Source organism: Pseudomonas sp. JL2 (genome assembly GCF_031570495.1).
GTDB classification, from domain to species: domain Bacteria; phylum Pseudomonadota; class Gammaproteobacteria; order Pseudomonadales; family Pseudomonadaceae; genus Aquipseudomonas; species Aquipseudomonas rhizophila.
Genome location: NZ_JAKUDH010000021.1, coordinates 56,840 through 112,142, shown reverse-complemented (window position 1 = coordinate 112,142; position 55,303 = coordinate 56,840). Strand labels below are relative to the sequence as shown.

The 55,303-nt window shown below is 56.8% G+C and carries 51 protein-coding genes, 5 pseudogenes and 1 riboswitch; of the genes and pseudogenes, 18 read left to right on the top strand and 38 right to left on the bottom strand.

Translation table 11 applies throughout. From position 1 onward, the window contains the following. Positions 1-125 precede the first annotated feature (125 nt). A complete protein-coding gene (locus MKS85_RS22920; RefSeq protein WP_188251750.1) occupies positions 126-2,345 on the bottom strand; it encodes a heavy metal translocating P-type ATPase in 2,220 nt (739 codons plus the stop codon). Positions 2,346-2,431: 86 nt separating this feature from the next. On the opposite strand from MKS85_RS22920, the gene cadR reads away from it, so the two are divergent. Next, on the top strand, positions 2,432-2,878 hold the full coding sequence (gene cadR / locus MKS85_RS22915) for a Cd(II)/Pb(II)-responsive transcriptional regulator (RefSeq protein ID WP_076383258.1): 447 nt from the start codon (positions 2,432-2,434) through the stop codon (positions 2,876-2,878). A gap of 144 nt (positions 2,879-3,022) precedes the next feature. Here the strand turns inward: cadR and MKS85_RS22910 are convergent. Continuing rightward, positions 3,023-3,337: pseudogene (locus tag MKS85_RS22910) on the bottom strand (thymidylate synthase); the annotation flags it as partial. Between the two features lie 303 nt (positions 3,338-3,640). Here MKS85_RS22910 and MKS85_RS22905 point away from each other — a divergent pair. Together MKS85_RS22905 and MKS85_RS22900 are read left to right on the top strand one after the other, a co-directional pair. Beyond that, a complete protein-coding gene (locus MKS85_RS22905) occupies positions 3,641-4,699 on the top strand; it encodes a hypothetical protein (protein ID WP_020189854.1) in 1,059 nt (352 codons plus the stop codon). A gap of 250 nt (positions 4,700-4,949) precedes the next feature. Further along, complete coding sequence (locus tag MKS85_RS22900) at positions 4,950-6,014, top strand: beta family protein (RefSeq protein ID WP_020189853.1); 1,065 nt, start codon at positions 4,950-4,952, stop codon at positions 6,012-6,014. Here MKS85_RS22900 and MKS85_RS22895 read toward each other — a convergent pair. Further along, positions 6,011-6,556 (bottom strand): sce7726 family protein, encoded by a 546-nt coding sequence (locus MKS85_RS22895; RefSeq protein ID WP_020189852.1) that lies wholly within the window; start codon positions 6,554-6,556, stop codon positions 6,011-6,013. The genes MKS85_RS22900 and MKS85_RS22895 overlap by 4 nt on opposite strands. Positions 6,557-7,014: 458 nt before the next feature. Between MKS85_RS22895 and MKS85_RS22890 the strand changes: the two genes are divergently transcribed. After that, complete coding sequence (locus tag MKS85_RS22890) at positions 7,015-7,995, top strand: Abi family protein (RefSeq protein ID WP_020189851.1); 981 nt, start codon at positions 7,015-7,017, stop codon at positions 7,993-7,995. Positions 7,996-8,631: 636 nt separating this feature from the next. Here MKS85_RS22890 and MKS85_RS22885 read toward each other — a convergent pair. Both MKS85_RS22885 and MKS85_RS22880 read right to left on the bottom strand, forming a co-directional pair. Then, a complete protein-coding gene (locus tag MKS85_RS22885; RefSeq protein ID WP_020189850.1) occupies positions 8,632-11,859 on the bottom strand; it encodes a hypothetical protein in 3,228 nt (1,075 codons plus the stop codon). A gap of 184 nt (positions 11,860-12,043) precedes the next feature. Then, on the bottom strand, positions 12,044-12,757 hold the full coding sequence (locus MKS85_RS22880) for a hypothetical protein (protein WP_020189849.1): 714 nt from the start codon (positions 12,755-12,757) through the stop codon (positions 12,044-12,046). Between the two features lie 524 nt (positions 12,758-13,281). On the opposite strand from MKS85_RS22880, the gene MKS85_RS22875 reads away from it, so the two are divergent. The 5 genes from MKS85_RS22875 (at position 13,282) to nhaA (ending at position 17,625) form a co-directional block, all read left to right on the top strand. After that, a complete protein-coding gene (locus MKS85_RS22875) occupies positions 13,282-13,626 on the top strand; it encodes an antitoxin Xre/MbcA/ParS toxin-binding domain-containing protein (protein WP_020189848.1) in 345 nt (114 codons plus the stop codon). A gap of 1,005 nt (positions 13,627-14,631) precedes the next feature. Then, positions 14,632-14,693: riboswitch (Fluoride riboswitch) on the top strand. Between the two features lie 138 nt (positions 14,694-14,831). Next, a complete protein-coding gene (crcB, locus tag MKS85_RS22870; RefSeq protein ID WP_017337059.1) occupies positions 14,832-15,215 on the top strand; it encodes a fluoride efflux transporter CrcB in 384 nt (127 codons plus the stop codon). Between the two features lie 10 nt (positions 15,216-15,225). Then, positions 15,226-15,579, top strand: a complete 354-nt coding sequence (locus tag MKS85_RS22865) for a DUF190 domain-containing protein (protein WP_020191805.1) — start codon at positions 15,226-15,228, stop codon at positions 15,577-15,579. A gap of 2 nt (positions 15,580-15,581) precedes the next feature. Continuing rightward, positions 15,582-16,112 (top strand): inorganic diphosphatase, encoded by a 531-nt coding sequence (gene ppa, locus MKS85_RS22860; protein ID WP_042561608.1) that lies wholly within the window; start codon positions 15,582-15,584, stop codon positions 16,110-16,112. Positions 16,113-16,422: 310 nt separating this feature from the next. Then, positions 16,423-17,625, top strand: a complete 1,203-nt coding sequence (gene nhaA / locus MKS85_RS22855; protein ID WP_029615511.1) for a Na+/H+ antiporter NhaA — start codon at positions 16,423-16,425, stop codon at positions 17,623-17,625. A gap of 112 nt (positions 17,626-17,737) precedes the next feature. Here the strand turns inward: nhaA and MKS85_RS22850 are convergent, their stop codons facing one another. The 8 genes and pseudogenes from MKS85_RS22850 to MKS85_RS22815 form a co-directional block, all read right to left on the bottom strand. After that, positions 17,738-18,271, bottom strand: a complete 534-nt coding sequence (locus MKS85_RS22850; RefSeq protein ID WP_020192018.1) for an NUDIX hydrolase — start codon at positions 18,269-18,271, stop codon at positions 17,738-17,740. Positions 18,272-18,363: 92 nt separating this feature from the next. Then, a pseudogene (locus MKS85_RS22845) lies at positions 18,364-18,459 on the bottom strand (universal stress protein); the annotation flags it as partial. Beyond that, positions 18,456-18,548 (bottom strand): annotated as a pseudogene (locus tag MKS85_RS22840) (arsenate reductase); the annotation flags it as partial. The pseudogenes MKS85_RS22845 and MKS85_RS22840, both read right to left, overlap by 4 nt. 20 nt (positions 18,549-18,568) lie before the next feature. Continuing rightward, positions 18,569-19,282 carry an arsenical resistance protein ArsH gene (gene arsH, locus MKS85_RS22835; RefSeq protein ID WP_020192019.1) on the bottom strand — a complete coding sequence of 238 codons (714 nt, stop codon included), beginning with the start codon at positions 19,280-19,282 and terminating at the stop codon, positions 18,569-18,571. A gap of 47 nt (positions 19,283-19,329) precedes the next feature. Continuing rightward, positions 19,330-19,800 carry an arsenate reductase ArsC gene (locus MKS85_RS22830; RefSeq protein WP_020192020.1) on the bottom strand — a complete coding sequence of 157 codons (471 nt, stop codon included), beginning with the start codon at positions 19,798-19,800 and terminating at the stop codon, positions 19,330-19,332. A gap of 16 nt (positions 19,801-19,816) precedes the next feature. Continuing rightward, positions 19,817-21,100, bottom strand: a complete 1,284-nt coding sequence (locus tag MKS85_RS22825; RefSeq protein WP_020192021.1) for an arsenic transporter — start codon at positions 21,098-21,100, stop codon at positions 19,817-19,819. Between the two features lie 25 nt (positions 21,101-21,125). Next, entirely contained in the window at positions 21,126-21,482 is a 357-nt protein-coding gene (locus MKS85_RS22820; RefSeq protein ID WP_020192022.1) for a metalloregulator ArsR/SmtB family transcription factor, read from the bottom strand. Then, positions 21,479-21,901, bottom strand: coding sequence for an arsenate reductase ArsC (locus MKS85_RS22815; RefSeq protein WP_310663139.1), 423 nt, complete (start codon positions 21,899-21,901; stop codon positions 21,479-21,481). Before MKS85_RS22815 ends, MKS85_RS22820 begins: the two co-directional genes overlap by 4 nt. 140 nt (positions 21,902-22,041) lie before the next feature. Between MKS85_RS22815 and MKS85_RS22810 the strand changes: the two genes are divergently transcribed. From MKS85_RS22810 to MKS85_RS22800, 3 genes and pseudogenes are all read left to right on the top strand, one after another. Further along, positions 22,042-22,407: a GNAT family N-acetyltransferase gene (locus MKS85_RS22810; RefSeq protein ID WP_020192024.1), complete on the top strand. Its 366-nt coding sequence runs from the start codon at positions 22,042-22,044 to the stop codon at positions 22,405-22,407. 212 nt (positions 22,408-22,619) lie between these two features. Then, positions 22,620-23,916: pseudogene (chrA, locus tag MKS85_RS22805) on the top strand (chromate efflux transporter). Positions 23,917-23,926: 10 nt separating this feature from the next. Continuing rightward, a complete protein-coding gene (locus MKS85_RS22800) occupies positions 23,927-24,232 on the top strand; it encodes a PadR family transcriptional regulator (RefSeq protein ID WP_020192026.1) in 306 nt (101 codons plus the stop codon). A gap of 419 nt (positions 24,233-24,651) precedes the next feature. On the opposite strand, the gene MKS85_RS29040 is transcribed toward MKS85_RS22800, so the two are convergent. The 5 genes from MKS85_RS29040 to MKS85_RS22780 all read right to left on the bottom strand — a co-directional run bounded on the left by MKS85_RS29040 (position 24,652) and on the right by MKS85_RS22780 (position 27,482). Further along, the gene (locus MKS85_RS29040; protein WP_080574935.1) at positions 24,652-24,918 is read right to left on the bottom strand and encodes an antitoxin Xre/MbcA/ParS toxin-binding domain-containing protein; all 267 of its coding nucleotides are present in this window, start codon (positions 24,916-24,918) and stop codon (positions 24,652-24,654) included. A 133-nt stretch (positions 24,919-25,051) separates the two neighbouring features. Then, a complete protein-coding gene (locus MKS85_RS22795) occupies positions 25,052-25,681 on the bottom strand; it encodes an HAD family hydrolase (RefSeq protein ID WP_020192027.1) in 630 nt (209 codons plus the stop codon). A 77-nt stretch (positions 25,682-25,758) separates the two neighbouring features. Beyond that, the gene (locus tag MKS85_RS22790) at positions 25,759-26,256 is read right to left on the bottom strand and encodes a hypothetical protein (RefSeq protein ID WP_020192028.1); all 498 of its coding nucleotides are present in this window, start codon (positions 26,254-26,256) and stop codon (positions 25,759-25,761) included. Positions 26,257-26,354: 98 nt separating this feature from the next. After that, positions 26,355-26,672, bottom strand: a complete 318-nt coding sequence (locus tag MKS85_RS22785) for a hypothetical protein (protein ID WP_020192029.1) — start codon at positions 26,670-26,672, stop codon at positions 26,355-26,357. 75 nt (positions 26,673-26,747) lie between these two features. Beyond that, the gene (locus tag MKS85_RS22780) at positions 26,748-27,482 is read right to left on the bottom strand and encodes a metallophosphoesterase (protein WP_020192030.1); all 735 of its coding nucleotides are present in this window, start codon (positions 27,480-27,482) and stop codon (positions 26,748-26,750) included. Between the two features lie 177 nt (positions 27,483-27,659). Between MKS85_RS22780 and MKS85_RS22775 the strand changes: the two genes are divergently transcribed. Beyond that, complete coding sequence (locus MKS85_RS22775; protein ID WP_042561611.1) at positions 27,660-28,136, top strand: helix-turn-helix domain-containing protein; 477 nt, start codon at positions 27,660-27,662, stop codon at positions 28,134-28,136. Between the two features lie 52 nt (positions 28,137-28,188). Here MKS85_RS22775 and MKS85_RS22770 read toward each other — a convergent pair whose 3' ends face one another. The 9 genes and pseudogenes from MKS85_RS22770 to MKS85_RS22730 all read right to left on the bottom strand — a co-directional run bounded on the left by MKS85_RS22770 (position 28,189) and on the right by MKS85_RS22730 (position 39,026). Further along, positions 28,189-29,385, bottom strand: coding sequence for a hypothetical protein (locus MKS85_RS22770; protein ID WP_020190343.1), 1,197 nt, complete (start codon positions 29,383-29,385; stop codon positions 28,189-28,191). A gap of 133 nt (positions 29,386-29,518) precedes the next feature. Next, complete coding sequence (locus MKS85_RS22765) at positions 29,519-30,352, bottom strand: thymidylate synthase (RefSeq protein WP_020190342.1); 834 nt, start codon at positions 30,350-30,352, stop codon at positions 29,519-29,521. After that, positions 30,349-30,855, bottom strand: a complete 507-nt coding sequence (locus MKS85_RS22760) for a hypothetical protein (RefSeq protein ID WP_020190341.1) — start codon at positions 30,853-30,855, stop codon at positions 30,349-30,351. The genes MKS85_RS22765 and MKS85_RS22760 overlap by 4 nt, the downstream gene beginning before the upstream one ends. Next, the gene (locus MKS85_RS22755; RefSeq protein WP_020190340.1) at positions 30,852-32,933 is read right to left on the bottom strand and encodes a tyrosine-type recombinase/integrase; all 2,082 of its coding nucleotides are present in this window, start codon (positions 32,931-32,933) and stop codon (positions 30,852-30,854) included. Before MKS85_RS22755 ends, MKS85_RS22760 begins: the two co-directional genes overlap by 4 nt. Further along, positions 32,930-35,278 carry a site-specific integrase gene (locus tag MKS85_RS22750; protein ID WP_020190339.1) on the bottom strand — a complete coding sequence of 783 codons (2,349 nt, stop codon included), beginning with the start codon at positions 35,276-35,278 and terminating at the stop codon, positions 32,930-32,932. The genes MKS85_RS22755 and MKS85_RS22750 overlap by 4 nt, the downstream gene beginning before the upstream one ends. Further along, the gene (locus tag MKS85_RS22745) at positions 35,275-36,381 is read right to left on the bottom strand and encodes a tyrosine-type recombinase/integrase (protein ID WP_169775904.1); all 1,107 of its coding nucleotides are present in this window, start codon (positions 36,379-36,381) and stop codon (positions 35,275-35,277) included. The genes MKS85_RS22750 and MKS85_RS22745 overlap by 4 nt, the downstream gene beginning before the upstream one ends. 240 nt (positions 36,382-36,621) lie before the next feature. Next, a pseudogene (gene thyA, locus MKS85_RS22740) lies at positions 36,622-37,317 on the bottom strand (thymidylate synthase); the annotation flags it as partial. A gap of 48 nt (positions 37,318-37,365) precedes the next feature. Beyond that, positions 37,366-38,175 (bottom strand): prolipoprotein diacylglyceryl transferase, encoded by an 810-nt coding sequence (gene lgt, locus MKS85_RS22735; protein ID WP_076383259.1) that lies wholly within the window; start codon positions 38,173-38,175, stop codon positions 37,366-37,368. A gap of 68 nt (positions 38,176-38,243) precedes the next feature. Continuing rightward, positions 38,244-39,026 (bottom strand): sulfite exporter TauE/SafE family protein, encoded by a 783-nt coding sequence (locus MKS85_RS22730; protein WP_076383260.1) that lies wholly within the window; start codon positions 39,024-39,026, stop codon positions 38,244-38,246. A 152-nt stretch (positions 39,027-39,178) separates the two neighbouring features. Between MKS85_RS22730 and MKS85_RS22725 the strand changes: the two genes are divergently transcribed. After that, positions 39,179-39,925, top strand: coding sequence for an NRDE family protein (locus MKS85_RS22725; protein ID WP_188251751.1), 747 nt, complete (start codon positions 39,179-39,181; stop codon positions 39,923-39,925). 132 nt (positions 39,926-40,057) lie between these two features. On the opposite strand, the gene ptsP is transcribed toward MKS85_RS22725, so the two are convergent. Together ptsP and MKS85_RS22715 are read right to left on the bottom strand one after the other, a co-directional pair. Next, complete coding sequence (ptsP, locus tag MKS85_RS22720; RefSeq protein ID WP_047226814.1) at positions 40,058-42,337, bottom strand: phosphoenolpyruvate--protein phosphotransferase; 2,280 nt, start codon at positions 42,335-42,337, stop codon at positions 40,058-40,060. A 22-nt stretch (positions 42,338-42,359) separates the two neighbouring features. Continuing rightward, positions 42,360-42,839, bottom strand: coding sequence for an RNA pyrophosphohydrolase (locus MKS85_RS22715; RefSeq protein WP_003186867.1), 480 nt, complete (start codon positions 42,837-42,839; stop codon positions 42,360-42,362). A 143-nt stretch (positions 42,840-42,982) separates the two neighbouring features. On the opposite strand from MKS85_RS22715, the gene MKS85_RS22710 reads away from it, so the two are divergent. Further along, positions 42,983-43,639, top strand: coding sequence for an HAD family phosphatase (locus tag MKS85_RS22710; protein WP_160894064.1), 657 nt, complete (start codon positions 42,983-42,985; stop codon positions 43,637-43,639). A 103-nt stretch (positions 43,640-43,742) separates the two neighbouring features. Here MKS85_RS22710 and MKS85_RS22705 read toward each other — a convergent pair whose 3' ends face one another. Then, a complete protein-coding gene (locus MKS85_RS22705; RefSeq protein ID WP_160894062.1) occupies positions 43,743-44,168 on the bottom strand; it encodes a DUF2269 domain-containing protein in 426 nt (141 codons plus the stop codon). A gap of 42 nt (positions 44,169-44,210) precedes the next feature. After that, entirely contained in the window at positions 44,211-45,725 is a 1,515-nt protein-coding gene (gene ilvA, locus MKS85_RS22700) for a threonine ammonia-lyase, biosynthetic (protein ID WP_047226817.1), read from the bottom strand. Positions 45,726-45,862: 137 nt separating this feature from the next. Between ilvA and rpiA the strand changes: the two genes are divergently transcribed. Beyond that, positions 45,863-46,537: a ribose-5-phosphate isomerase RpiA gene (gene rpiA / locus MKS85_RS22695; protein WP_047226818.1), complete on the top strand. Its 675-nt coding sequence runs from the start codon at positions 45,863-45,865 to the stop codon at positions 46,535-46,537. Positions 46,538-46,680: 143 nt separating this feature from the next. Here the strand turns inward: rpiA and MKS85_RS22690 are convergent, their stop codons facing one another. The 4 genes from MKS85_RS22690 to MKS85_RS22675 form a co-directional block, all read right to left on the bottom strand. Continuing rightward, a complete protein-coding gene (locus tag MKS85_RS22690; protein ID WP_188251752.1) occupies positions 46,681-47,595 on the bottom strand; it encodes an SdiA-regulated domain-containing protein in 915 nt (304 codons plus the stop codon). Between the two features lie 118 nt (positions 47,596-47,713). Further along, entirely contained in the window at positions 47,714-48,646 is a 933-nt protein-coding gene (locus tag MKS85_RS22685) for an SdiA-regulated domain-containing protein (RefSeq protein WP_139048800.1), read from the bottom strand. 164 nt (positions 48,647-48,810) lie between these two features. Further along, complete coding sequence (locus MKS85_RS22680; RefSeq protein WP_047226821.1) at positions 48,811-49,476, bottom strand: fumarylacetoacetate hydrolase family protein; 666 nt, start codon at positions 49,474-49,476, stop codon at positions 48,811-48,813. Between the two features lie 41 nt (positions 49,477-49,517). Continuing rightward, a complete protein-coding gene (locus MKS85_RS22675) occupies positions 49,518-50,912 on the bottom strand; it encodes an FAD-binding oxidoreductase (protein ID WP_107323098.1) in 1,395 nt (464 codons plus the stop codon). Positions 50,913-51,117: 205 nt separating this feature from the next. Between MKS85_RS22675 and serA the strand changes: the two genes are divergently transcribed. Then, positions 51,118-52,347 (top strand): phosphoglycerate dehydrogenase, encoded by a 1,230-nt coding sequence (gene serA / locus MKS85_RS22670; RefSeq protein ID WP_047226823.1) that lies wholly within the window; start codon positions 51,118-51,120, stop codon positions 52,345-52,347. Positions 52,348-52,456: 109 nt separating this feature from the next. On the opposite strand, the gene MKS85_RS22665 is transcribed toward serA, so the two are convergent. Beyond that, a complete protein-coding gene (locus MKS85_RS22665; protein ID WP_139048867.1) occupies positions 52,457-52,882 on the bottom strand; it encodes a DUF4399 domain-containing protein in 426 nt (141 codons plus the stop codon). Positions 52,883-53,015: 133 nt separating this feature from the next. Here MKS85_RS22665 and MKS85_RS22660 point away from each other — a divergent pair, with 133 nt between their 5' ends. Next, positions 53,016-53,582, top strand: a complete 567-nt coding sequence (locus MKS85_RS22660; protein WP_139048801.1) for a transporter substrate-binding domain-containing protein — start codon at positions 53,016-53,018, stop codon at positions 53,580-53,582. Between the two features lie 165 nt (positions 53,583-53,747). Here the strand turns inward: MKS85_RS22660 and MKS85_RS22655 are convergent, their stop codons facing one another. Then, a complete protein-coding gene (locus MKS85_RS22655; RefSeq protein ID WP_139048802.1) occupies positions 53,748-54,377 on the bottom strand; it encodes a bifunctional 2-polyprenyl-6-hydroxyphenol methylase/3-demethylubiquinol 3-O-methyltransferase UbiG in 630 nt (209 codons plus the stop codon). 97 nt (positions 54,378-54,474) lie between these two features. Then, complete coding sequence (locus MKS85_RS22650) at positions 54,475-55,245, bottom strand: hypothetical protein (protein ID WP_188251753.1); 771 nt, start codon at positions 55,243-55,245, stop codon at positions 54,475-54,477. Positions 55,246-55,303 lie beyond the last annotated feature (58 nt).

Below are 55,303 nucleotides of genomic sequence, written 5' to 3'. Positions count from 1 at the left end.
GGTGTCCAGAATTACTTGACCAGTTCAGGCTCGCTCCCACATTGGATCTCGGTTGTACACCACGTGTGGCCGCTGAGATCTACTGTGGGAGCGAGCCTGCTCGCGATGCGGGTGCCTCATCACCTCTATTTACGCAACAACCGCAACCCATTGAACACCACCAGCAAACTCACCCCCATGTCGGCAAACACCGCCATCCACATGGTGGCAACCCCGGCAAAGGTGAATCCCAGAAAGATCGCCTTGATGACCAGCGCCAAAGCGATGTTCTGTTTCAGGATGCTCGAAGTCTGCCGCGACAGGCGGATGAACGCCGGGATCTTGCGCAAGTCATCGTCCATCAGGGCGACATCGGCGGTCTCAATGGCGGTGTCGGTGCCCGCCGCCGCCATGGCGAAGCCGATTTCCGAGCGCGCCAGGGCAGGGGCGTCGTTGATGCCGTCGCCCACCATGCCGACCCGGTGACCCAAGGCATACAGGTCCTCGATGGCTTGCAGTTTGTCGCCTGGCAACAGATCGCCTCGGGCCTGATCCATGCCCACCTGTGCGGCAATCGCCTCGGCGGTATGAGCGTTGTCGCCGGTGAGCATCAGGGTCTTGATACCCAGCTCATGCAGTTGCTGGATGGCTTCGCGGCTGGAGTCCTTCACCGTGTCGGCGACGGCAAACAGCGCCAAGGGGCCTGAGTGGTCGAGCAACAGCACCACGGACTTGCCTTGTTTTTCCAGGGCGAAGAGCTTCTCTTCCAGCTCGGCAGAGCACAGGCCCAGGTCTTCCACCAGACGGTGATTGCCCAAATGATAGGTCTGGCCGTTGATATCGCCGCGCACCCCGCGTCCCGGCAGCGCTGCAAAGTTATCCACAGCGTGCGGCGCCAGCTGTTTATCCACAGCTGCGTTGGCGATTGCGTGGGAGACCGGATGGTCGGAACGGGCGGCAAGACTGGCGGCCAAAGCGGGTGCCGTCGCTTCCACTGTCGGGTCGAGTGGAACGTAGTCGGTCTGCACCGGCTTGCCATGGGTGATCGTACCGGTCTTGTCCAGGGCCAGATAGTCGAGCTTGTGGCCGCCCTCCAGATACACGCCGCCCTTGATCAGAATGCCTTTGCGCGCCGCTGCGGCGAGGCCGCTGACAATAGTCACCGGGGTGGAAATCACCAGCGCACACGGGCAGGCCACCACCAGTAACACCAGCGCCCGGTAGATCCAGTCGAACCAGGTCGCCCCCATGAACAGCGGCGGGATCACCGCCACTGCCAACGCCAGGGCGAACACCGCCGGGGTGTAGATTTTCGAGAACTGATCGACGAAGCGCTGGGTCGGGGCGCGGGAGCCCTGGGCCTGTTCCACGGCGTGGATGATTCGCGCCAGGGTGGAGTGGTCGGCTGCGGCGGTCACGGTGTACTCCAGTTCGCCGGCCTGGTTGATGGTGCCGGCGAAAACCTTGTCGCCCACGGTTTTTTCCACCGGCAGGCTCTCGCCGGTAATGGGCGCCTGGTCGATGGTAGAGCGACCGGCGACGATGTCCCCGTCCAGACCCACCCGTTCGCCTGGACGAACCCGCACCCGTGCACCGAGGTTGATGGCCTTGACCGCTTGCACCTGCCAGGTGCCATCGGCCTGTTGCACGGTGGCCTGTTCCGGGGCCATCTGCATCAGGCCGCTGATGGCGTTGCGTGCCCGGTCCAGGGACTTGGCCTCGATCAATTCAGCCACCGTGAACAAGAACATCACCATCGCCGCTTCCGGCCATTGGCCGATCAGCACCGCACCGGTCACCGCGATGCTCATCAGTGCGTTGATGTTCAGGTTGCGGTTTTTCAGAGCGATCCAGCCCTTCTTGTAGGTACCGAGACCGCCGCTGAGGATCGACACCAACGCCATTAGCGCGACCACCCACTCCGGCGCGGCGCTGGTGAAGTGGATCACCTCGGCACCCAGTGCGGTGACACCCGACAGCGCCAGCGGCCACCAGGGCTTGGCCGGGGCGGGCAATTCGCTGGTTTCTTTTTCCTGGCCCGGGGCCAACGGCTCGGCCTGCATGCCCAGGGACTGGATCGCATCAATGATCGGCGAGTCGTTGGGCAAGTCGTGAGTGACGCCCAGCACGCGATTGATCAGGTTGAATTCCAGTTGTTGCACGCCTGCAAGTTTGCCGAGCTTGTTCTGGATCAGCGTCTGTTCGGTGGGGCAGTCCATGGCCTGGATGCGAAAACTGCTCAGCCGAGCGCCGTCCGTCGGGGCCTTGCCGAGCTTGACCACCGACGGTGCCGCTTTGGCTGAGCAGCAGGAATGCCCGTGGTCATGGCCGTGATCGGGCTTGTGGGTATGAATGGAATCGCTCATCGGGTTACGTCCGTGAAAAGTGCCTGTTGCACAGTAAAGACCCTGTAGCCACTATAGGGTCAAGCACCTGTTTTGGAGGTAACGCCATGAAGATCGGCGAACTGGCAAAAATCACCGACTGCCAGGTCGAAACCATTCGCTACTACGAGCGCGAAGGCTTGTTGCCGGAGCCGGCCCGCAGCGATGGTAATTATCGGGTCTACACCCAGGCTCATGCCGAGCGGCTGACGTTCATCCGCAACTGCCGCACCCTGGACATGACCCTGGAAGAAATCCGCAGCCTCCTGGCCCTGCGCGACAGCCCTCAGGATCAGTGCGAAAACGTCAACGCGCTGATCGACGAACACATCCACCACGTCAAGGCGCGCATCGACGGTCTGCTGGCCTTGCAGACACAACTGATCGACCTGCGCCATCGTTGTGGCGAAGGGCCGGACCTGGATCAATGCGGGATTTTGCAGCGCCTGGAAGTGAGTGGCGCGGTGGCGCCGGAGGTGGAGCATTCACATGTGGGCAGGAGTCATGGGCATTGAGTCCTTGCCGTCAATCTCCAACACACTGAGCTCTGTGTGGGAGCGAGCTTGCTCGCGATAGCGGCTTAACAGTCAACATCTATGTTGAATGTAATGGCCTCATCGCGAGCAAGCTCGCTCCCACAGGGGGAGAGGTGGTGTGGCTTAGACCGCCATCGGCGCCGTCATCGGCGCGTGGTGCTGGTAGCCCTCGAGGGAGAAGTCGCTCGGCTCTACTAGCTCCAGCCACTCAGGCTGGTACACACCGGTCTTGGCGAACTCCGGCACGCGCTCGGAAATCACCAGTTTGGGCATCGGGAACGGCTCGCGCTTGAGCTGTTCGTTGAGCATGTCCAGGTGGTTTTCGTAGACGTGGGCGTCGCCGATGAAATAGGTGAACCAGCGTGGCGTGTAGCCGGTCAGGCGACCGATCAGGCTCAGCAGCGCGGCGCCTTCGGTGAGGTTGAACGGTGTGCCCAATAGCTTCACCCCCCACCTTTACCGCACATTACGCTGACTTGTAATGCCTTCCAAGCAACTTTGTATATGTGCATTATAGCGTTTGCACATTACCTGTGCAACCCCCGACACTGGATAAACCATCAGTTTTTTAAAGTCCCGCCCGCAGCCCCCTTTCTCCTGAAGGCCCGAAATACGTGGCCTGTAGCCAAGAAATTGACTCATTCTGGCAATGTGCTATCCATGGTGTCGGGGGAATCAATCGCCCTAGGAACAACTTCAGCACTTCCGCAGCCGCTATGACGCAAACAGCAGGGAGAATTGATGCGCCTAGATCAGATGCCATACCACTCAAGGCCCACCCTGGCCGTGCTTCCATTCCGACAATTCGGGATCGGATGGACGTGGCAACTGCGGGCACTCAAGCTTTTTCCCGAGTCCCAACTGTCCTGGAAGCGTTACTTCTACGATAACGGCAGTGGCCATGCGAGGGCGGCTGTTTTCACCTCCTACGAGGAGGCCATGGAAGCTGCAGACGAATTCAACAGCCGCACCAATGAACTGGTGGCTCAGGCGGTACCGGATCCTGTGCTTCAAAACTCAACCACCCTGAAAGTCGAGAAAGCACTGACGGCGGCGCGCCGCATCCAGGGAGAAGAGGAGCTCATGGAGCGCGAGGCAATCAAGCGGAACGCCCATCTGCCCCGGCTCTCCGCGCAAGAGCTGAAATTGCACAATACGATGGAGAGCTTGCGGCAACCGCTCCACGAGGAACTTAAGCGTGCGCCTTATCTAGAAATAGTTGCCTTGCCGAGATTCAACACGTGCCTTCGCCGTGTCGATGATCAGACATGGGAGCAGATCGGAGCCCTGCCTCCCAAACGCTCGCAGATCTGTCTGCGCGAAGTGACAGCCAAAGGGTTTGGTCTTTCGGGAGCCGACCACTGGGGAAGAACCAAAGCGCAGATACGCGCACTTTTACTCCCCCGAGCGAACCAGCTGCTGCAATTAGCAAGCGTCAAGCAAATGCTCGCAGAGGCGAGGATGCGCGGCCAGAGGGTACTGGTCTGTGGCGGCTTCGTGTTCTGGTATGAGGACGACGGGGTGCCACGGTGGGTGCTGAAAAACACGGGTGGCGAGTCCAGCAGCGAAGAGGGGAACACTTTGTGGCACGAGGGCACGATCCTATCCAAGAACCATGGCCGCATCGTCGTGCTCCCCTATATCAAGGAGAACGGAGAAAAGGTTCAAGGGCACACGAAGAATGCACCGCACGATGGTAAGGCGCTGCCCCGGCACCCTGACCAGTATGTCACCCTCCCTTTTGAGATCCTGGATGGTGACCTCATGATCGGACTGTTTGGTGAACTCCATTATGAGTAACCCACAGACTAATCGGACATACGCGCACCCCATATCCGAAAAACAACGCATTAAGGCTTCTATTGAGTGGCCAAGTGCTATCGTACCAATCTCGACCTGCCGTCTCACTGGGAGCATGACGTCGGCCAGTGGCAGTGGGCAAAACCGACATGTTCCGTATGTCGACGCTCGCTGATTGCCGGGGCCTGTGACTCGCCATGCCTTCAGCATTACGGCGAAACCGGTTTTCACACCATGCAAGGAGTGCAAGATGCAGTACGTGGCTTGTTTACGAGTTGGTCAGAATGACGTTAAGGCGCTGATAAATCTGGAAGACCACAGGCGGGAAGTCGTGGCTCCGCTGTTGGACATGCGAGGTGACGACGACAGACACCTTCAAACATTCCTAGCGAGTTGGACTGAGCATCCTTTTTTCCTAGACGCTTCAAGAATAACGAAGGACGTTGGTGAAGAATTCATTACTACCAATGACCTGCACAATCCTCATGGCGCGTTTGAGAACAAACGGCGCTTCTTCTCCGATGTGGCAGGCATCAACCAGAACGTTATACCGGTGGTCTCCTGGGTTGATGACGACCCTCAACGAGCAGTCATCCAAAGTGCTCTCGCTCTTCAGGGCGATTTCCCACATATAGCCATCAGGGTTACCTGTCCGGAAAACCCCACCGCGACTTCGTGGAACAGATTGCTATCAATCCTGGATGCTCTTGACAGCCCGGACACTGCGACGGTGATTTTGGACTTCGGCGCCACAACTCCGGCCAATACTGCCTCAGGGTCGGATTTCAATGTATCCCTGCGCCAACTCAACAGCTATCAGATACGGAATCTGGTTCTGATGAGCACCTCCTTTCCTATCGATAAGCCAGCCTCAAATACCTCCCGTTCCTCCGCCTGTTACGACGTTGCATGGCAAGGAAGGGTCGACACCACCGGCATAGAGTCAGATATCGTCTACGGGGATTATGCGGCCACCAACCCAACCGCCTCAATGGAATACATACGAGGCATGCCTGTACTTCCTTTCGCCTGCTATTACACCCCAACGGAATGGTGGCAGCGACGCAAAGGCTCGGATAAGGAATTTGTGCGATACATTGAAATCGCCCAAGAGATCAGAGGCTTACCGGGTTATCACGGCGACGACTTCTGCTGGGCCACTCGTGAGTACAGCAGAATTGTCGCCACATCTACCGGCTACGGGAACAACGGAACATGGAATGGATACAGGATCAATCAGCATATCTGCGCCATGATCCAGTCCATCGTAGATACTGACGGCTTCGATGACCTCGACGCCGATGACTTACTCTAACGATAACGTTGTTTCAGGCTGACCAATACATGTGACCTGATCACATTCATGGGAAGGGCGTCGCTGAGCTGGCGGCGCACTTCTTTTATGAGGTCGCGACTTTTCGTTGGCACCCCATGCTGGTTAGCGAGTGCATCCAACTCACTACGCCACAAAAATCCCGTAAGGTGGAATTTATCCTGGAGCTTGTTGGGCTTCGCCTTTCGAATCATCGCCATGCCGGAATAGTCATCGACGACGAGTACGCCAACATGCGGCAGACATGACTCAAGAGCCTTCACCAAGTGCTTTGAATGGCAGCATAGCCAGACTTCGTCAAAGCACGCCATATAGGCCTGCTGCTGGCCCTCCCAGCGAGTCAACGTGTCAGCATGGGACTTGATTTCGAAAGCGGTCAGCTTGCCGTTGGCATGAACGAGATCGGCGCGTCTGGCCTTATCGATGAAGCACAGCTCCTCGATGAAGACGTCACTCTCTTCATGGGACATCGCTTTCGCGACCCACTGCTTGAGGATTGGGCGGATTTCGGTAGGATTCAACATGCGCGGATTATAGACAGACAGTTGAGGCTTCTCACGCTAAAAAAGCGCCCAGTCGTCGATCACCAAGGGCTCGCATGTGTGTGATACCTGTCCGGCAAGGGGTGGAGATGATGACGCAAGGCCAGGCGTGAGCCTGGTCATTCCTGGTTTGATCAGCTTGCCTCTGGCCGATCTCCCTGGCCGACCTCAGACCCTAACGGTGGTCGATTCGCAAGGCAGGCGACGTCCGCGCATTCGCGGTGAGCGGACGATGGTGTGTCGCACTAATGGAGTCCTCCGGGCTTAGGGTCTCGACTTGAGAGGCCCCGTTTCACAGCCGCCCAACCCACATCACCAGCGATGATATGATATTGAAGCGCCATTTAAACCCATAGCCAAGTCATCCTATCGGCCAACCACCGGCGCTCAACGCAATGCACGCCGGCTAAGCTCGCGCTGAAACCGCAGTGGAAGCAACCATGTACAACCCGACGCCGTTCAACCTACTCAGCTCGCTGGATTCCATTTCAGCTGCCAGGCTGTCCTCCTACAGACGTTTTTTCATCCCGGCGTCCGACTCAGAACTGTACGGCCTGTATTGCTGGAACGAGGTTCTATCCACGAATTTCATGCGCTTAACAGGCATCGTCGAAGTAGCGTTGAGAAATCGCTTCCACCTCGCTCTTAGCCAGTATGCGATGGCCCAGCATTCTTCCAGAATCATCGGCAGCGCTGATGCCAACAATTGGTACGAAGTATTGAGATTGAGCGGCAAAAGCTGGGAGAAGGTGCAGGCCGTCACTCACGACAGGTACTGGAACAAGGCTCAAAAGCGACACACCTACACCCCGAAACTCCACCCGGTCAGCCCCAATCAAGTGATTGCGAATATGACGTTCGGCTTCTGGGCACCACTGCTGGATCTCAACCTGTCTTGGGACACGATCATCCCGACGATCTTTCCTCACCATCGCTACGCGAGTAACGCTGGTCACTGGAACAACAAGACGAACGTAGGCACCGTCTACGCCCGCCTTGAGACCGTCAGGTCGCTGCGCAACCGGGTCGCCCATTTCGAGCCGCTGTGGAAAATCCCGGACATCAAAGAAGAGAAGAAAGAAGCCAAGGGGGTAACGGTCAATGTCGAGTATCCGGCGCCCACTACTGAGGTCGAAGTGCTGGCCAGACTGAACATGCTCTATCGCCGAATCACCCAGACGCTCCATTGGCTTTCGAGCGACAGAGCCAGTGACCATGTTCAGTCAGAATTTCATCAAAAGACCTTGTACCTGATGACCCAGGAGGCCTTGGACGGCTTCAAGCGCGGGTACACCCACTCGGACGTCAAGCTCAGCAGCATGACCAAATCCTGGGGCATGAAACTGGTACTCAAGGGTGGCAAACCAATCCAGATCTCGCACCAGCAAAAAGTGATTGGAAATTTCTATCCCACTCACTGAGGCCTCACAGGCGTGTGGCCGTCCTGCTTACTCACCGCCCCCCCCAGAACAACCGCACACAGAACAACCGCCAGGATCGAATCTGGGTGCTTGAACCGAGAATGGGGCGGCAGGGAGAAATGCACTGCAGGCGGTGGTTTGAAGCCAAAAGAGTGGAGCTTCACGCGTCAGCGCTGACGCAGCGGTAGCCTTGGCTTTTCTTGATAGCTGAGAAAGGAAAAGGCCACCCTTTAGGGGTGGCCTTTTCACGTACTTCATTGCCCTTGGATCTTCAGTGGTGCTCTTAACCTGCTGACGATTAAGCCCAAGCGCCTACACCCTCATAGTACACAACGTGTGAGTTGGGTGTCTATCCCTAGTGAGGGTTTTTGGCCTGGCAGCTTCCAAAAATGCATGGTAGTCGCCCAGGTCTCTGCAGCGCTAGGTTGGCCGGGTAGACGTGGCTCGACTAGGTCGCTGCCGCACCCATCGACGTAGGATATCTCGGTAGCGGGGCAGCCCTTCCTGCTGAACGCCCCTAGTCTTACCTGCGCTGGTTTCACGCTTGGCTAGGCCCCAATTAGAGATTGGAGGGGCAGCCAAATACGTCGTCGCCCTAGAAGACACCCCGCCCCACACTCAAAGTGTGACCAACCTTTACCGGGTCTCAAATGAACGAATCTTCGCCAGCGCACGGCTGATTGGAGCGTTTTCCACGCCTGCCGGCACAAAGATATCGTCCTCAGGCTGAATTGCCGAAATCTCCTGGTCGTTTTCATCGATCTCCCAGGCATGAATGACAATTACGCCAGAAGTTATTAGATGGCTAACAAGCTTCCCTTTCGTGTTCACCGTAGCAATATGACACTTCTTGTGCACTTCGTAATCTTTCAAAAATCTTTCAATATTCTCAGAAGAGTTCGGGGTCATAGTATGAAGCCTAGAGAGTGCCGTTTGGATCCTCGAAGACCCATCATCAGAACGATCAAGATTACTTGTGACGGCCACGCGATAATGCGCTGGGTTCTGCCTGCTAATGCCTCGTATCAATGCGATGCGCAGTGCATTATTGGGATCTTTATCCCCGATGGTTTTCGCGATATTTTCGAATATCTTATGCCCAACAGCGGCATTCTCGAAGCCGAACATCAACACTGGAATTTCGCCTTCGCATGTTTGAAAGCCCAGCCCCTTCCAGCCGGCTTGATTCCACAGGCTCTCTTGGATGAGAGAAACAACTTTTAGCTCTCGATGCTTCATTGTTGAAAACTGAAACGGATGTTTTGGACGCTCTTCAGGCACATCAGACTTAGGCCGCCAATCCATGGGCTCTATATTGTGGTGCTCAAACCAAGTCACACGCCGTGTTGGCTTGTGCAATTCAAGGGTAGCTTCCTGATGAGACCCGATGCCAGGGACGGCATCACGCCCCATGAAATAGCTGTCCAATCCAATATTGCAGTTGAAGACGACTGCTCGTTCCAGGGCTTTGTCGTCTCGAAGCATCTCTTCGAATTTCGACCAGCCAATTTGAGGACAGATGGTGGACACAAAGTGAAGGCAGAATTCACTGTAAAATTGCCGGATCGTGCCTCGTTGTTCATCGGTCAAATTGGCGATGCTGAAAGGCGAGCAGAGGATTTCTGCAGAGGTTACCTGCGCAGCGGTGTCGAAGCTGTGCCGCAGTATGAAGTCGTCCTCATCTTCCAGCAGGACATCAATATTCACGGCGGGCACTGTAGCCGCTGCATGGTCTGCCATCATCGGTGCGCAGAAGCTCTCCAGTACAGCCAGCAATTGCTGCGCTAACTCAATGCATGGAGATTTCACCGGAAAAGACACAGACACCTTACAACCGAGGATATATGAGCTTATGGTCGTCCAGCGATCCAGATACAGGTCGAGTGGGGCCACCGGGGCTCCCATATCAATACTGCGCCACATGTTCATAAAGTTAAGATCAATTGGCTCATCCTCAGGCCCCGCTTTATCTTCATGACCTAAGCAAACTAATAGCGCATCTGCACTGAGCCCTAGATCCAGTTGATTCAATTTGTCCGGCAGCCAGGCGATTCTTTCAACGTCTGTAAAATTGGCGTTGAGAAATAGCTTACCAATCAGAACCTCATAATTCATTTTCTGATTTTCTGTCCACGGACTTTCATCCAGCGTTTGAGAGATCAGTTGAGCTAAGTGATACCAGGTCAAAGACTGGCCCACGCGACCTAGCTGACCTTCAATCCACATGAGTCGTTGGTAAATAGCAGCTTGCTTAGCACTGCTTCGCTGTTCCTTCAGTGCGTCAGTGGTTACCACGTAGGCTGCCATCAACGCTGCTCCTCGCGCAGCCCAAAGCAGGCCCTGCTTGTCGTATGCATGCGACAACATATACAGGGCAGCGAAGACTTCTGCCTTGCTTTCACTGCTATACAGCCCATACAGGGATAATCCGAAGCACTTGATCGCCCTGTAGTAGTCCTTTTTATCGCTACTCAGCGCTCCTCGCCTCAGGTACTTATCTGCCTTAATCCGGCTGTTTTCCCGCGCACCGGCATCATCAATGAGCTTATCCATGAGATCTTCGTAGGCCTTGAGATCTCCGAAGGCCACATCGAGTGCTTCGAGCAAATTGACGAAACGAGCCATAGGGTAGCCAATCAGCTTATGAGCACTATCAGCGATTTCGCTCAAAGACCGGAAGGTGTTGTTGGCTTGCTCCTCATTTTCCGCAATCAGCAGATCTAGAAGCGCCAAAGAGGTCTTGGCTTGCAATGCCCCGCTGACCATATCCGCGTTAGCGGCTATCGAGTTCAATCTCTCTCTAATAGTGGTTTCTAGGGAGTCCACATCGAGCGTGCACTTACCGTCTCGATGACTAGTGACCATCAAATTGAACAACGTTACGACTTTCTCCCACACCTCCACGTTTTCGGTCTCTTGAGCCACGCCGAGTGCTTTCTCAAACGTTTCCTCAAAGAGTTCCGCATTTTCCAGCCACCAGTACGCGGCCCAGGTCAGTTGGTAAAGGGCATCGAAATGCTGCCTCTGGGTACCAAACTTTTTCGCCGTCCGCACAGCGATATTGAACTGATGCTCGACGGCAACCGCATCCCGTTCCAGCTCTTTGTAGATGATGGCGCGCTTGGTGTAGAGATCGACCTGAGAGAGCGTCAAATGACCAGGGTCTTCGATCTGCTCGATCTGGCGCTCGATCGCAGTTAGCTGGATTTGCTTGTCAGCATCGAACGGGCCAATCTGAATCTTGCTCTCAATATTGCCTGTGAGACCTAAGTAATCGATGGCAAGATGCTGATTCTTGGGTTGTAGCGTTTTATCAAGCAGCCAGGTTCGATCAAGGATAGTGACCTTGACGTCATACTTTTTGGAAAGCTCGTCTTGCAGCTCCGCTCTGGAGCTGTTCTTGATGAAACGGCTGGTGACACAGAAGATCTGGACGTAGCCACGCCCTGTCGACATGACGCTCTCGACGTCCTTCCTGCATTTTGCCCTCCAATCTTTCTGGGTGCTGACACCGAATGCCCATCGCTCGGACTCCGGGGTCTCGTTTAGCCCCCAGAAAAAGGCGATCTGGCTGGAAACAGGGTAGGTCTCGGTATCGGTTTTTCCGTCTCCACCCGCAGTCGGGCCAGTCTGAGCAACCAGGTTCGGACAAATTTCCCGTTCGCACAGTTTCCGTACGAAGATCTCGAACTCAAGCTCTTGGCTTCGATTATTCAGAGTCTCAAAATGGTACTCCAGCATGGAGCGGTCGATGGTCGACTCTTGTAACTTCACAGAATCTGAGAACTGTTCCGGACGCCTCGCTCGCAGGAAGTCTTGCGGCTTAGGGCCAGCGATCTTGCTAGCCGATTGTTCCTTTTCCATCATCCACTCCTGAAATGACCAATGGCATCGCCCGGCCACCACCGACACTTGGCCCTGGGTCAATAAAGGCTCGACGTCATCGTGTTGGTCTTTGGTTCACGACGCTGCGGGGCGCCCACGCAGACATGGCGGGCGGGCGATCGTTTGTATCAGCCACCGGCTCGAATCTGATGGCTTGCCAAATTTATGGGGCCGGCCTTTCGGACTGCCAGAAATTGCAGCTGAAGTTATTCAAGCCACCGCCGTAGGGACTAGGCCTCACCGCGAACACTTCTGGTACAGCATCCCCATCGCCGCCATCGCGGAAGAACTCTCTCATAGAAAAGAGCGCCTGGGCCTTCAAACGCTCCCATTCTCGGTACCGACTGTCTTCAAGTTCGCTCTCTACCTGAGCGGCGCTGGGTTTGCGCTTGGGCACTGGCAAGGTGTAGCTGGGCTGAGGAGAGAAGTCGTAGACGAATGTCAGATGCCCGTGCTTCCAGTCCGCAGACGGCGACTCTCGCCAGCGAAACGACACTTGCACCGATAGTCGCTTACTGAGATGGAAAGGCGGCCTAATCTGATCATCAATAAAGAACAACTCACCCTCTTTACGCTCAGTTTCGAGCCGCCCTTTCATCTGCTGCAAAGCGTGAATGAGGTCATTGCCGGCATACAGCGCATCTTGCCGAGTGCGTTCGCGCTTGGCATGGGCCCTGGCCTTGCTGTACTCGGCGATCGCTTGTTGAAACGCATTAAGCTTGGCACCCACGTAAGGGCCACAATCACTAAGCCCAAGGCCATGAATCGGCCCCATGCGCTCTTCATCCAGGCACTTGCGCACTGCTGCCCGAAGCACCGTCTCGTCGACGTCGCTGATTGCAGCTTGCTGATTACTGGGCAGGTTAATGTAGGTCATGACCAAAACTATCCTTGTGTAATGGGCCTTGCTACCGCCTTATCCAGGCCGACCCTGCCGGCAGGATGGCACCATATAGCATGACTGAAGGACGTGGCGAAGCCCATTTTTGAAAAGGTCGCCAGTAGCTCGCGCCATACGCCGTGCAGGTAGATGAGTATGACTGGCGCAGCTTTCTTCACGCCGGACGTAGGGCAGCGGAGCACCAGCAGTCGAGCTCAAAACTTGATTTCGTGAGAGGTCGGACGGGCCTGGTAGAGCACACATCTCAGAGCAACGTAGGCCTGAAGGCGCGTGTATAACGCCCAAGAACAAATGGTGGCGGCAAAGCTAGCCATCATAATGCCATGCCAGCTTTGCGGCTAGCAGGCTCTGGCGTTCGACCGAGTGGGATCCACGGGCCCTGGTCACCGTATCTGCAACCGGTGCAGGCCTTGCTTCGACTGCAGAAACCCACGTAGAAACTCGCGGCCACCTTCATCCAACATTCCCGTAAGGCTGCACTACCTCTGTAAGGAATCTGAATGCTGATCGAACTTGATTTAAACACCAACGACGCAGAAGCGCTTTTGCGCCACTGCAGTGAGCACCGGCCAAACTGCGGGGACTTTCGAGAAGACGCTCGCCTAAGCGAAGCAATGGAAACGCTTGCAATTGCGATCAAGGATGCCATGAACCCCATGGAGGCGAAGGAGGCCTTAGATCATCAACTGCTGGATGCGGCGATTAGGTTGTTCGGCGCTAAATCGACCGCTATTGAGTGGCTTTCGAAACCAATGCCAGCACTGGGCCTACAACGTCCGATAGATGTTCCCCTCGAAGAAGCGTTGTCGCTCATTGGGCGACTGGAGCATGGCTTCGGCGCGTGAGGAATCTTGTAAGAGCTGATCAGCCATTTCTAATCGCTAATTGAGAACTCCGGGATGTGAAAGATGCGAGCTTCTCGCTGCCTCCTAGGCCAGCCTACCTGAGCGTCCTGGAGGCCAGTACTAGCCAGGCCATCTCTGAAACCTGTAAACCAATTTTTTTACGTGTAAATGGCAAGGGTTTACAGTGTAAAAATATGGTTTACAGGTCGATTGTCGGAGGGTAAGTCAGGTTACTCGCCTTGCGCTCGGAAAGTCACGGCGACACACGCTTGCAGACGCCTGTTGTCTGACACGGGTGTAATTTCAGACGGACTGATCCCAGCAAAAAAGCCCTATTGGTTTGACGTCAAAGCGTAAGCAGCAGCCTGCGGCTGCAAAGGAAAGCGATTTCTCCTTGGCCCCCGGCCCACCCACTCCAACCTCAGCTTCACACCAGACCCTCAAACCGTGTGATCTAGAAGCCGTAAATATCAGACGTAAAAGCCAGTGGGATCCTGTGAGAAAAGCGGTGCCTGGGCCACTGCCGCTTTTATCTTGCTCTCAAATATAAGAACTCCGTCTCGCTTAAAAATTTTCAAGAGGGGGGGGTGAAAATAAAATGGACATTGCCGACGAACGGTAAATAAATTGCCTATTTGTCAATCTGAGTTTTCACTCAAAAAATCCTCGAAAACCTATAAAAAATGCTTTAAAACAGGCGAAAACGCTAACATTTATGAGTTTCGATTCACCAAATGCGAATTTTGATCGCCTACAACCGCGTCCAGTAGCAGATACATTGGCCATGTCGATCATTTGTAACCGTCCGGCCAACTCACCTTCCTATCCACAATTGCTGGGACAAAAATCAGCAATCCTCCCTGGGTCAATTTTCAATCGGCAGGATGGGTCAGTTTTCAATCAGCGCCAACAATCAAACATCTTGCCTAGCCAAAAGGGCCTTCAGATCGCTTGCATGCAGCTGCTCTTGATGCCTATTGATACCATTGGCGCTGATGCTATAGGATCAGATCAGGAGATGGCATTCCTCCTTTAACCGCCTTCGTGCTGATGATGCCTACGTGAACCCTGGACAGGGTGCGTAGGTGCGTCTCCCTGTCCTCCATTTTAGGACAGGCTATGATCTTATCCTCCGAGTTTCCTTTTTCTTTCGGCGCGAGCCGCTTACCAGTTAGTCCACTCAGGTCTGATGAGGTGGGCTCGCCATGCTGAAGTCTTTAATGGTCATCGCCGTTGGCGCTTCACTTGGAGCCTGGTTGCGCTGGATATTGGGCATGAAACTGAATGCTCTGTTTCCTACGATTCCCCCAGGTACTGTGGTCGCGAACATGGTTGGGGGCTACATCATCGGCCTGGCCATCGCCTTCTTGGCCGCTTCTCCTACCCTCAGTCCAGAGTGGCGTCTCCTGATCATCACGGGTTTCTGTGGTGGGCTTACCACCTTCTCTACATTTTCAGCCGAAACGGTTGCCTTGATTCAGGAAGGCAGACTGGTCTGGGCGCTTGGCTCAATTTCGTTGCACGTTGCAGGCTCGTTAGCGATGACCGCTGCGGGGCTTCTGTCCTACCAAATGATTGGTACTCGCTGAGGAGATAGAAATGAAAGGCTATATGGTCGTTTTCTTCACCCAACAAAACCGTCGTTATCAGGGAAAGATGCTAGGCGAATGGATCGTCGACGTGGCTAAAGAAATGGGGTTGCGAGGCGCCACGCTCTGCACCGGAATCGAAGGGTTTGGGCACACAGGAAAACTGCATTCATCGCACTTTTTTGAGCTGGCGGATCAACCCACGGAGATTCGCTTGGCCATCACGGAAGATGAGGCAGAACGATTGTTCAAACGATTGGACTCTGAGGAAATATCGGTGTTTTTCACGAAGACGCCAGTCGAGATGGGCACCCTTGGAAAAATGCCCTCCAGCTCAACACCCTCCACAACTTCGGAGCTATGAACATGAGCTACGCGGACATCCCAGCTGGCAACGCCATCCCCGATGACTTCTTCACCGTTATAGAGATTCCTGCAAACCACTCGCCGATCAAGTACGAGGTGGACAAGCCAAGTGGGCAGATCTTTGTCGACCGCTTCCTCAGCACACCGATGTTCTATCCAGCCAACTACGGATTTATCCCGAACACGCTGAGCGACGATGGTGATCCGCTGGACGTCCTGGTGGTTTGCCCTTATCCCGTCTCACCTGGTGTTGTCATCCGTAGTCGCCCGGTTGGTGTGATGTACATGACTGACGAAGCCGGAGCGGATGCCAAGGTGATCGCAGTGCCTCACGAGAAACTTAGCTCATTGTACACCGACGTGAATGAGTGCTCAGACCTACCTGCGTTACTCCTCGCACAGATCCAGCACTTCTTCGAAAACTACAAAGCATTGGAGCCGGGTAAGTGGGTGAAGATGGGGCGTTGGGGGAGCGCGGATGAGGCGCGGGAAGAGATTCGCAAGTCGGTAGCGGCGTATATCCCCAAATAGGCTTACTCCAGATTCAAATGCCACTGTCGTAGGATCGCGCTGAGGTGCGTGCATTTATGCTGGGCCTCAGTTGCTTCAATCATCAAATATCCGAGGAGCCACACACCTGTAAAGAAGGATCGATGCTCGCTCGCCTAGTGAGGCTATGTGCTTGGAGCGCGCTCCTGCGTTTCATGAGCGAGCCCGTGCCGGGGAACACACTGACGGCTGATTAAGGCTCGGTGTAAATCGTTACAGGCTATGTGCCCTGCCGTGCTGGTAAACCTCGGATGTTAAAATAATCGCTTTGGATCAAAGCGCAAGGACACTGATGACTCATAGTAGAGCTCCCGCAGAAACCCCTAGAGCAGCCGCGATTCTGGCTCGCTTCCTATCGTCGGAATCCGCTGGCGGTCTTGTACTGATGGGCGCAGCACTCGCGGCCCTAATCGTGGCGAACTCGCCTCTCTCGCAAGGTTATTTTGCCGCCTTGCACAGTGTCTGGTTGGGCATGTCTGTGGAGCATTGGGTCAATGATGGCCTCATGGCCATCTTCTTCCTGATGGTCGGCCTAGAGATCAAAAGAGAGGTTCTGGCAGGTGGGCTTTCCACTTGGGGCCAGCGCGCCCTGCCGGGGTTTGGTGCTTTAGGTGGCATGGTTGTGCCTGCGCTGATCTACATCGCAATCAACTGGGGTAATTCTGAGACTTTGAAGGGGTGGGCTATCCCAGCCGCTACCGACATCGCATTCGCCTTGGGCGTCTTGTCGTTGCTGGGGAAGCGAGTCCCTACGTCGCTGAAGGTCTTCCTCGCCGCCTTGGCGATCATTGACGACCTGGGTGCTGTAGTCATCATTGCCTTTTTCTACACCTCTGGTCTTTCCATGCCGATGTTGCTGGCATCGCTCGCAACCCTGGCCATTCTGATCGCAATGAATCGATTGGGCGTCAGACGATTGTTCCCGTATCTGCTGGTAGGTGGTGTGCTGTGGTTCTTCGTGCTGCAATCGGGAGTGCACGCCACCCTTGCAGGTGTCGCTGTAGCGCTGTGTGTTCCAATGGGTAAGCCTGAAGAAGAAGCCCGGTCTCCACTGCTGTTCCTAGAAGAAAAGCTGCATATGTGGGTAGCGTTCGCTGTGGTGCCGATTTTTGGCTTCGCCAATGCGGGTGTTTCATTGGCCGGTATTTCGATGGAAAACCTAGTCGATCCGGTTCCGCTGGGTGTAGCGCTCGGTCTGTTGGTGGGCAAGCAAGTTGGCATTTTCCTATTAGCTGCTCTGGCCATTCGTATGGGCTTGGCCAAACTGCCGGAAGGCAGCAATTGGGCACAGCTTTACGGCGTTGCGCTCTTGTGTGGCATCGGCTTCACCATGAGCCTGTTCATCGGAAACCTGGCGTTTGCTGGATCAGCTCACCTGATCGACGAAGTAAAAGTCGGTGTGTTGATCGGTTCGACCTTAGCTGCAATCGGTGGAGTCCTGATTTTGCGACGCAGCGCTGGGCCCGCCATTGTCGCCGCCACGGTCTCTAAATAAGCGTAAGCGAGCCGGCCACGGAGTTTCTCCCTGACAGAAATCCTGTGGCTGGAACATCGTCTCGCGAAGTGAGGTCATCGTGCTTTACGCCACAAGCTGCTGAGATAGCCCATCAAAGGCTGATTGGCGGCATCAACTCGGACACAACTTTTTTCAGCATGAACGTTTCGCGCTGAATTGACTGCCCCATCGATGACTCCTGACGCTGCATCACGGCTTCATTATGCGTTATGGCCTCATGCAGGTTGATCCAGACAGGCCGCATACCATTCGCGATTTCGTGGCTTTCCATTCTCACGGGCTCTAGCTGGGGCGCTACTTCGCATTGATAAAAATGCGAGGTCATGTGCATCAGATCGTACTGTGGCTTCCAGTAGGGCCGGTACTCCTCAATGTAACCGTAGTGCTGGAGCACCTGTATTTCACGGGCGCCAGTCTCTTCCTCAAGCTCACGCTTCAAGCCTGTGACAATGTCCTCGTCACCGTCAAGGCCGCCGCCAGGAAAGCTGAAGTCGTTATAGCGCTCGGTAAACAGCAACAGGATCTGCTCATGCCGCATCACGATGCCGCGTGCTGCATGTCGACGGAATACTCTGCCCTGCTTTGATGTGAGCTCGGGGTGAACAATTTCAGTTATGAGTTGCATGTGCTCTCGTTACGGCAAGATCAGTTAGTCATCGCCCAGGGTGGCCACGGCATTTCCGCAGTTCTGGAAATACTGTGGCCAGTGGCACTGGCTCAGCGAAGCAGCAATACGGGAAAAGTGGATGTTCGCAGCATCGTCGTGGTCGTGCTGCCTACCAGAAATTGCCTGATGCGTGAGTGCCCGTAACTGTCGGTTCTTCCCCGCTATTGCGGATCAATTCCAAGGTGTTGCGAGAGGTGCCGCATTCGGGGTTGTGGTAGATCGTGATCTGGCTCATATCGCTTCCTCGTGCTGACGTTAGATGGAGCGCTGGTTGACGCGCTTGGACAGGTCTTCGGCGGACTCTTTACGCTCGGAGTACCGATCAACCAGATAATCCTGGCGATCCCGCAACAGCAGGGTGAATTTCATCAACTCCTCCATCACGTCCACCAGTCGGTCGTAGTACGAGGACGGCTTCATACGGCCTGCTTCATCGAACTCGGTGAACGCCTTGGCCACGGAAGACTGGTTAGGGATGGTAAACATCCGCATCCATCGGCCAAGTACCCGTAGTTGGTTAACCACGTTGAAGGATTGAGAACCACCACAGACCTGCATCACAGCAAGGGTTTTGCCTTGGGTAGGTCGTACAGCGCCCATCGCCAGCGGAACCCAGTCAATTTGGGCTTTGAATACCGCACTCATGGAGCCGTGACGCTCAGGGGAGCACCACACCTGCCCCTCAGACCATTGCATCAGCTCGCGCAGCTCAGCGACCTTGGGATGTGTATCGGGAGCGTCATCCGGCAGCGGGAGACCTGACGGGTCAAAGATCTTGGTTTCGGCGCCAAACTCTTCCAACAAGCGCGCTGCTTCCTGAGTCACCAGCCGGCTGAAAGAGCGCTCTCGCGTCGATCCGTACAAAAGCAGAATTCGAGGCTTATGAAGCGAAGGCGTACGAGGTGCCAGTTGCTCCAACGAAGGAATGTCGATCAGGTCGGCGTGGACGTTCGGCAATGTGTCTTGCATATAAACTCCTACGGCGACGCCAGGTTGGGCACCGCCTCGGTTGATCTCTAAAGTGAACCGATGCGACTCAGTTCAGCTTTCAACTGTTCAGCGCTTATGGTCTTCAGTGGAAGCGCAAGAAATGCGCTCACGCGCTCGTGAATTTTCACGAGTGTGGCTTCAAACGCAGCGGTGATCTCGGCTTCCGACCCGCTAGCCTCAGACGGGTCAGCCAGCCCCCAATGCGCCTTCAAAGCTGGCCCAAAGAAGATTGGGCATGCCTCACCTGCAGCCCGGTCACAGACAGTGATCACGATGTCTGGAGGCGAGCCTTCAAAAGCATCCGAAGCCTTGCTGCTTAAGCCCGCCGTAGAGATACCCGCCGCCTCAAGCGTCTGCAGTGCCCTTTGATTCACCCGGCCACTGGGAAAGCTCCCCGAGCTGACCGCTTCTACGCCTTCAGGCGCCAGGTGATTGAACAGCGCCTCGGACAGGATGCTGCGGCAGCTGTTGTGGGTGCACATGAACAAGACTTTCATCAGAAGATTCCTTGATTCAGAAACTGAGGCGCAATGCCAGGGCAGACAAGGTGGCGACGAGGATAGGCAAGGTCAGCACGATCCCAGTCTTGAAGTAGTAACCCCAACTGATCTTGATGTCCTTCTTGGCCAGCACATGTAGCCACAACAGCGTGGCCAAACTGCCAATTGGGGTGATCTTCGGGCCTAGGTCGCAGCCAATGATGTTGGCGTACACCATCGCTTGCTGAACGACGCCATCCACTTCGGCGGCATGAATGGATAAGGCACCCACCAGAACCGTGGGCATGTTGTTCATGATCGACGACAGCAATGCCGTTAGCATCCCAGTACCCAGGGATGCCCCCCAGACGCCATAACCGGCGAATACGTTCAGAATCTGGGCGATGTGATCAGTCAGGCCCGCGTTCTTAAGGCCATAAACGACCAGATACATACCCAGGGAAAAAATCACCACTTGCCATGGAGCCTCCTTGAGCACCTTGCTTGTGTTGATGGCATGACCACGAGCCGCGATGACATAGAGGACGAATGCGCAGACCGTAGCAATGGCGCTGATTGGCACACCCAGCGGCTCAATGACAAAGAATCCGATCAGGAGTAGTGCCAGCACCCACCAGCCGGCTACGAAAGTGGCGCGGTCGTGAATTGCCTCGTCCGGGTTGTCCAGTTGGTCGAGGTCATAGGTCTTTGGTAAATCTTTGCGGAAAAACCACAGCAGCATGGCTAATGTCGCTGCCACGCTGACGATGTTTACCGGCACCATGATCGAAGCATATTCGTTGAAGCCGATATCGAAGTAGTCGGCAGAAACGATGTTGACCAGGTTGGAAACCACCAGCGGTAAGCTCGCCGTATCGGCGATAAAACCGGCTGCCATGACGAATGCCAACGTAGCAGCAGGAGAAAAACGCAACGCCAGCAACATCGCGATCACAATGGGTGTGAGGATTAACGCTGCTCCGTCATTGGCGAACAGTGCCGACACAGCTGCGCCCAGCAAGACGATGAACGCAAACAACTTACGAGTGCTTCCAGCACCCCACCGCGCTACATGCAACGCAGCCCACTTGAAAAAGCCTGCTTCATCAAGCAGCAGGCTAATGATGATGACTGCGATAAACGTCCCGGTGGCATTCCAGACAATGCGCCAAACCTCTGGTATGTCAGCCAGGGTAACGACGCCTGCCAGCAGCGCCACGATGGCACCCAACGTCGCGCTCCAACCTACCCCGAGCCCCTTGGGTTGCCAGATGACGAGCACGATAGTGGCGATAAAGATCAATACGGCAATCAGCATTTCAGTAATCCGGTTGGGGCGTGAATCAGCTGCACACGCCCTGATTGATAGGGCGGTCGTTCATACCGCACAGGCGTTTAGCCTCGGTTTCCAGCCAATGCTGATTGGCGTCTACGACTTCTTTCAAAACCGCAGTTACCCACGCAGGCAAGTCGGGGTTCAGGCGGTAGTACACCCACTGACCTTGCCGACGATCCATCAACAAACCAGCAGAACGCAGCAGGGCCAAATGACGAGAAATCTTCGGCTGGCTCAGGTCGAGTGCCGCCGTCAGCTCGCAGACACACAGCTCGCCTTCGCTCACGACAAGCAGGGAAATTTTGGCTCGGGTGTCATCCGCCAAGCACTTGAATAACGTGGTGGGGTTCATGGGTTCTGTCATAGATCCTCCAGGTGTTTGGTCTTGACCAAAACGAAGAGCTTGATGCGCTCATGGATGTCGTGGAGCGTGTGGCGAAATGCGCCGGGATCATCGCTCGTTACTGGGTCAGAAAAATCCCAGGCAATGACTTCACCTGCACTGGGCATTGATAGGCACTCGCTGGCGGACTTATCGCAAAGAGTGATGACGTAATCGAATCGATCAGCTTGAAACTCGCTGATGGACTTGCTTCGCAGGCCCGCTGTATCGACTCCAACTGCCTCCAATGCCTGAATCGTGCGCGGATCAATCTCAGACGGTTGGGATCTTGCGCTGAAGGCCTCGAAGCGCGGGTCGGTGTGCCGCAGTAACGCCTCTGCAAGCTGGGAGCGGACTGAGTTGGCAACGCACACGAAAAGAACTTTGATAGCAGGGGTCATGACTGGACTCGATGCATATGGAAAATCGAATATACGCTTTGGCAGATATTCGGTAAAGCGAATATGATGACCGCTGCTCAGGCTTGAGCCATAGCGGTCATGCAAAGCAAGGCATAGGGAATGACAGGGTGGAGACGGAGATGATGATCCAGACAATGCAAATAGCCGGAGGGCAATGGCAGCGCTTTCGCGACGCCTTGGAGTCTGCTGACCTTCCATCAGACGATGTGGATCTTCCGAACCGAACCTTTTTCGAATTCACGCGGGATGGTGAGACTGTTGGGTGGGGAGGGTTTGAAACGCATGGGGCAGATGGATTGCTGCGTTCCCTGGTCGTGGAGCCGGCATACAGATCGACAGGGGTTGGAGCTGAAATGCTTCGAGTCGTTGAAGCAATAGCTGCGAAGCAGGGAAACGCTCGATTTCATTTGCTGACAACAATTGCATCAGGCTTTTTTGAACAGCAGGGATACGCACTAACCAGCGAGACTCTGAGCCGCCTCTGATTGGGAATTGCACCTCACTTGACCAATCGTTTGCATTGCACTTGACCACCTGTTTGCATCGGACTTGACCAGCCAATTGCATTGGATCTGACCACTTGAAGCACGGCGTAAGCCGATCAGAACGAGTTCCATGATGGTCGACCTCAATTATCGATTTACGCTATCGTATATCGATAATTTCATCCATCCTTGTCAGAGATCAGGTATTGACCATGACTGAAATCACCAAGACTGACCGTAGCCCTTGGGCTGTTTTTTTGATCTTCCTCCGCTTGGGGTTCACCTCCTTCGGCGGCCCAATCGCACACCTGGGCTATTTCCGCGATGAGTTCGTGGTGCGTCGACAATGGTTGAGCGAGCGCAGCTATGCGGATCTTGTCGCCCTTTGCCAGTTCTTACCGGGGCCAGCCAGTAGCCAGGTCGGGATTGCGCTCGGGTTGTCTCGATCCGGCTACGCCGGGGCACTAGCCGCGTGGATGGGATTCACCTTGCCCTCCGCAATCGCCTTGATCCTCTTCGCACTCGGCATCGCCAGTTATGGTGATGCCATGCCTGCTGGCGTGCTGCACGGTCTGAAGGTGGTGGCCGTGGCGGTGGTCGCCCAGGCTGTCTGGGGCATGGCGCGCACTCTTTGTCCCGATGCGCCGCGTATTTCCATCATGGCAGCGGCGACCAGCTTCGTGCTGCTCGTACCAACTGCCTGGGGGCAAGTGAGAGTCATCATCCTTGCAGCCAACGTCGGCCTGCTGCTATTCAAACCACAGCAGGGCGAGGCCCATGATCCACTACCGATCAGCGTGCGGCGTCGCGTTGGCTTGTTCTGGCTGGCCCTGTTCTTTGCCCTGCTGCTTGGGCTGCCGTTGCTGACAGCTGTGTTCCCGAGCCAGACACTGGCGATGATGGATGCCTTCTACCGCGCCGGCTCGCTGGTATTCGGTGGCGGGCATGTGGTGCTGCCGCTGTTGCAAGCTGAGGTCGTACCAACAGGCTGGGTCGACAACGAAGCATTCCTCGCGGGCTATGGTGCGGCGCAGGCCGTGCCGGGGCCTCTATTCACCTTTGCAGCATTTCTCGGTGCCTCGATGAACCAAGCACCAACTGGCTGGCTTGGCGGGCTGATTTGCCTGCTGGCGATCTTTGCGCCGTCTTTCCTGCTGGTGGTGGGGGCCTTGCCATTCTGGGAGCACCTGCGCCGTAACCTGCGTACGCAGGCAGCACTGCTGGGCATCAATGCGGCCGTGGTCGGCCTGCTGCTTGCTGCTCTCTACCAGCCGGTATGGACGAGTGCGATTCATGGCCCGCNCAGCACTGCTGGGCATCAATGCGGCCGTGGTCGGCCTGCTGCTTGCTGCTCTCTACCAGCCGGTATGGACGAGTGCGATTCATGGCCCGCAAGACTTTGGCCTGGCCCTCGTGGCACTGGTGGCGTTGATGTTCTGGAAGCTGCCGCCGTGGATGGTCGTGCTGGGCAGCGGTGTCCTGGGCGGGCTGTTGAGCATTGCACTGTGAGATACATCGAGTGACCGACAAAGACCTCTACGGCGGGTTGATCCGCCTGCATATCCTGCACCACGCTGCCGAGGCTCCCATCTTCGGGCTGGCCGTCATCGAGGAGCTGAGCCACCACGGTTACAAGCTCAGCGCGGGCACGCTGTATCCGATGCTGCACGGTTTGGAGAAGAAGGGTTATCTGTGCTCGCACCATGAACGCACTGGGCGCCGCGAGCGACGCATGTATGAGATTACCGATGAAGGCCGAGCCGCGCTGGCAGATGCCAAGGTGAAGGTTAGGGAGTTGTTCGGCGAGTTAATCGAAGGACGCTGATGGTCTTAACCGGAGTGCCTGCGACCAGCTACTTGCTTTCATGACCGCACACTGACCGAAAGCAGTGGCCTATTAGCTACGTACGCTTTTGGCCGACTTCTGCCCGTCAAGGCGTACCCGTGCGCCGGTCAAATTCGATGCAAACAACTGGTCAAGTCGAGTGCAACAGGTGGTCAAGTCCATGCAATTACGCATCTGATCTCACAGACGGAGCAGTTCAGGGGGCTTTGCCCTGGCTCGGCTTGCTACATGTGCAAGGCGTTACCATTCGTCAATGGCTTATAGTCTGCCCACCCGATAGTCTGAAAAGCCAGATCGGAAAAATGTGGCAGTGAAGCTCAGCACACAAGACCACGAATCGCACAGTCTCTGGTGCGGCGGCCCTCACTCGATAGAACGCAACGACAGGCTAGATGGCATTAGGCTCGTATGCCGTGGTCAAGCCGTATAATCTCGTCATGGATAATTGTGAGTCCCATAGGTGTGCACAGCACCCTGCAGGGTGCCTGACGGCCTACACCTACTACAGATCTTACGAGCCATCGCTCCGCCTTCTTTCGGCTTCCAAACACTTCAAGTGCGATTGAGAAGACCTGCTCGTAACGCGTTTCAAAACAGCGATGCCTAGCACTCCAGCAGCCGATCGGGGAGCGAACGCATCGCCCGACAATCCTAAGCTCATTCATGCTTCACCCTCTGGTGATACTGGTCTGGTCGCCGCTCGTACTCTGTGCAGGGGGCATCCCGACAGGGCCACCTCGTGGCGCGGCCCTTTAGCTCAGACGCAACGCTTCCATCGAATTGAAGATCTGCTCCCAGCTACCTATCACTCAGCACTGATTGTGCAAAATGGGAAAGATTGGAAGCCCCGCCTCCATTCCTGCGCAACAGATAACCCTTGATACCAACCTGGCCAGGCCCATCCCGATCACACCTTTCTGAGTCGCCAATCATGACAATCCGCCTCTGACTACTGAGCTCATTTCCTGGCCGAACATCAAGTAGATCGCAGATGTGCTGGTAGATGGTCGCTTGCGGTTTCATAACACCAATGCGATAGCTGAAACCATAGGCCCCAAGGTGCGGGAAAATCCTTTCCACTACGGGGCCGTAAGGCATGGCCAGGTTTGAACACACAGCCAGTCTCAGCCCTGCAGCTTGCAGTAGCCCAACGGCCTCAACCGCGTCTGGATAAGGCCGAATGCTTGCCAGTTCCTCCTCCAGGCATTGGTCGAGAAATGCAAGCTGGGAGGGCGAGATTTTGATACCAAAGTACAGCGCAGCCTCGCTTAGGGAAAGGCAACGGGTCATGATCGCTCGAATGTCATCAGCGCGAGGCAAGCGGCCTTGGCGTCGCCCCTCTCGAAGCAACTGTCGAAACGGATGTGTCGGCTGCTGAATCTCGACCAGCGTTCCGAAGGCGTCAAAGATAACGGCATTGGTCTTCATCTGAGTTTCCTTCGCTGGTCACCGTCCGCAAGACAGCCACTCTAACGAGAATCAAGTTCAACAACCAAAAAACTAAGCTATCGAAGAGTAACGCCAAATTTTGAAAAATCATCCACCAGCGTTTTTCGACCCAGCATTTTCGGAAGCTTGAAGACGTTCCTGTACCCATACCACAAAAACATAGGAATAATGACAAGCCCAACTCCAAAGGTTGCCGTTGCAGCAATAATCCCAGCTGGAACCGCTGCTAGCGAAATAACCACACCCTTTACCAAAGTCGACCTTGCAATAATTCGCAGATCATCCAAGTCGCACTCAACTTTCCCACCAGCCTTCTCAAAAGCGACAACAATTATCGATTTCTTTGAGGCATGCTTATAGTACCAAGTTCGCGGAACATCAGTCGCCAAAGCACCATGCTTCACAAGGTACTTCAGCATCACAACCTCTTTGAAATAGAGAGTAGCGCCGTGCTCATCTTCGTATCTAACACGTCGATAGAGAGCGTCTAGATCACCGCTCCCTTGAGCATCATAGTTCTTAACAGTCAATGTCAGTTTCTTTAACTCGGACATGCTTCCTCCCTTAAACACACATTAACTATTAATGGATTAGATGACGGCGGGGCCTAATTAAGCAGGCTGAGACAGCGGCCTCGACAACGCGGGGGCAATCAAGCGGCGGCAGGCAATCGGCTGACCATGACGTAATGATCGTTGCCTGACACTGTCCGCAATAACGCCATGCCTTCGACCTCCGCTATCACCTCACTAGGGGGTGTGACAATTGTCATCCCATCAGCCAGTTGCCCTGAAAGATCGCCATACACATACGCAACGAAACGATCGCCAACTTCAGCTGCATCTACCAGGTACGCGTCCACTAGTGCACCCCAATCATGGGCCTGCGCGATCGCCAACTTAGCTGACACCAGACTGGGCAGTCGTATTACGCCCTCAACCATCCAGTCCTGGGAATTCAGACAACTCATGGATTCTCCATCACGTTCGAATTTGAAACCTACTCACTTACTGAAAAAGCTAAACGACGGCAGCCCAATCAGTCTTCATACACTGACAACTAGGTCTGGCCGAAAGCCAGTTTCTTCGGTGGGATAACCACGAGGATTACTCACAAACCGAACGCCATTAACCACCTCATCCACAGCTTCGTGGGTATGGCCAAAGATCCATAGATCGATCTTGAAATCCATCAGGCCATCCCAATTGTTTCCATAGGCTGCTCGCAAGTGAGGATCGGCTCCTTGGTCACTCACGAACTTCATAAGGGGCGGATAGTGAGTCACAACTACACGCTTACCGTTGAATGGCAGCGATAGCTGGCCCTCCAACCACTCCTTCGTCTCTCGATTTCTCGCGATCAGATCATCAGGGCGCAAACGCCGATACTGTTCACCGACACGGATTGCGCGAAAGTCATTCAGTGAGTTACGAGCGCACCAAGAAGCAGCTACTGGGTCTCCGGTCGCGGCCAGGCTCGTCCAACCCGTAGCGCAGAGAAACTGCACGTCACGGTGTTCTAAAACCTGATTTTCCAATACGTGGACGTGCGCCTCAGCAGCGTCAAGCAGCTTGCTGTGGGTTCGATCTATATTCCCGCTGTAGTGCTCATGATTGCCCATGGCATATATGACAGGCGTGCTGAAGGTCAGGCTGGCCCACATGGCCCCCCTGGACTTCACGTGGATGTCACCGGCTAATACGACCACGTCACAGTCCACCACAGGGGGGACGAAATCGGCGAACTCACAATGCAGATCAGACAGTATATGAAGCTTCATCCCAAGCCTGCTGACGTCGACTTTCTAATAAATTGATCATTCCCTGGCCCGGTCGCTCGGACGCGGCGAAGCTGCCATCAGTAGGCCCACGATAAACGATGATCGCCATTATTGCTAGCTTTCGATATTTATCGACGCATGGCGCTGTGGCCCTATTCTTCGTTTTGAGCGCTCAGCATGCAGAACGAGATAGCAGCAATAGTCCGAGCTCTGCGCGACCTGAGAGGATCAGCTCAGGAGGAGCTTGCCGAGATCAGTTCCCAAGCCAATCTGTCACGATTGGAGCAAGGGAAAACGCAGGTCTCTTTGGTCAAGCTGAGCAAGATCGCGCGCACCCTGGATTTCGACCTCGTGGCTCTCGTCGCGCTATGTCAGGCCCTCCAGGATGGGTCATCACCTATCGATGTCATGGCGAAGGCTTCAAAGGACTTGGAAGGCTTCGTAGCCCAGGGAGGGTTGCAGGGCCTGAAGAGGCATTGGGACGCTGGTGAAGGGCTGGTGAAGCGCACGCGAGGCAAACCCAGCAGCCCAGATCGAATCCGGGCAGTACTAGAGCTCAAGGCCAGTGGCATGTCGAAGGCGGAGGTGGGTCGAGCGCTGGGGTTGCCTGAAGCGACTGTCAGGCGTTACTGGCTCAAAGAACTGCCTGGCTAGAAAGGGAGTTGTGGGGTGAGAGCAGAGAAGCTCTCCACTTTTCCAATTCGATTTAGCGCGGCGGCAGATCCGTGAAGCGCAGCCGGGGATAGATACGCCTTTCCTCAGCGCATTTGGAAATCTGCAAGAACGCTGACAGCAGTGCATCTTCCGAAGGGCAGTGGCGGGTCATGACCTCGAACTCGTTGTAATCGAAGGCTAGGACGCGAATTCCGACCTCATCCATGAATTTCAAAATCATGGCGCTGTATTCATCGTAGTTGTCGATAAAAAGCTCTCTGACCACGACAACTCCCACCAGGGGGCGTGCAGCAAGATCAATGTCCAAGGGCGTGCCGTCCACAAGCGCTAAGGCTGGATTGCCTTCTCGCCTGATCGTTGAGATGGCGCCACGTAGTTGCTGCAGGCCGTTCTTCAACTGACTTATGGCCTTCTTTCGCTTTCTCTCAAGCGTTGTGTTCATCATTGCTGGCGTATTGGGACTGTCCTTCGCCTGCAGCAGCAAAGTCACTTCATCGCCCATCACCACTACGTCAGCCAGCTCCTCGCCATCGGAAACCTTCAAGGGGCCATGGATGATCCGCTCGGAGGTGTATGCGCGCTGGAGAAGATAGATGATGTCCAACTCCTGAAACGTGCCCGGCTCAGTGCGCTCTAACTGCGTATTGGAGAAGCCTTGGGAGCCTCGAAAGTCCTGGCGGGTCAGGTCGGTGATCAAATAGTCCGAGGGGAACAGATCTTCCTGCAGGAACACCGTTGTGGCACGAGCGTCGTCCTCATAGGTCGTGAGGCTGAACCATCTTTCCGCCTGCTCATACATCTTGGGCCAGTGATCTGCTCCAATGGGGCTGAGTGTACCGAGCTCCTTGCGGAGCTGACCAAGCTTCGCCTGGGCCTTACAACTGAACAGCTCGCGGTTGTGCTCGTCGAAAAAGCACACACTGAATTCGTCAGGGAAGCTCTGCAGTGCCTCTGTGAGAGGGTCACCAGGGATGAGTGGGGTTTTGATCAATAGCGGACTTTGTGGGTCATCAAAGCAGGCTGTGAGAAGCGTAAGCCCCGTCGTTTCGCCTGCCTTGTATGGCGCAAGGTAAAGCTTCAATTCACGCCTTTGCTGAGCGGCCAAGATCAGCTCTTTCCCTGCCTTGATTACCAGCACGAAGCCTTCAGGGCCTTCAACGATCCATAATCCACGGGCTAAGACAGCGATTTGCTGAAGCGCTTGTGGCTTCATGATCGTGAGGTACATTTGAACTCCTTGGCGGTTGCCTGATTGCGTCCTGCAAAACCCGAAGCCTAAAGCGATGAGGCGAGGCCTATGCTTACCATTCAAAATTCCCATCCTGGCCAACCAAAATTTGGCTAGCCAGGCATCGACTCAGTTAGATCGATACAGGAGCAGGAATATGAGGATGTGGGTCATAGCCCACAATCTCAAAGTCCTCAAACTTGTAATCGTAAATGCTGTCCGGCTTGCGCTTGAACTGCAACTTAGGCAGAGGGCGCGGATCACGAGTCAGTTGCAGGTTAACTTGCTCAATATGATTCAAGTAAATATGCGCATCACCCATTGTAACTACAACCTCGCCAACTCCCAAATCGCACTGCTGCGCCAACATATGAGTTAAAAAACTAACCCCTGCTAGGTTATAGGGATTTCCGAGCAATAAGTCTGACGACCGAATGTATAGATGCGCCGACAACTTATTGTTGGCTACATAGAACTGATAGAGCAAATGGCATGGTGGCAATGCCATCTTCCCATTCCGGGCATTCTCTTGTGGACTCACCGATTCATCAGGAAGGTACTCGACGTTCCATCCATGGAAGAGAATCCGACGACTGTTTGGGTTAGTCTTGAGCGTATGAACGACGTAGTCGATTTGATTGATGGCCTTGCCGTCCTGGGTAGGCCAGGCCGTCCACTGCTTGCCGTAGATCGGGCCGAGGTCACCGTCTTCAGTTGCCCACTCATCCCAGATGCTGACACCATGCTCCTTCAGCCATTTGGTATTCGTGTCACCATTCAGGAACCAGATCATCTCGTTGATGATGCTCTTGAAATGCAGCTTCTTGGTGGTGAGGAGCGGGAAGCCATCCTCCAGGTTGTGGCGGAACTGGCGACCGAAGACACTCAGCGTGCCGGTGCCGGTGCGATCGCCTTTCTCGACGCCATTCTCTAGCACGTCGGCCAGCAAATCGTGGTACATCTTCATTTCGGTTCCTCAAGGTTCGCGCTGACCAAATCCAGTGCGTCACGCAATTTCAAAATTTCAGTATCTTGCTCTTTGATCTTCTGACGCAGCTCATCTGCGAGCTGGAGGTAGTAGTCCCTAGACTCGCGGACAGTGTCCAATCTCTTGTCGAGCGTGGCACAAGAGTTCTCAGAATCCTGATACCTATTGAACCAATAAAGCACTTCCAATCGACTCTTTTCAAGGCGTTGCATCAGAATCGTCTTGGGATCCTGCTTCTTCTCAGCCTTGACCCTCTGAGCGAGCACTGCAATGCGGCGGTTGTCCTTGATCGCCTCAAGCCGCTGCGCCGGGAAGTCGCGCTGTCGGATAGTGTTGCGATGAATGCCTGTGATGCGGCTCAGCTCCGCCATCGTCGGCTTCAGTTTCGGATCAGAGGCAATCTGCATAAGCCCCTGAGCCAGCAGCTCAGTGTTCCGGTCGTAGTCGAGCTTATTCTTGGCATCAAACGCCTGGACTGTCATACCTCGACCTCCTCACCCAGATGCTCCAACACACCCTTGGCTTCCTCCATCGCCGCTCGCAACTCCTCCTCAGAGCCTGCTGAGTTCGGAGAGCTCAAGGCCAAGCTGTTCTGCACATAGATCTCCCGCCATTTAGGAGCGTGAGCCTTGGTGACCACGGCGTTTTTGCACCGATTCGGATTGCAACGCAGCGATCCGATGCAGGGCAGAGACTCGTCAAATACCTCACGTTGACCGCCATAACAGAAGCCTTGTCCCACGTTGATGATCGCCATGCGCTTCTTGGCCATCTGGGCGATGATTTGCTCTTTGGTGTAGCCAGCCGCCATGTACCCGCTGAACACCTTTTTCATCCGCGCCTTGTGGCTCTCCGCATTGGGGCCGGCGTAGTTTCCGTCGGGATCGCAGTAGCTCTGGATGTACTCCTCCTCTGCCATTTGCGTCGGCGTCTTGCTAGATGAACGCCCACCCTTGGACAAGATCTCAGCGATCGCTCCGTACCCAAGCGTCACCGCACTGAACGCCTTGTTCTGGCCAGCACCACCGATAAGGTCACCGAAGTGCTTTAGCTGGTGAGAGATGAATGGGAGCCCAAGCTCAGCCCTGGCCATCTGGTAAGCCAGGGTGTGTCGCAACGTGTAAGGCGAGAATTCCAGCGACTCGAACTCCTCGTCCGTCAGAATATCCTCGAAGAAAGCTCTGAACTGGTGAGTGATTCCAAGCGAGGACATTGAGTTTGGTTCGGCGTCCTGCGCGACAGTATCCACATTGGAGAACAGGTAAGGATTCTGCTTTACCTTAGCGATGAGGCAAGCGGCACGGATGGCGTCACGCACAATCGGAATCGCGATCCACTTGTCGTCGAACAGCTTGGCCAAGCCTTGGCGATGCTTGATCACGTTGCTGATCAGCAACCAGTAGTCGCTCTCTTGCTCCATGCACGACTCGACTAGGATCTCGGAGAGCTCTGAGGGCCGCATGCCGGTGTACTGCGCCACGAGATAGCAGGCACTGTACGAGACGAAATTGATGTACCTACGGAAATCATCGTCCAGTTTGGAATCTGAGAGCTTGAGTAACGTTTCGGTCGCCTTAAAATCATGTCGACCAGAGCCAGATTGGAACGTAGATGGAATGCAGCCAAAAGCTGCGGACAGTGCATTCGCCATCGCACCGGAGTCATAGCCTTTTCTCCGCAGCCTCAGCGCTACGTACAACTCGAAATTGTAACGCGACAGCTCTTGAGCGTTGGCTAACGAGTAGCCGCTAGCGTTTTGGCGGGTAAGGGCAACCAGGTCATCCACAGGCTCCCCCAGAGTGCTTAGGAAGTCGACCACTGCGAACGACGCCTCGCGAGAAGCCTTCTCGAACACATCGTTCGGCAGAATACGGTATGTGCGCTCAGAATCAGGGACGTGCTTGAGTACCTTGGCCCAGGCGAGCGATTCCAGCTGAACGTAAGGCAGTGGCTCTTCGAAAATCTGCTCCTCGAAAAATGGCGACCTGACCAAGGTAAAGAACTTCTTGAGATCAGGGCCAAAGGCGTAGGGATGAATGAGCGCTGCCTCCCGGTACATACCCGCATCAAAGTACGTCAGACCATGGTGTCCAACCTCGAAGAACTCATCCGTCATCAGCTGGCGCGCCTGCCCCGACATCGTATCCAGGAAGCTCAATCCAGCCTTCATGCATGAAATGGCGGTGTTGGCTTTGATGTTCCTTGGCGAGGCAAACGAGCGCGTTGCCGCTGGCATCTTCAGCCAGCAATACAGGGCCACCTTGACCTCCAAGACCGCCGACTGGTTGAGCAATGGGTACGAGTCAAAATTGAGCCGTAGCTTGGCTCCTTGGACATTCCTGGCGGCGTTCGGATGATCGTCATTGAAGTCCCAGACGGCGTCGCCCAAGACGGATGTCTTACTGACAGGCAACGCCATCAGCGCCTGGTACCAAGAGAGTGCTTCCAGCGACACAGGAGTCGGATCGGCGATGTTTCTGCGCAACTCAAGCAGCAGGGTGTGAGCAGTTGTACGCCACTGTTTGTACGCAGCGAGTTCAGGGATCAGAGCATGGTTCATAGCGTTACTCCCTCGGTCAAAACACTGACCTGCAGGTTTTCAGAGAGGCGCTCAGCCTTGGTCAGCTCTTCTGCGGAAAAGTCCGATGTCTCAGGATCTAGAAGGTTGTTTAGCACATCAAGGTTGTCCAGGATGACGGCTCCGTAGGGCGTATCGAGCACCCGGTTGACTTCAATCATCCTTTGGTAGTCACGCCGCATGGCGAAGAGCTCCGGCAGGTGCGATACCGTGATGATGCTGTTGCTGCATGAAAGGCACATGTTGAACAGCGTGCAGGGCTTGCTGGGGTCATAGCTTGCCAACGCCTTGATGAAAGCAGGTGGGTCAAAAACGTTCATGCATGTGGCAAGGCCAGAACGCAGTGGCATCGCCTCGGGCGTGGGCTCGATAGTCTTGGTCGGGATCAGCTTCGGAGCCTCCTCTAACGTGTCTTGCTGCATTTCATGGAGAACCTTATTCAGCATTCGGCGCGCCATGGGGTTGAAGTCCATCTGATCCAGATAGGCCATGGTGGTGCTTAGGCTCTTATGCCCCAGGAGAACCTGGATCTCACGTGGAGAGACGCCGCGCTCGATCAGTTCGCTTACGAAGCTAGGTCGGAAACGTGACGGTGAGAGCTTGAGAGGATTACCATCTTCGTCAAGCAGCCCGTGATCCTGAGAGAACTTGTCCAGGGTCTTATTGAGCTGGTTGCCACCTGAGTTCTCAAAGGAATCTACAACCCCGTATTTCCTGGGAGAGCTTGAGCGGTAAATGAAGAGCTTGTTCTGGGCTTCGACAGGCGCACTCAAGCGAATCTCACGGGTCAGGTGCTTCACATCGTCAAAGATTTTCTTGACCACACGGCCTTGAGAGGTGGTCAGCCAAGAGATCTCCGCATGGAAGATATCTAGATGAAGCATCTTCGCGCCTTCAGAACGCTCTTTCCAATACAGCAAGCAAGGCCGATCCGTTAAGTCATGGCGCTCAATGAAATCATCCAGCTCCAGTCCCAGCAGCGAGTCAGCATTCATCCCGGTAACTTGGGCAAGCCGAGCGATGTACGGCGCAATGACTCGACCATCAACCTGATACTGCACGCCCCAGCTTTTATAAACCTCGAAGATCGAAATTGGCGAAGCCGAGATAATCGACATAAACGCCCGTTGATAAAGGTCGTTTTTATCTACGGATTCGAAGTTTAGGGGCTTGCAGTTGAGTTTGTTCTCAAAAATCCACCGTGCGTTATCCAGAGTGTTAAAGCCTCGGCGTACTCTTCCGTCAGCGTTCAGCGGATCTTCCCCTACCTGGCTTGGAACGTAAGCCTGGGCCAAGCGATTGGTTTCATCAATTTCTTGCTCAATGACCTGCGAAATACGGTTTCGGACAGCCTGGGGATAAGGCTTGTACTGGTCAGTTTCACGCTCAGCATCGAAGCCTGTAGCTGCGACGTAGCTGCTCAGCCCGAGACCCTCGATTTGGACTGCGCGCGCCATCATTTTCCGAGCAGAGCTCATCATCGAACTGCTGTGGCTGGTCGACAGCGAACGCTCCAAGATCTTTTCCTGGAGATATCCCCTGAACTTGGGGAGGGAATACGGGGTTACGAGCTCCCTAATGTCCTCCAAGCCTGTGTAGTTGGCATCCTTGAGATAGGCTCGGAAGTTTTTGAAAGCCTCAATGAAATTCGACTGCCCTGACGCACTACTGCTCTTCATTGATGAAGCACTGAAGAGGTGCAGCAGGTGCTGGAAGGGGCGCTCCGGTTCCGGGCTTACGAGGTCGGACAGGCGATGGATGCGGACTGAGCGCAAAGCGTTGAAGCCGTCTCGCAATGACTCAGTCTTTTCGACTACCGTCTTCGAGGCGATACGCTGCTCGACGGTTTGATAGTTAGGGTCAAGAACACCAAGCTTGCGAAGATCATCGAGAATCTCCTCAAACGTGATCCGCACCAGTTCGAAGCTCGCCCTGGCTGATTTGAAGCCAGCCAATTCAGGAATCTCGCTCATGAAGCCACGATCCCTGATGGTATTGGCAGCCACTGGAATCGCCAGCTTCTCCTCCATAGACATGCCTTCGTACCAGGCAAGCAGCCTACGGCGCCAATCGCAGGCGCCAGACGGATGGCCAGGTACGATAATTCCTTCGGCGCGCATCGCCTCGAAGATCGGCTCAAAGCTTGAGACGCGCTTTGAGATCGTACCTGGGTTCAGATTAGTCTGTTCGATGAGGTATTTAGGAGCCACCGCCAACTCGTCCCCCCTGCTCAGACATACCTTCAGCAACGACTCCCGATCATCAGTGGCGCGGGCCACAAATGACTCAATGACGGCGTCTGCCTGAGCGCTAGTCAACCGACTCATTTCATATCTCCCGCATCAATTTTCAGGCGCGTCTGCTGGGAAAGCTCAGCCATCTCGCCTGCTTTCGTCTTGGTTTCAGTTCCGGGGCGTACGAGCTTCTGGTAGAGGTCGTAGGGGATCTGGGTATAGGTTTCCGACGTGCTGAGGCGCGAGTGACCAAGCGTCTTCTGCACGCTCACTAGCCGGTCAAGGTAATCACTACCAATGTCTGGCGTTCTCAACAGGGCATAAGCATTCCCGTGCCTCAACTTGTGGGGAGAGATCATCCTGTCGATTTTCAGCAGGTTCAGCGCTCGCTCGGATGTGCGCTCCAAGAGCTTGGAGATCGAGCGAGGGGTGTACTCACCCCCTTCCGCATTCAGGAAAGCAGGGGTGTTCTCAGCCCCCTTGAATTGACGCTTAGTCATTTTGTACAGCGGCGAAGCATGGTACTTCTTGATGCGCAGCAGCGTGGCGCGGCTGACCAACGTCTGGCGGGGCTTAAATGAGTCCGCAGGGCCTTTGCTTCCATCAATATGCAGCGGGCAGTAGTCCGCGTTTACCGGTTCTGAAACACCAGGCGAGATGAACAACGTGTCCTGGAATCGAAGGGCATCATCAATGGCCTTGAGGGTCACTCGCGGGACTTCTGAGCGGCGCACGCCTGCGTCGTACATGAACTGGAGCAAGCAGCGCTCACGCTCACTCTGCGTAGCCAGGATGAGCTCTCTGAGATCATTCAGGGAACAAGCCACTACCAAGCTCTTGTTGGGACGGGGGGACAGGTAGCCGGCAGTGTAGGGGTTAGGCGCGGTACGAGGCGCGGGTGCGTCGTCCACTCCCCGGCATAGAGAATCATTGAAAAACGCCATCAAAGACGAATCCCGGTTGCGCACCGTCTTCTTGGAAAGCTCCTCGTCCTCGCGCAGGTGAGCGAAGTACTCCTCGATCACGTGGGTGCGGATTTCCAAGAACGCCGAGTCACGCTCGCAATCACGAAACTCACGGCGGTTCGTCAGGTACTCGCAGGTGTACCCAAGGTTGCGACCATAGGTGATGGCCGTCTGCTGGGATATATAGGCTTTCTGAAGCGCGTGGGATAGGTAACCCGAAATCAAAGGCATGAGGCGCTCATCATCATCAAAGACGGCTGTCCCTGTGACGTTCACGGCTTCCTGAATTGGGGATTCTTCGGATGAGTCGTCCCGCCTGGTTGGGGACTCTCTGAAATCTAGGGGGGCGCCCCTAACTGCGATGACCTTCACGGCTTCCTCTCTCTTCAAAGCGGCCCGTACTATACACAATGTGCATTTCGTATTGGGGCACAATAAATGAGCTTGGAAGGTAAAGCCTTACTACGCAGCCATTGCGTAATGTGCGGTTTCGTCGAGGGGGTATAATAGGCCCAGGTCGTTGGAACGGATGTAGAGGGTCAGGGAGATTTCCTTGGTCTCGACATTCGGGTGGAACTGGTAGAGCAAATGGCACGGCGGCAGGGCCATTTCATCGAGCTGGGCGCAGTTCCAGCCGTGGAACAGGATCCGCCGGCTGCCCGGGTCCTTGATGATGGTGTCGACGCACTGGCGCACCTGGTCGATGGCTTTGTAAAGCACCACGTAGGCCTGGCCGTTTTCTTCGCCCTCGGCGATCTGCCGGTAACCCTGGGCCAGGGTCTGTTCGATGGCGGCCGGGTTGCTCAACGGGATCTGCTTGTAGGCTGGCCACTTGCGCCATTGCACACCATAGATCTCACCCAGGTCGTCTTCGCCCTGGCGAAACGGGTTGGCCAGCCATTGGGCGTTTTCGTTGGCGTTCTGATCCCAGACCTTGCAGCCCAGGGCACGGAATTCGGCGGCGTTGTTGACCCCACGGAGGAAACCGCACATCTCGCCGATGGCTGACTTGAAGGCCATTTTGCGCGTGGTGATGGCCGGGAATCCGTCCTTCAAGTCATAGCGCAACATGGCGCCGGGAAAGCTGATGGTGTTTACACCCGTGCGGTTGGCTTGCTTGGTGCCGTTCTTGATGACGTGGGCCACCAGATCGAGATATTGCTTCATGGGTTACCTGTGTCCTTGAACCCGGGGCCAGTGCCCCGGGGTTCGAATTTAAATCTTGGCCGCCGCAGCCGGCGCACGATGATAAGCCAGCCAGATCAGCGCCAGGCCACCAATGATCATTGGCAGGCACAGTAACTGGCCCATGGTCAGCCAGTTCCACGCCAGATAGCCGAGTTGGGCGTCTGGTACGCGGACGAATTCAACGATGAAACGGAAGATCCCGTAGAACAGCGCGAACATGCCCGACACGGCCATGGTCGGCCGTGGCTTGCGCGAGAACAGCCACAGGATGGCAAACAGTGCCACGCCTTCGAGCGCGAACTGGTACAGCTGCGAAGGATGACGGGGCAGCTGCGCCGGGTCGCTGAACGGCGGGAAGACCATCGCCCATGGCACGTCGGTGGCCTTGCCCCACAATTCGGCGTTGATGAAGTTGCCGATGCGCCCGGCCCCCAGGCCAATCGGCACCATTGGCGCGACGAAGTCCATCAGCTCGAAAAACGACTTGTTGTTGCGTTTACCGAACCACAGCGCTGCCAGCATCACGCCGATGAACCCGCCGTGGAACGACATGCCGCCCTTCCAGACTTCGAAGATCAGCGTCGGATTGGCCAGGTACGCGCTCAGGTCGTAGAACAAGACGTAACCCAGGCGTCCGCCAACGATCACGCCCATGGATAGCCAGAACACCAGGTCCGAGAGCTTTTCCTTGTTCCAGGTTGGATCGAAGCGGTTGAGCCGGCGCGACGCCAGCAGCCAGGCGCCGCCGATGCCGATCAGGTACATCAGGCCGTACCAGTGGATTTTCAGCGGGCCGATGGCCAGGGCCACCGGATCGATCTGCGGGTAAGGCAGCATTGATATTCCTCGTAAACGTCAAAAATATCCGGGCGACGCTGCCACCTCGGGATTAAGCCAGGATTGCGTCAGAGCAGAAAACTCAAGCCCACGCTGAACAGCAAAGCGGCGAACAGCCGTTTGAGCAAGCGCGGTGACAGGCGATGGGCCAGTCGCGCGCCGAAGCGGGCGAAGACCATGCTCGTCAGGGCAATGCCCAGTAGCGCCGGCAAATAAACAAAACCGAGACTATGAGCCGGCAGCCGCGGATCTTGCCAGCCCAGAATCATGAAACTTAATGCACTGACCAGGGCAATCGGCAAACCGCAGGCCGATGACGTCGCCACCGCCTGTTGCATCGGCACGCTGCGCCAGGTCAGGAACGGCACGGTCAGCGAGCCGCCGCCGATGCCGAAAATCGCCGAGGCCCAGCCGATCACCGTCCCCGCCACGGTCAACCCGACCTTGCCCGGAACTGTGCGGCTGGCCTTGGGCCGCAAGTCCAGGCCCAGTTGTACGGCGACAATCAGGGCGAACACGCCGATGATTTTTTGCAGGTTCGGACCGGAAATCGCTTCGGCAGTGACGGCTCCGAAACCGGCACCGATCAGGATTCCAACGGTCATCCAGGCAAAAATCGGCCAGCGCACCGCGCCTTTGCGCTGATGCTCGCGCACGGCATTGACCGAAGTGAAGATGATCGATGCCAGGGACGTGCCGACCGCCAGGTGCGTCAACACCAGTGGGTCGAAGCCCTGCAAGGTAAAACTGAATACCAGCACCGGGACGATGATGATCCCGCCACCCACGCCGAACAGTCCGGCCAGCACGCCGGCACAGGCGCCGAGCAGCAGATAGAGCACAAATTCCACCAGCGTCCCTCGCCCATCCTAGAAACAAGAGCGGCATGGTAACGGATCCATGGCCTTGGGCTCCACTCAAGGCGATGGATGCCGGGGCGATGTCTGGGTAGAGTGAAACCCACAACAGCTGTGCTCGGCTTTATTTTTAAGGGGACTATCTGATGTGCCTGATCGTATTTGCCTGGCGCCCCGGCCACGCCCGGCCGCTGATCGTGGCGGCCAACCGCGATGAGTTCTACGCGCGCCCGACCTTGCCCCTGGGGCAATGGCCTGACGCCCCTGATGTCCATGCCGGTCGCGATCTGGAAGCCGGGGGGACCTGGCTTGGCGTCGGCGCCGATGGCCGTTTCGCTGCCCTGACCAACATTCGCGACCCGGCCCAGCCGCCCGGCTTCAAGTCCCGTGGTGAACTGGTGGCGCGATTTTTGAGCGGAAATCTTTCAATTGCCGATTATTTGAGCGAAGTGGTGCCCCGTGCCGGTGAGTACGGCGGGTTCAACTTGCTGTTGGGCGATGGCACCGAACTGTGGCACCACAATGCCCGCGATGCCCGGCCACAGCGACTGGCCGAGGGTGTCTACGGTTTGTCGAACGCCGGGCTGAACACGCCATGGCCCAAGCTGCTCAAGGCCCGGGCGGCGTTGGTCGAGGTACTGGACGATCCGCAGCCCCAGGCCCTGTTGGCGCTGCTGAACGACCCGCAGCCGGCCCCGGTAGCCGAACTGCCGGACACCGGCGTAGGGCTGGCGACCGAGACACTGTTGTCGAGTGTGTTCATCGCCAGCCCTGCTTACGGGACGCGAGCGAGTACGGCGTTGATTGTCCACGCCGATGGGACGCGGCATTTGGTCGAGCGCAGTTATGGGCCGCTTGGGGGACATTTGGGGGAGGTGGAGTTCAAGGTGTAATTTTGCGCTGTCATTTCTGGCCCCATCGCGAGCAGGCTCGCTCCCACAGTAGATCTTCAGTGAACACAAACGTTGTGAACAACCGAGATCCCCTGTGGGAGCGAGCCTGCTCGCGATGAGGTCGCTAAAGATTCAGAGCGTCTTGTTCGACGCCGGATTGATCATCCGCGCCAACCCAAGGTTCTTCAGCGCCAGTTGCAAGGAGCTGTGGATCACCTGCGGATTATCGATCGTCATCACTTCGGCCAGCAGTTCCTGGGCCTTGCTGAGGTTGATCTGACGCAGCATCCATTTCACTTTCGGCAGGTTGGTGGCGTTCATCGACAGGCTGTCAAAGCCCATCGCCATCAGCAGCACCGCCGCCGCCGGGTCCCCGGCCATTTCACCGCAGATGCTCACTGGCTTGCCTTCGGCATGGGCGTCGCGGACCACATTCTGCAGGGCTTGCAGCACCGCCGGATGCAGATAGTCGTACAGGTCGGCGACCCGCGGGTTGTTGCGGTCCACGGCCAGCAAATACTGGGTCAGGTCGTTGGAGCCAACCGACAGGAAGTCTACCTGTCGCGCCAGTTCCTTGGTCTGGTACACCGCCGCCGGGATTTCGATCATCACCCCCACCGGCGGCATTGGCACGTCGGTGCCTTCGTCGCGCACTTCGCCCCACGCCCGGTGGATCAGGTGCAAGGCTTCTTCCAGCTCATGGGTGCCGGAAATCATCGGCAACAGGATGCGCAGGTTGTTCAGGCCCTCACTGGCCTTGAGCATGGCGCGGGCCTGGACCAGGAAGATTTCCGGATGGTCGAGCGTCACGCGTATCCCGCGCCAGCCAAGGAAGGGGTTGTCTTCCTTGATGGGGAAGTAGGACAGGGATTTGTCCCCGCCGATGTCCAGGCTGCGCATGGTCACCGGTTGCGGATGGAAAGCGGCCAACTGTTCGCGATAGATCGCCAGCTGTTCCTTTTCGCTGGGGAAGCGCTGGTTGATCATGAAGGGCACTTCGGTGCGGTACAGGCCCACACCCTCGGCGCCGCGTTTCTGCGCCCGGGCCACGTCGGCTAGCAGGCCGGTGTTGACCCACAGCGGCATGCGGTGGCCGTCGAGCGTCACGCAAGGCAGGTCCCGCAGCGCATCCAGGCCCAGGGACAGTTGCTTTTCTTCCTCCACCACATCGGCAAACTGCTTGCGCAGCAATTCGGTGGGGTTGGTGTAGACCTCGCCGTGGTAGCCATCGACGATCATCTGGATGCCGTCGACCTTTGAATACGGCAGGTCCACCACGCCCATGACCGTCGGAATGCCCATGGCGCGGGCCAGGATCGCGACGTGGGAGTTGCCCGAACCCAATACCGAGACCAGCCCCGCGAGCTTGCCTTCAGGCACCTCGCCGAGCATGGCCGGGGTCAGTTCTTCGCTGATCAGGATGGTGTTATCGGGATAGACCAGGGTCTGCTGGCGTTCCTGTTGCAAGTAGGCCAGCAGCCGGCGGCCGAGGTCCTTGACGTCGGAGGCACGCTCGCGCAGGTAGGCGTCGTCCATCAGTTCGAAACGGTTCACGTGGTCGGTCACCACCTGGCGCAACGCACCCTGGGCCCACTGACCGGTCTTGATGACCGTGGTCACCTCGCTGCCCAGGGAGGCGTCGTCGAGCATCATCAGGTAAACGTCGAACAGCGCGCGCTCTTCGGGGCGCAGCTGCGTCGCCAGTTTCGCCGACAGGGCGCGCATGTCGGCCCGCACGCCCTCGATGGCTGTCTTGAACAGGCCCAGTTCGGCGGGGATGTCGACGATGGTCTTGTCCGGCACTACGTCGAGGTCGGCGGGTGGCAACATGACCACCGCCGTACCCACTGCCGCGCCGGGTGAACCTGGCACGCCGACGAACTTGGCTTCCTGGATGCCCTTGCCCTGGCGGCCCAGGCCGCTGATCGACCCGGTGGCTTCGGCGTGGGCGATAACCCCGGCCAATTGCGCGCTCATGGTCACGAGGAAGGCTTCTTCACCTTCGTCGAACTGGCGACGCTCCTTCTGCTGGATGACCAACACGCCGACGACACGGCGGTGGTGGATGATCGGCGCCCCGAGGAACGAGGCGTAGCGTTCTTCGCCGGTCTCGGCAAAATAACGATAGCGCGGGTGATCCGCGGCATTTTCGAGGTTCAGCGGTTCTTCGCGCGTGCCGACCAGGCCGACCAGACCTTCATTGGGCGCCATGCTGACCTTGCCGATCGAGCGCTTGTTCAAGCCCTCGGTGGCCATCAGCACAAAACGGTTGGTCTCGGGGTCCAGCAGATAGACCGAGCAGACTTGGCTGCCCATGGCCTCTTTGACGCGCAATACAATAATCCCCAACGCCGCCTTGAGATCCTTGGCGGAGTTAACTTCCTGGACGATCTTGCGCAGCGTATTGAGCATGGCTCGGGGTCGAACTCCGTCGTCAGTCGCGCGTCAGCAGGCGCGGGGCAAGCTCTTTGAGGGCGCGTCGGTATACCTCGCGCTTGAATGTCACCACCTGGCCCAACGGATACCAATAGCTGACCCAGCGCCAGCCATCGAACTCCGGTTTACCGGTCAAATCCATCCGCACCCGCTGCTCGTTGGAGATCAGGCGCAGGAGAAACCATTTCTGCTTCTGGCCGATGCACAGCGGTTGGCTATGCGTTCTGACCAGGCGTTGCGGCAAACGATAGCGCAACCAGCCCCGGGTGCAGGCGAGTATTTCGACATCTTCTCGCTCAAGCCCCACTTCTTCGTTCAACTCGCGGTACAAGGCCTCTTCGGGCGTCTCCTGAGGGTTGATCCCACCCTGGGGAAACTGCCAGGCGTCTTGATTGATACGGCGAGCCCATAGCACCTGCCCTGCATCATTCGTAAGAATGATCCCCACATTGGGTCGGAAACCATCGGGATCGATCACGGCAACAACCTCGCAAACGCATGTCGCCGCATTGTTCCACAAAGGTTGTGAAAGCAGCAACGAGCCTTCCTACCTTATGTGCACTCTTGTGAAAAGTCCGTATTCTGGACGCCTTTCTTCAGATTCTTCAGCGAGTAACTGCAATGCGGCTGGCTTTATTCGACTTGGACAACACCTTGCTGGGCGGCGACAGTGACCACGCCTGGGGCGATTACCTGTGTGAGCGCGGTTTCCTCGACGCCGTTACGTACAAGGCGCGCAATGATGAGTTCTATCAGGATTACCTGGCCGGCAAGCTCGACAACGCCGAGTACCTGAATTTTTGCCTGGAAATCCTTGGCCGCACGGAGATGGAGGTGCTGGCACAGTGGCATCTGGACTACATGCGCGACTGCATCGAACCGATTGTGTTGCCCCAGGCGATCGAGCTGTTGAGTAAACACCGTGAGGCCGGTGACAAGCTGGTGATCATCACCGCTACCAATCGCTTCGTCACCGCACCGATCGCCGAGCGCTTGGGAGTCGAGACCCTGATCGCCACCGAGTGCGAAATGATCGACGGGCGCTACAGCGGGCGCAGTACCGATATTCCGTGTTTTCGTGAGGGCAAGGTGGTGCGGCTCAATCGTTGGCTGGAGGAGACCGGCCATTCGCTGGACGGCAGTTACTTCTACAGTGACTCGATGAATGACCTGTCGCTGCTGGAAGTAGTGACCCATCCGGTGGCCGTGGATCCAGACCCGAACCTCAGGGCCGAAGCCCAGAAGCGTGGTTGGCCGGTGATTTCGTTGCGCGGCTGAAATCGTCATCGCGAGCAGGCTCGCTCCCACAGAGGTTGCGTGATCCACACAAATCCCCTGTGGGAGCGAGCTTGCTCGCGATGAAAGCGCCGCGGCCCAAGCCTTAAACCGGCTTGGCCCCCATCAACCCCGCAATGGCGACAAAGCAGACAAAACTGAACAGCGCCAAGGCAAAGGTAAATTTCCCGCTACCTCCCGGCGCCTTGCGCAGTTTGTTCAACCGCACCAACAGCCAGAACCCCGCCAGCGCCGCCACGGTGTAGAGCACACTGGAAGCCAGCAACCAAGTCTGCCCCAGTGGCCAGCCGATCTGATGCACCATCCACCACCCCGTGAACGGCAGGCTCACCAGCGCCAGGACCATCACCAGCCAGACAAACACCCGCGGGCGTTGCAATGTGCGCGCGGCCGCCGTGGCATCGCCGTTGCGGCGCGTCCTCCAGACCCAGATGGCCAGCCCCAGGGCACCCGCCAAGAGCAATACCGTGGCGACGACATGGGCGATCTTCAGCGCGGTTAACGTTTCCATCGTTGGATTTCCTTGAGTCTTGCCGGGCAGTCTAGCTCTGCTTTAGCCCAGGAACAGCTGATACGCCGGGTTATCGCTTTCATCCCAGTACGGATAGCCGATTTCTTCCAGGGCTGCCGGTACCAGATGACGTTCATCGTGCGGTACCTGCAGGCCCGCAACCACACGACCATCCGCCGCACCATGGTTGCGGTAGTGGAACATCGAGATATTCCAGCGTCCGCCCAGCTTGTTGAGGAAGTTGAACAGCGCCCCCGGACGTTCCGGGAATTCGAAGCGCAGCACGACCTCGTCGATGACGTGGGCCGCATGCCCGCCCACCATGTGGCGAATGTGCAGTTTGGCCAGTTCGTTGTCGGTCAGGTCCACCACCGGGAAGCCTTGCTCGGTCAGGCTGGCGATCAGCGCGCTGCGCGGGTCGTTTTCCGGGTGCGTCTGCACGCCCACGAAGATGTGCGCTTCGCTGCCCGTGTTGTAGCGATAGTTGAATTCGGTGATCTGGCGCTTGCCGACGGCTTCGCAGAAGGCCTTGAAGCTGCCTGGCTTCTCGGGAATGGTCACTGCAATGATCGCCTCGCGGCCTTCGCCCAGCTCGGCACGCTCGGCCACGTGACGCAGACGGTCGAAATTGACGTTGGCGCCGGAGTCGATGGCCACCAGGGTCTGCCCGCTGACGCCGCGCGATTCGACATACTTCTTGATCCCGGCCACGCCCAAGGCGCCGGCAGGTTCGGTGATCGAGCGGGTATCGTCGTAGATATCCTTGATGGCCGCACAGATCTCGTCGGTACTGACGGTGATGACTTCATCCACGTAGTGCTTGCAGATGTCGAACGTGTGCTGGCCGATCTGCGCCACGGCAACGCCGTCGGCAAAGAGCCCCACGGTCGGCAGCACCACTCGCTCGCCAGCAGCCAGGGCGGCTTGCAGGCAATTGGAATCGTCCGGCTCGACGCCGATCACCTTGATGTCAGGCCGCAGGTATTTCACGTAGGCCGCGATCCCGGCGATCAGCCCGCCGCCGCCCACCGGGACGAAAATCGCATCCAGACGCCCCGGATGTTGGCGCAGGATCTCCATCGCCACCGTGCCCTGCCCGGCAATGGTGTGGGGATCGTCATAGGGGTGAATGTAGACGTAGCCCTTTTCGTCGACCAGTTTCAGCGAATAGGCCAGGGCTTCGGGGAACGAATCGCCGTGCAACACCACTTTGCCGCCTCGGGAACGTACGCCTTCGACTTTGATTTCCGGAGTGGTCTTGGGCATCACGATGGTGGCTTTGACGCCCAGCACCTTGGCCGCCAGGGCCAGGCCCTGGGCGTGGTTGCCCGCCGAAGCCGTGACCACGCCGCGTGCGCGCTCTTCGTCGCTGAGCTGGGTCAGCTTGTTGTAGGCGCCGCGAATCTTGAACGAGAACACCGGCTGCAAGTCTTCGCGCTTGAGCCAGATGTTGTTACCCAGCCGCTCGGAGAGCTGGCGGGCAGTCTGCAATGGGGTTTCCACGGCAACGTCGTAAACGCGCGAGGTGAGGATCTTTTTGACGTACTGTTCAAGCATCGGAAAGCATCACTGAGCGGGTTGGGCAGGGCCAAGGAGTCTAACCCGGCTTTTGGCTGGGCGACCACACGAATCCCAAGGTTTTGTTGGGTTATACTCGCGTCCCTCTTTACTCCCCGTCCGCTTTCGGAGCCCGCATGACCCAGGATCAACTCAAACAGGCCGTGGCCCAGGCCGCTGTCGACCTCATCCTCCCGAAACTGGATGACAAGAGCATCGTTGGGGTCGGCACCGGCTCGACGGCCAATTGCTTCATCGACGCACTGGCGCAGCACAAAGGTGCGTTCGACGGCGCGGTCGCCAGCTCCGAAGCCACCGCCGCGCGCCTGAAGGGCCACGGGATTCCGGTCTATGAGCTCAATACCGTGAGCGACCTGGAGTTCTATATCGACGGCGCCGATGAAAGCGACGCGCACCTGAACCTGATCAAGGGCGGCGGCGCGGCCCTGACCCGCGAGAAGATTGTCGCGGCCGTGGCCAAGACCTTCATCTGCATCGCCGACGCCAGCAAGCTGGTGCCAGTCCTCGGCGCGTTCCCGCTGCCGGTGGAAGTCATCCCGATGGCCCGCAGCCATGTGGCCCGCCAACTGGTGAAACTGGGCGGTGACCCGGTGTACCGCGAAGGCGTGCTGACCGATAACGGCAACATCATCCTGGATGTCCATAACCTGCAGATCACCAACCCGGTGGAACTGGAAAGCCAGATCAACGCCATCGTCGGTGTGGTCACCAATGGCTTGTTCGCGGCTCGCCCGGCGGATGTGTTGTTGCTGGGGACGCCTGAAGGGGTGAAGACCCTGCGGGCTGAGTAATCCGGCCAGATAACCTGCTCTTTCAGTGATTCAGCCCCTGTGGGAGCGAGCCTGCTCGCGATAGCGGTCTACCCGACACATCCATGTTGGCTGACGCACCGCCATCGCGAGCAGGCTCGCTCCCACATCAGGTTTTTTGGGGATCAAGGCTGCGGTTTCTTGAAGACGTAGAACAGGTTCGGTTCGCTCACCACATACAAGTTGCCATCATCGTCCATGGCAACGCCCTCGGCCTGAGGGACGGTTTTTTGCAGCCCTTGACGGCCCTTGCTCAACGACAGCGTGCTCAACGGCCGGCCGTCGATGTCCAACTCGATAATCAATCGCGACTCATCGGACAGCGCCAGTAAATGGCCGCTGCGCTCGTCGTATTGCAGGCTAGAAAGATCGCGTACGAACAGTCCGGCATCGCGCTTGGGGTTGTTGATTACATGGACAGCGTAGGATTTGTCCGGTTTGTGATGGGGAAAGCCCCGCACTTCATAAATCAGCATCGGATCGCGCTCCTTGGCCACGAACAACCGTTTGCCCACTGAGTCGTAGGCCAACCCTTCGAACCCTTTGTTACCGTTCAGGTGCAGGCCAAGCGTCATTTGCTCTGCGTCGGCGGCGTCGAGGAATTGGGTATTGTCGTCCAAGTGAATCTTGATCAGCCGCTGCTGACGCTCGTCGGTGATGACGTAAATGTCCTGGCTGATGAACTCCACCGCCTCCGGGTCGCCGAAGCCAATCAGGGCGATGCGCCTAAGGATCTTGCCGTCCAATGACAGCTCGATCAGTTCGGCATTCTTGTTGGTAACGGTAAAGAGGCTCTTGCGGATTGGATCGTACGTCAGCGCCGAAACGTCATTGTCCAGGCCTTCGATCACCTGCGCCTCGACCGTAACCCGATACTGGTCCAGGGCAATGGCCTGCTCGCTGGGAGGCTGCCAGAGGGTGTTGAAGTTGAACCACGCGCGCTCGAACAGGCGCAGGTATTGAGCTGCTGCGATCAAAGCGATCAGTACGATCATTATCAGCAGCAGGATCAAGGGCTTCGGGCGGGCAAGTCGACGCATGTGGGTGGGCTCGGATGAGAACAGGTGGTTGGAAATACCACGGCTGCCTGAACTGAAGCTTAATGGCCGGATGCCACACCCTACGGCGAAGGATGAATTACCTTACAGAGTTGCGCTATCAGCGTTGTTTTTCGAAACGATAGAACAGGTTCGGCTCGCTGACCATGTACAGGTTGCCAGCCTCATCGAGGGCGACGCCTTCGGCACGGGGGATCGTATCCTTGATACCGTTGAAACCGCCCAGCAAGGTCATGAAGCTGACCTGTTCCCCTGCATCGTCCAGCTCCAGCAAGAGATGGGAGTCGGCCGACAGCAGCAGCGAGTGCCCCGTGCGAGGATCGATCGCCAGCGCCGACAGGTTGCGCAGGTCCAGCTCGTCGCTGGCATGGATCTGTTTGTCGCCCTTGAGCAGTTGGCTGCCGTCGCTTTTCCAGGTGAACAACGCTGGCGGACGCTCTTCACCCAAGGCCAATTGCTGGTTGCGTGGATCCCAGGCGACGCCTTCGAAGCCCTTGTTCTGGTTCTTGGACGGGCCGAGATCGTAGTGGGGGAAATCCGTGCTGTTCAGTTCGCGAGTATCGGCATCGACCTGGATGATCGACAGCGTGTGTTTTCGTTCATCGGTAATAGCCATCAGGCCATTCTCCATGTAGGCCACGCCTTCAGGATTGCTCCAGCCCACCAACGGCATTTTGCGCAGCACGTCACCCTGCAGGGTGAGTTCCACCAGAAACGGATGCTTACCCATGATCGCGAACAGGGTTTTGGTCTGTGGGTTATAGGTCAGGTCGGACGCTTCATCCTCTTCCATTCCTGGCAGGACCTTGGCATCAATCACCGCGTGGTAGTCCGGCAGCCAGATGCTTTCCTGGCGCTGGGCGGGGCTCTCGAGACGTTCCGATGCCCACAGCAGGCCCCGGTCATCCCAGTGCATGGCATACGCCAGCCAGTAAAAGGCCCCGGCTGCTAACAGCGACCAGGCGGACCAGGGCAGCGAGAAGCGAGCGCGGCGGACGGGGCTGGAGGAGGGCCGAGCTAGAGGAGTGGCCATCAGGGGGATGTGTTCCAGGTATTCGGGTTAGGGAAATGAATGGCTCAGACGCCGTATTCCCTGGAATTATCCGGATGGCATGTGAAAAAAATGGTAAATGGCGAGAGCCGTCCATCCATGTGGACACGAGCCGGCTCGCGTCCACGCGGGACAGCGCCTTGCGGTTAGCGAACGCTGCTTTCGAAACGGCTCGCGCCTGGCAATTCCAGTACCAGTTCATCCCCGACGTTCAACGGTCCCACGCCCGCCGGAGTGCCAGTGAGGATCACGTCGCCGGCCTGCAATGAGAAGCAGCCAGCCATGTATTGGATCATCGGCACGATGGGGTTGAGCATCAGGCTGCTGTTGCCGTCCTGGCGCACTTCACCGTTGATGGTCAGGCGAACCGGGATGTCGGTCAGGTCGGCAAAGGTGCCGCTGGACACGAAAGGTGCCAGCACCGCCGCACCGTCGAAGGATTTGGCGACTTCCCAGGGCAAGCCCTTGGCCTTGAGCTCGGCTTGCTTGTCCCGCAGGGTCAGATCCAGGGCCGGGGCGAAGCCGGAGATGGCATCCAGCACTTCCTCGGCACTGGGCCGGGTCGACAGTGGCTTGCCGATCAGCACGGCAATTTCAGCTTCGTAGTGTACCGCACCACGGTCGGCGGGGATGCTGAAACCGCCTTCCAGCGGCACCGCGCAGCTGCCGGGCTTGATGAACAGCAGGGGTTCGGTAGGTACCGGGTTATCCAGTTCCTTGGCGTGTTCGGCGTAGTTGCGGCCAATGCACACGATTTTTCCCACCGGGAAATGAATACGGGTACCGTCGACATACTGGTGCTGATAGCTCATTACCGACTCCTGCTTCTGGGATTCATCAGGTATTTTTTGCATTAAACCGCGAAAATCTTGCCCGGGTTCATGATGCCGTTCGGGTCGAACACTGCCTTGACGGCCTTCATGTATTCAATTTCTACCGGCGAGCGACTGTAGGTCAGGTAATCGCGTTTGGTCATGCCTACGCCGTGTTCGGCGGAGATCGAGCCGTTGTATTTCTCGACGGTTTCAAAGACCCATTTGTTCACGGTCGCGCACTTGGCGAAGAATTCGTCCTTGCTCAGGTTCTCTGGCTTGAGGATGTTCAAGTGCAAGTTGCCGTCGCCGATGTGGCCAAACCAGACGATCTCGAAATCCGGGTAATGTTGGCCGACGATAGTGTCGATGTCGCGCAAGAAGCCCGGGACTTTCGAGACGGTGACCGAGATGTCGTTCTTGTACGGTGTCCAGTGGGAGATGGTTTCCGAGATGTACTCGCGCAACTTCCACAGGTTTTGCAGTTGGGTTTCGCTTTGGCTCATCACCCCATCGAGCACCCAGCCCTGTTCGACACAGTGTTCGAACGTTTCCAGGGCGTGGTTGGCGACTTCTTCGGTGGTGGCTTCGAACTCCAGCAGGGCGTAGAAGGGGCACTCGGTTTCGAATGGCGCCGGTACGTCGCCCCGATCCAGGACCTTGGCCAGGGCCTTGTCGGAGAAGAATTCGAACGCCGTCAGGTCCAGCTTGCCCTGGAAGGCATGCAGTACGGGCATGATCGAATCAAAATCGGCGGTGCCCAGGACCATGGCGGTGAGGTTCTTCGGAGCCCGGTCCAGGCGCATGGTGGCTTCGACCACGAACCCGAGGGTGCCTTCGGCGCCGATGAACAACTGCCGCAGATCGTAGCCAGTGGCGTTCTTGATCAGGTCCTTGTTCAGTTCCAGCAGGTCACCTTTACCGGTGACGACTTTCATGCCGGCTACCCAGTTGCGGGTCATGCCGTAACGAATGACCTTGATTCCGCCGGCATTGGTGCCGATGTTGCCGCCAATCTGACTGGAACCGGCCGAGGCGAAGTCCACCGGGTAGTACAGACCGTGCTCTTCAGCCTTGTTCTGCAGTTGTTCAGTGACCACACCTGGCTGGCAGACGGCTGTGCGATCGGTGAGGTTCACGTCGAGAATCTGGTTCATGTAGTCGAATGACACGACCACTTCGCCGTTGGCCGCCACGGCGGCGGCGGAAAGCCCGGTACGCCCGCCCGATGGCACCAGCGCGACCTTGTGCTCATTGGCCCAGCGCACAATGGCCTGAACCTGTTCGGTGGTCTTGGGGAAGACGATGGCGCTCGGCGCCGGGGCGAAGTGCTTGGTCCAATCCTTGCCATAAGCGTTCAGGGAGTCGGCATCGGTCAAGACTTTGCCAGGCTCAACCAGGGTCTTCAGCTCATCTATCACGGCAGGATTGGTCATCGACAGAACTCTCGAACAATTCATGGTCATCCTGAGAACGCTTCACGTCGCAGGAATGAGTGTTTAGCGGGGTGCGTATGCTAGCATACCGACCCCGCAGCGTAGTGCCCATTGGCTGTTCTGCGGCGACGGCTGTCATGCCGGTCGGACCAGCATGCGCTGTCCGATTCCCTGCCATTTTTCTCCGGGACACAGGTTTACGCAGATGAGCAAGACTTCTCTCGATAAGAGCAAGATCAAGTTCCTTCTTCTCGAAGGCGTCCACCAATCGGCTGTCGACGTCCTCAAGTCGGCGGGCTACACCAGCATCGAGTACATCACCAGTTCTCTGCCGGAAGCCCAGCTCAAGGAAAAGATCGCCGATGCTCACTTCATCGGTATTCGCTCCCGTACCCAATTGACCGAAGAGATCTTCGACCACGCCAAGAAACTGGTGGCGGTCGGCTGCTTCTGCATCGGCACCAATCAGGTGGACCTCAATGCGGCGCGCGAGCGCGGTATCGCGGTGTTCAACGCGCCATACTCCAACACCCGTTCCGTTGCTGAACTGGTGCTGGCCGAAGCGATCCTGCTGCTGCGCGGCATTCCCGAGAAGAACGCTTCCTGCCACCGTGGCGGCTGGATCAAGAGCGCGGCCAACTCCTTCGAAATCCGTGGCAAGAAGCTGGGTATCGTCGGTTACGGCTCGATCGGCACGCAGTTGTCGGTGCTGGCTGAAGGCCTTGGCATGCAGGTGTTTTTCTACGACACCGTGACCAAGTTGCCGCTGGGCAATGCCACCCAGGTCAACGACCTGCACGAGCTGTTGGGCATGTCCGACATCGTGACGCTGCACGTTCCGGAAACCGCCGCCACCCAGTGGATGATCGGCGAGAAGGAAATCCGTGCCATCAAGAAAGGCGGGATCCTGATCAACGCCGCTCGTGGCACCGTGGTCAAGCTCGACGCCCTGGCCGAAGCGATCAAGGACAAACACCTGATCGGCGCCGCCATCGACGTATTCCCGGTGGAGCCGCGCTCCAACGACGATATCTTCGAAAGCCCGCTGCGCGGCCTGGACAACGTGATCCTGACCCCGCACATCGGCGGTTCTACTGCCGAAGCCCAGGCCAACATCGGCCTGGAAGTGGCGGAAAAGCTGGTCAAGTACAGCGACAACGGTACTTCGGTATCGTCCGTGAACTTCCCGGAAGTGGCCCTGCCGGCTCACCCTGGCAAGCACCGCCTGTTGCACATCCACGAGAACATCCCGGGTGTGATGAGCGAGATCAACAAGGTCTTCGCCGAAAACGGCATCAACATTTCCGGTCAGTTCCTGCAGACCAACGAGAAAGTCGGCTACGTCGTGATCGACGTCGATGCCGAATACTCCGATCTGGCGCAAGAGAAACTGCAGCACATCAACGGCACTATTCGTAGCCGGGTGTTGTTCTAAGCAGATCAGGCTTGCAATAAAAAACGGGAGCCTCGCAGGGGGCTCCCGTTTTTTTCTGTCGAACACATAACCTGTGGGAGGGTTTTGTGTTGTGTCGACCTGTGCCGGTTTATTTCACGTTTACCGTGATCTTCTCGGACACGATCGTCGGATCGAACGGCATATGGCCGCTGTCGCCCAGGATCAGCTGCAAGGTGTGCTTGCCCGGTGCCAGTTTGATCGTAGCCTCGGTTTGCGCCTTGCCGAAATGCATGTGGTTGGCATCGGTGGGAATCGGCGCGCCCGCGGCAGGCAGTTTGTCGATATCAATCAGCAAATGATGGTGCCCGGTATTTTTGGTTTCATCACCCGCCGGGGCCAGCGCGATGTTCTTGACGCCGAACTTGACCTTGAACTCCTGGCCAACGGTGGCACCGTCTTCCGGGGAAACGATGAATACCTCTGCACCCTGGGGAGCAGGGGTTGCGGCGGATGCCAGCATCGAAGCCCCCAGCAACAGGCCGGCCAAGGCGGCACGTGACATAAAGCTTTTCATTTTTTTCTCCAGTTTTTCCATGAAATCCGCGTGGTCATGACAACTTCATGACCATTCGTTGTCGAAGCCTGCAACAACCATAGCAAAGCGAACCTGAAACGAGCGTCGCTTGTAACAATACAAAGGAGTGACCATGCGTTTTCTGCCTGGGCTGATCTGCCTGCTACCCCTCTTGAGCCCTCTGGCCCATGCCGAACTGATCGACGACATCAACGACCGTGGCGAATTGCGCATCGCTCTGGAAGCCAACACCAGCCCTTTCAACTTCAAGGAAGACGGCAAGCTCACCGGCTTCGAAGTGGAACTGGGTCATATGCTGGCCGGCGAGCTCGATGTTCGCGCCGACTTTGTGGTCACCGATGCCAGCGATCTGCTGGCCGGTGTGGAAAGTGGCAAGTACGACGTTGCCATCAACCACATAGCAATGACCCCGGAACTGGCCGAACGTTTCGACACAAGCACCGCTTATAGCCAACCGGATGCGCAACTGTTGGCGCGCAAGGACGACTCGCAACGCCCGATGGTCATGGCACAGTCGTTCCAGCCGGAAGAAAAGAGCGGCCCGCCGCCGAGCCTGGTGATTCCGTTCCAGAAGGGCAATCCGGCGTTCAAGGCCAGCCTGGACAACGCTTTGGCGCGTATCAAGGACGACGGGCGGCTTGAGCAGTTGTCTCAGAAGTGGTTGGTCAAGCAGGAGTAACAATGGGGCGGTGGGCGACGGCGGTGTGTCAGTCGCATCAATGTTGCTGATCCGCCGTCATCGCGAGCAGGCTCGCTCCCACATTTGGATCATTGATGGTTCGCCATTTATGTTCGCAGTTGACCCGTGTGGGAGCGAGCTTGCTCGCGATGGCGCCCTCAAGTCCTAAGCAGGTCTACGCCAGACACTCGCCAACCAAGGCTGCTGCTCTCGCGGCAGCCCAGCCGGTCGGTAGTAATGCTCAAGCTCTACAAAGCCCGCTTCTGTGAGCAAGGTGCGCCATGCCGCAAGGTCGTGATACGCGCCGAAGCGCTGGCCGTTCCAGCCTTCCTGGTTTTCGCCCCGGGGGTTGGAACTGAACAGCACGCCGCCGGGCTTGAGGGTGGCGTGCAATTGCTTGAGCACCCGAGGCAATTCCTGGACAGGGATATGAAACAACACGGCGTTGGCGAAGATGCCATCGAAGCGTTCGCCTGGCAGGTCGAGGTTCAAGAAATCCTGTTGCCAGACTTCGCAGCCGCTGTCCTGGCGCGCCATTCGGGCAAACTCCTCCGAACCGTCGAGGCCGACCGCGACATGGCCCCTATCGGTGAATGTCCGCAAGTCCCGCCCGGGGCCGCAGCCGAAATCCAGAACGTGGAAGGGCGCCTGACCCTGGATATGCCGCAGCAACGCGTCGATATTCTGGCTGACGTCATGATCGCGAGTGCCTTCGCGAAAGCTTTCCGCCACGGCGTTGTAATGGCCCAGGGTTGTGGCGGTGATGGCGTGCAGGTCTTCGGGGGTGTGTTTCATGGTCGTTGGCTTGGGTTAGGGAGCTTGGTCAGACTATACCGCAAGCGGCTTGGCCGCTTCGCTGCCAATCATGACCAGGCTCGCTCCCCACCATCAGTCAAGGATTCTTGCAGCCCGGTTCGGCGGCCATGAGCGCCTCTTTCGGAGAAGTGCTCAGGTAGGGATTGGCGCAACCGATCTTTAACGTTCGTGGCGGCGCCCAGTGGGAGTTGTTGCCCACGCGGTCGAGGATGCAGTAGGTCACTTCCAGGCGCAGGTCTTCCCCCGCCTCCAGAATGATCTGCGGCGGTACCCAGATGTTGATCGGCTGGCCAACCTCGCAGGGCTTGATGCGGGGCAGGTCCATGCGCACGTCGCCCCAGCGCAAGGTAATCGCATCGTCAGCAGCCATGTTCAGATAGGGCTCTATGGTCACTGGTACACCGCGTTTGACCTGACTCGGGTTCACTCCCTTGCGGCGAATGGCATCAGGAATCCGCACTGGCGCCAGGCCTTGGTTTTCATCACCGCTCAGGGCCGACGGTTGGCCACCGGGACAATCGAGCTTGACCTGCACCCGTTGCGTTGCTGACAGCGCCGGGCCGCGCCCCACTTGCATCACGCGGTAATGGATGCGCGAAGTCCCATTGACGATGAAGCTCTCGGGTACCCGCAACGTAACGCTAGTTTGCACGTCGGCCTGGGACAACAGGCGGGAGCCGACGTAGCAGTTGTCCCAGAACAGCTCGATCAGATCGCCCGCGTCCATGCCGGGGTAAGGGGCAATTGCCACTTGCAGGTGCGCAGCGCTGGTGATGTTGATGCGGGTACGCAGAGCGTTGACCAGGGTAGGCGCAGCCAGTTCAGGAATATTCGACGTACATGTCATGGTGTTCTCCTTGATGCTTTAAAACGAAGTCCGTTTCGGGAAGATCAAAAGCGCTTAA

Bases quoted from the DNA above. Each gene is read 5' to 3' on its own strand.
- MKS85_RS22785 (WP_020192029.1), bottom strand. From the start codon at position 26,672: ATGAGTTGTCTGAATTCCCAGGACTGGATGGTTGAGGGCGTAATACGA.
- MKS85_RS22875 (WP_020189848.1), top strand. From the start codon at position 13,282: ATGCTGATCGAACTTGATTTAAACACCAACGACGCAGAAGCGCTTTTG.
- MKS85_RS22765 (WP_020190342.1), bottom strand. From the start codon at position 30,352: ATGAAGATGTACCACGATTTGCTGGCCGACGTGCTAGAGAATGGCGTC.
- MKS85_RS22685 (WP_139048800.1), bottom strand. From the start codon at position 48,646: ATGGCCACTCCTCTAGCTCGGCCCTCCTCCAGCCCCGTCCGCCGCGCT.
- MKS85_RS22900 (WP_020189853.1), top strand. From the start codon at position 4,950: ATGCAGTACGTGGCTTGTTTACGAGTTGGTCAGAATGACGTTAAGGCG.
- rpiA (WP_047226818.1), top strand. From the start codon at position 45,863: ATGACCCAGGATCAACTCAAACAGGCCGTGGCCCAGGCCGCTGTCGAC.
- MKS85_RS22750 (WP_020190339.1), bottom strand. From the start codon at position 35,278: ATGAGTCGGTTGACTAGCGCTCAGGCAGACGCCGTCATTGAGTCATTT.
- MKS85_RS22755 (WP_020190340.1), bottom strand. From the start codon at position 32,933: ATGAACCATGCTCTGATCCCTGAACTCGCTGCGTACAAACAGTGGCGT.
- MKS85_RS22760 (WP_020190341.1), bottom strand. From the start codon at position 30,855: ATGACAGTCCAGGCGTTTGATGCCAAGAATAAGCTCGACTACGACCGG.
- MKS85_RS29040 (WP_080574935.1), bottom strand. From the start codon at position 24,918: ATGAATGAGCTTAGGATTGTCGGGCGATGCGTTCGCTCCCCGATCGGC.
- MKS85_RS22680 (WP_047226821.1), bottom strand. From the start codon at position 49,476: ATGAGCTATCAGCACCAGTATGTCGACGGTACCCGTATTCATTTCCCG.
- MKS85_RS22790 (WP_020192028.1), bottom strand. From the start codon at position 26,256: ATGTCCGAGTTAAAGAAACTGACATTGACTGTTAAGAACTATGATGCT.
- MKS85_RS22665 (WP_139048867.1), bottom strand. From the start codon at position 52,882: ATGAAAAGCTTTATGTCACGTGCCGCCTTGGCCGGCCTGTTGCTGGGG.
- MKS85_RS22675 (WP_107323098.1), bottom strand. From the start codon at position 50,912: ATGACCAATCCTGCCGTGATAGATGAGCTGAAGACCCTGGTTGAGCCT.
- crcB (WP_017337059.1), top strand. From the start codon at position 14,832: ATGCTGAAGTCTTTAATGGTCATCGCCGTTGGCGCTTCACTTGGAGCC.
- MKS85_RS22830 (WP_020192020.1), bottom strand. From the start codon at position 19,800: ATGAAAGTCTTGTTCATGTGCACCCACAACAGCTGCCGCAGCATCCTG.
- MKS85_RS22880 (WP_020189849.1), bottom strand. From the start codon at position 12,757: ATGACCTACATTAACCTGCCCAGTAATCAGCAAGCTGCAATCAGCGAC.
- MKS85_RS22705 (WP_160894062.1), bottom strand. From the start codon at position 44,168: ATGGAAACGTTAACCGCGCTGAAGATCGCCCATGTCGTCGCCACGGTA.
- arsH (WP_020192019.1), bottom strand. From the start codon at position 19,282: ATGCAAGACACATTGCCGAACGTCCACGCCGACCTGATCGACATTCCT.
- MKS85_RS22895 (WP_020189852.1), bottom strand. From the start codon at position 6,556: ATGTTGAATCCTACCGAAATCCGCCCAATCCTCAAGCAGTGGGTCGCG.
- MKS85_RS22815 (WP_310663139.1), bottom strand. From the start codon at position 21,901: ATGACCCCTGCTATCAAAGTTCTTTTCGTGTGCGTTGCCAACTCAGTC.
- MKS85_RS22655 (WP_139048802.1), bottom strand. From the start codon at position 54,377: ATGAAACACACCCCCGAAGACCTGCACGCCATCACCGCCACAACCCTG.
- MKS85_RS22820 (WP_020192022.1), bottom strand. From the start codon at position 21,482: ATGACAGAACCCATGAACCCCACCACGTTATTCAAGTGCTTGGCGGAT.
- cadR (WP_076383258.1), top strand. From the start codon at position 2,432: ATGAAGATCGGCGAACTGGCAAAAATCACCGACTGCCAGGTCGAAACC.
- MKS85_RS22795 (WP_020192027.1), bottom strand. From the start codon at position 25,681: ATGAAGACCAATGCCGTTATCTTTGACGCCTTCGGAACGCTGGTCGAG.
- MKS85_RS22725 (WP_188251751.1), top strand. From the start codon at position 39,179: ATGTGCCTGATCGTATTTGCCTGGCGCCCCGGCCACGCCCGGCCGCTG.
- serA (WP_047226823.1), top strand. From the start codon at position 51,118: ATGAGCAAGACTTCTCTCGATAAGAGCAAGATCAAGTTCCTTCTTCTC.
- MKS85_RS22745 (WP_169775904.1), bottom strand. From the start codon at position 36,381: ATGCCTTTGATTTCGGGTTACCTATCCCACGCGCTTCAGAAAGCCTAT.
- MKS85_RS22660 (WP_139048801.1), top strand. From the start codon at position 53,016: ATGCGTTTTCTGCCTGGGCTGATCTGCCTGCTACCCCTCTTGAGCCCT.
- nhaA (WP_029615511.1), top strand. From the start codon at position 16,423: ATGACTCATAGTAGAGCTCCCGCAGAAACCCCTAGAGCAGCCGCGATT.
- MKS85_RS22890 (WP_020189851.1), top strand. From the start codon at position 7,015: ATGTACAACCCGACGCCGTTCAACCTACTCAGCTCGCTGGATTCCATT.
- MKS85_RS22825 (WP_020192021.1), bottom strand. From the start codon at position 21,100: ATGCTGATTGCCGTATTGATCTTTATCGCCACTATCGTGCTCGTCATC.
- MKS85_RS22810 (WP_020192024.1), top strand. From the start codon at position 22,042: ATGATGATCCAGACAATGCAAATAGCCGGAGGGCAATGGCAGCGCTTT.
- MKS85_RS22650 (WP_188251753.1), bottom strand. From the start codon at position 55,245: ATGACATGTACGTCGAATATTCCTGAACTGGCTGCGCCTACCCTGGTC.
- MKS85_RS22710 (WP_160894064.1), top strand. From the start codon at position 42,983: ATGCGGCTGGCTTTATTCGACTTGGACAACACCTTGCTGGGCGGCGAC.
- MKS85_RS22690 (WP_188251752.1), bottom strand. From the start codon at position 47,595: ATGCGTCGACTTGCCCGCCCGAAGCCCTTGATCCTGCTGCTGATAATG.
- ilvA (WP_047226817.1), bottom strand. From the start codon at position 45,725: ATGCTTGAACAGTACGTCAAAAAGATCCTCACCTCGCGCGTTTACGAC.
- MKS85_RS22865 (WP_020191805.1), top strand. From the start codon at position 15,226: ATGAAAGGCTATATGGTCGTTTTCTTCACCCAACAAAACCGTCGTTAT.
- MKS85_RS22850 (WP_020192018.1), bottom strand. From the start codon at position 18,271: ATGCAACTCATAACTGAAATTGTTCACCCCGAGCTCACATCAAAGCAG.
- MKS85_RS22920 (WP_188251750.1), bottom strand. From the start codon at position 2,345: ATGAGCGATTCCATTCATACCCACAAGCCCGATCACGGCCATGACCAC.
- MKS85_RS22770 (WP_020190343.1), bottom strand. From the start codon at position 29,385: ATGTACCTCACGATCATGAAGCCACAAGCGCTTCAGCAAATCGCTGTC.
- MKS85_RS22885 (WP_020189850.1), bottom strand. From the start codon at position 11,859: ATGGAAAAGGAACAATCGGCTAGCAAGATCGCTGGCCCTAAGCCGCAA.
- ppa (WP_042561608.1), top strand. From the start codon at position 15,582: ATGAGCTACGCGGACATCCCAGCTGGCAACGCCATCCCCGATGACTTC.
- lgt (WP_076383259.1), bottom strand. From the start codon at position 38,175: ATGCTGCCTTACCCGCAGATCGATCCGGTGGCCCTGGCCATCGGCCCG.
- MKS85_RS22775 (WP_042561611.1), top strand. From the start codon at position 27,660: ATGCAGAACGAGATAGCAGCAATAGTCCGAGCTCTGCGCGACCTGAGA.
- MKS85_RS22780 (WP_020192030.1), bottom strand. From the start codon at position 27,482: ATGAAGCTTCATATACTGTCTGATCTGCATTGTGAGTTCGCCGATTTC.
- ptsP (WP_047226814.1), bottom strand. From the start codon at position 42,337: ATGCTCAATACGCTGCGCAAGATCGTCCAGGAAGTTAACTCCGCCAAG.
- MKS85_RS22905 (WP_020189854.1), top strand. From the start codon at position 3,641: ATGCGCCTAGATCAGATGCCATACCACTCAAGGCCCACCCTGGCCGTG.